The 56936-nt window shown below is 59.7% G+C and carries 53 protein-coding genes (2 of these 53 cut by a window edge); 27 read left to right on the top strand and 26 right to left on the bottom strand.

The window, feature by feature from the left end; translation table 11 throughout:
• The 11 genes from atpD to EC919_RS15535 form a co-directional block, all read left to right on the top strand.
• Positions 1–1149: the 3' portion of a F0F1 ATP synthase subunit beta gene (atpD, locus tag EC919_RS15585; protein ID WP_133775327.1), read on the top strand. The gene continues 288 nt to the left of window position 1, outside the view; the window shows 1149 of its 1437 coding nt (coding positions 289–1437); its start codon lies off the left edge, out of view; the stop codon is at positions 1147–1149.
• On the top strand, positions 1130–1534 hold the full coding sequence (locus tag EC919_RS15580; protein WP_133775326.1) for a F0F1 ATP synthase subunit epsilon: 405 nt from the start codon (positions 1130–1132) through the stop codon (positions 1532–1534). The genes atpD and EC919_RS15580 overlap by 20 nt, the downstream gene beginning before the upstream one ends.
• Complete coding sequence (locus EC919_RS15575) at positions 1531–1887, top strand: AtpZ/AtpI family protein (RefSeq protein ID WP_133775325.1); 357 nt, start codon at positions 1531–1533, stop codon at positions 1885–1887. The genes EC919_RS15580 and EC919_RS15575 overlap by 4 nt, the downstream gene beginning before the upstream one ends.
• On the top strand, positions 1880–2203 hold the full coding sequence (locus tag EC919_RS15570; RefSeq protein WP_133775324.1) for an ATP synthase subunit I: 324 nt from the start codon (positions 1880–1882) through the stop codon (positions 2201–2203). Before EC919_RS15575 ends, EC919_RS15570 begins: the two co-directional genes overlap by 8 nt.
• Positions 2194–2877, top strand: a complete 684-nt coding sequence (locus EC919_RS15565; protein WP_133775323.1) for a F0F1 ATP synthase subunit A — start codon at positions 2194–2196, stop codon at positions 2875–2877. Before EC919_RS15570 ends, EC919_RS15565 begins: the two co-directional genes overlap by 10 nt.
• Before the next feature lie 56 nt (positions 2878–2933).
• Entirely contained in the window at positions 2934–3224 is a 291-nt protein-coding gene (locus EC919_RS15560; protein ID WP_133775322.1) for a F0F1 ATP synthase subunit C, read from the top strand.
• Positions 3225–3227: 3 nt separating this feature from the next.
• Positions 3228–4001 (top strand): F0F1 ATP synthase subunit delta, encoded by a 774-nt coding sequence (locus tag EC919_RS15555; protein WP_133775321.1) that lies wholly within the window; start codon positions 3228–3230, stop codon positions 3999–4001.
• Positions 3998–5620: an alternate F1F0 ATPase, F1 subunit alpha gene (locus tag EC919_RS15550; RefSeq protein ID WP_133775320.1), complete on the top strand. Its 1623-nt coding sequence runs from the start codon at positions 3998–4000 to the stop codon at positions 5618–5620. The genes EC919_RS15555 and EC919_RS15550 overlap by 4 nt, the downstream gene beginning before the upstream one ends.
• A 21-nt stretch (positions 5621–5641) precedes the next feature.
• A complete protein-coding gene (locus tag EC919_RS15545; RefSeq protein WP_243842267.1) occupies positions 5642–6601 on the top strand; it encodes a F0F1 ATP synthase subunit gamma in 960 nt (319 codons plus the stop codon).
• Positions 6602–6920: 319 nt separating this feature from the next.
• On the top strand, positions 6921–8687 hold the full coding sequence (locus EC919_RS15540) for a methyl-accepting chemotaxis protein (protein WP_133775319.1): 1767 nt from the start codon (positions 6921–6923) through the stop codon (positions 8685–8687).
• Positions 8684–10174 (top strand): chemotaxis protein CheW, encoded by a 1491-nt coding sequence (locus EC919_RS15535; RefSeq protein WP_133775318.1) that lies wholly within the window; start codon positions 8684–8686, stop codon positions 10172–10174. The genes EC919_RS15540 and EC919_RS15535 overlap by 4 nt, the downstream gene beginning before the upstream one ends.
• 37 nt (positions 10175–10211) lie before the next feature.
• Here the strand turns inward: EC919_RS15535 and EC919_RS15530 are convergent, their stop codons facing one another.
• Positions 10212–11456, bottom strand: coding sequence for an acyl-CoA dehydrogenase family protein (locus EC919_RS15530; RefSeq protein ID WP_133775317.1), 1245 nt, complete (start codon positions 11454–11456; stop codon positions 10212–10214).
• Between the two features lie 397 nt (positions 11457–11853).
• Here EC919_RS15530 and sfnG point away from each other — a divergent pair, with 397 nt between their 5' ends.
• The gene (gene sfnG, locus EC919_RS15525; RefSeq protein WP_133775316.1) at positions 11854–12954 is read left to right on the top strand and encodes a dimethylsulfone monooxygenase SfnG; all 1101 of its coding nucleotides are present in this window, start codon (positions 11854–11856) and stop codon (positions 12952–12954) included.
• A 26-nt stretch (positions 12955–12980) separates the two neighbouring features.
• Here sfnG and EC919_RS15520 read toward each other — a convergent pair whose 3' ends face one another.
• Positions 12981–13892, bottom strand: a complete 912-nt coding sequence (locus tag EC919_RS15520; protein WP_133775315.1) for a LysR substrate-binding domain-containing protein — start codon at positions 13890–13892, stop codon at positions 12981–12983.
• Positions 13893–14255: 363 nt separating this feature from the next.
• Here EC919_RS15520 and EC919_RS15515 point away from each other — a divergent pair, with 363 nt between their 5' ends.
• The 5 genes from EC919_RS15515 (at position 14256) to EC919_RS15495 (ending at position 20095) form a co-directional block, all read left to right on the top strand.
• On the top strand, positions 14256–15188 hold the full coding sequence (locus EC919_RS15515) for a LysR family transcriptional regulator (protein WP_133775314.1): 933 nt from the start codon (positions 14256–14258) through the stop codon (positions 15186–15188).
• Positions 15189–15387: 199 nt separating this feature from the next.
• Positions 15388–15813: a MarR family winged helix-turn-helix transcriptional regulator gene (locus EC919_RS15510; protein ID WP_166650556.1), complete on the top strand. Its 426-nt coding sequence runs from the start codon at positions 15388–15390 to the stop codon at positions 15811–15813.
• An 86-nt stretch (positions 15814–15899) separates the two neighbouring features.
• Positions 15900–17372: an efflux transporter outer membrane subunit gene (locus EC919_RS15505; RefSeq protein WP_133775312.1), complete on the top strand. Its 1473-nt coding sequence runs from the start codon at positions 15900–15902 to the stop codon at positions 17370–17372.
• Complete coding sequence (locus EC919_RS15500) at positions 17369–18562, top strand: efflux RND transporter periplasmic adaptor subunit (RefSeq protein ID WP_133775311.1); 1194 nt, start codon at positions 17369–17371, stop codon at positions 18560–18562. The genes EC919_RS15505 and EC919_RS15500 overlap by 4 nt, the downstream gene beginning before the upstream one ends.
• Before the next feature lie 9 nt (positions 18563–18571).
• Entirely contained in the window at positions 18572–20095 is a 1524-nt protein-coding gene (locus tag EC919_RS15495) for an MFS transporter (RefSeq protein WP_133775310.1), read from the top strand.
• A gap of 252 nt (positions 20096–20347) precedes the next feature.
• On the opposite strand, the gene catA is transcribed toward EC919_RS15495, so the two are convergent.
• The 3 genes from catA to EC919_RS15480 all read right to left on the bottom strand — a co-directional run bounded on the left by catA (position 20348) and on the right by EC919_RS15480 (position 22792).
• On the bottom strand, positions 20348–21277 hold the full coding sequence (gene catA / locus EC919_RS15490; protein WP_133775309.1) for a catechol 1,2-dioxygenase: 930 nt from the start codon (positions 21275–21277) through the stop codon (positions 20348–20350).
• Positions 21278–21338: 61 nt separating this feature from the next.
• The gene (catC, locus tag EC919_RS15485) at positions 21339–21629 is read right to left on the bottom strand and encodes a muconolactone Delta-isomerase (protein WP_133775308.1); all 291 of its coding nucleotides are present in this window, start codon (positions 21627–21629) and stop codon (positions 21339–21341) included.
• Between the two features lie 47 nt (positions 21630–21676).
• On the bottom strand, positions 21677–22792 hold the full coding sequence (locus EC919_RS15480) for a muconate cycloisomerase family protein (protein ID WP_133775307.1): 1116 nt from the start codon (positions 22790–22792) through the stop codon (positions 21677–21679).
• A gap of 134 nt (positions 22793–22926) precedes the next feature.
• Between EC919_RS15480 and EC919_RS15475 the strand changes: the two genes are divergently transcribed.
• On the top strand, positions 22927–23817 hold the full coding sequence (locus EC919_RS15475; protein ID WP_133775306.1) for a LysR family transcriptional regulator: 891 nt from the start codon (positions 22927–22929) through the stop codon (positions 23815–23817).
• A gap of 23 nt (positions 23818–23840) precedes the next feature.
• Here EC919_RS15475 and EC919_RS15470 read toward each other — a convergent pair whose 3' ends face one another.
• Together EC919_RS15470 and EC919_RS15465 are read right to left on the bottom strand one after the other, a co-directional pair.
• The gene (locus EC919_RS15470; RefSeq protein ID WP_133775305.1) at positions 23841–24455 is read right to left on the bottom strand and encodes a TetR family transcriptional regulator; all 615 of its coding nucleotides are present in this window, start codon (positions 24453–24455) and stop codon (positions 23841–23843) included.
• 35 nt (positions 24456–24490) lie between these two features.
• A complete protein-coding gene (locus EC919_RS15465) occupies positions 24491–25261 on the bottom strand; it encodes an IclR family transcriptional regulator (protein ID WP_133775304.1) in 771 nt (256 codons plus the stop codon).
• A 252-nt stretch (positions 25262–25513) separates the two neighbouring features.
• On the opposite strand from EC919_RS15465, the gene EC919_RS15460 reads away from it, so the two are divergent.
• From EC919_RS15460 to EC919_RS15445, 4 genes are all read left to right on the top strand, one after another.
• Positions 25514–26644, top strand: coding sequence for an efflux RND transporter periplasmic adaptor subunit (locus EC919_RS15460; protein WP_133775303.1), 1131 nt, complete (start codon positions 25514–25516; stop codon positions 26642–26644).
• Between the two features lie 58 nt (positions 26645–26702).
• Positions 26703–29852 (top strand): efflux RND transporter permease subunit, encoded by a 3150-nt coding sequence (locus EC919_RS15455; RefSeq protein WP_133775302.1) that lies wholly within the window; start codon positions 26703–26705, stop codon positions 29850–29852.
• Complete coding sequence (locus tag EC919_RS15450; RefSeq protein WP_133775301.1) at positions 29849–31264, top strand: efflux transporter outer membrane subunit; 1416 nt, start codon at positions 29849–29851, stop codon at positions 31262–31264. The genes EC919_RS15455 and EC919_RS15450 overlap by 4 nt, the downstream gene beginning before the upstream one ends.
• A 219-nt stretch (positions 31265–31483) precedes the next feature.
• Positions 31484–33166 (top strand): tannase/feruloyl esterase family alpha/beta hydrolase, encoded by a 1683-nt coding sequence (locus EC919_RS15445; protein ID WP_347876984.1) that lies wholly within the window; start codon positions 31484–31486, stop codon positions 33164–33166.
• An 11-nt stretch (positions 33167–33177) separates the two neighbouring features.
• Here the strand turns inward: EC919_RS15445 and EC919_RS15440 are convergent, their stop codons facing one another.
• The 9 genes from EC919_RS15440 to EC919_RS15400 all read right to left on the bottom strand — a co-directional run bounded on the left by EC919_RS15440 (position 33178) and on the right by EC919_RS15400 (position 40745).
• The gene (locus tag EC919_RS15440; protein WP_133775300.1) at positions 33178–34317 is read right to left on the bottom strand and encodes a glutathione-independent formaldehyde dehydrogenase; all 1140 of its coding nucleotides are present in this window, start codon (positions 34315–34317) and stop codon (positions 33178–33180) included.
• A 157-nt stretch (positions 34318–34474) separates the two neighbouring features.
• Positions 34475–35044: an S-(hydroxymethyl)glutathione synthase gene (gene gfa / locus EC919_RS15435; RefSeq protein ID WP_133775299.1), complete on the bottom strand. Its 570-nt coding sequence runs from the start codon at positions 35042–35044 to the stop codon at positions 34475–34477.
• Positions 35045–35111: 67 nt separating this feature from the next.
• Complete coding sequence (locus EC919_RS15430) at positions 35112–36221, bottom strand: S-(hydroxymethyl)glutathione dehydrogenase/class III alcohol dehydrogenase (RefSeq protein WP_133775298.1); 1110 nt, start codon at positions 36219–36221, stop codon at positions 35112–35114.
• 66 nt (positions 36222–36287) lie between these two features.
• Positions 36288–36563 (bottom strand): formaldehyde-responsive transcriptional repressor FrmR, encoded by a 276-nt coding sequence (frmR, locus tag EC919_RS15425; protein ID WP_133775297.1) that lies wholly within the window; start codon positions 36561–36563, stop codon positions 36288–36290.
• Positions 36564–36716: 153 nt separating this feature from the next.
• Entirely contained in the window at positions 36717–37061 is a 345-nt protein-coding gene (locus tag EC919_RS15420; RefSeq protein ID WP_432213818.1) for an ArsR/SmtB family transcription factor, read from the bottom strand.
• A gap of 19 nt (positions 37062–37080) precedes the next feature.
• Entirely contained in the window at positions 37081–38064 is a 984-nt protein-coding gene (locus EC919_RS15415) for an LLM class flavin-dependent oxidoreductase (RefSeq protein ID WP_133775295.1), read from the bottom strand.
• A 45-nt stretch (positions 38065–38109) separates the two neighbouring features.
• Positions 38110–38916, bottom strand: coding sequence for a sugar phosphate isomerase/epimerase family protein (locus EC919_RS15410; RefSeq protein ID WP_133775294.1), 807 nt, complete (start codon positions 38914–38916; stop codon positions 38110–38112).
• A gap of 15 nt (positions 38917–38931) precedes the next feature.
• Positions 38932–39732: a TIM barrel protein gene (locus tag EC919_RS15405; RefSeq protein WP_133775421.1), complete on the bottom strand. Its 801-nt coding sequence runs from the start codon at positions 39730–39732 to the stop codon at positions 38932–38934.
• A complete protein-coding gene (locus EC919_RS15400; protein ID WP_133775293.1) occupies positions 39732–40745 on the bottom strand; it encodes an LLM class oxidoreductase in 1014 nt (337 codons plus the stop codon). The genes EC919_RS15405 and EC919_RS15400 overlap by 1 nt, the downstream gene beginning before the upstream one ends.
• A 155-nt stretch (positions 40746–40900) precedes the next feature.
• Here EC919_RS15400 and EC919_RS15395 point away from each other — a divergent pair, with 155 nt between their 5' ends.
• A complete protein-coding gene (locus EC919_RS15395) occupies positions 40901–41782 on the top strand; it encodes a LysR family transcriptional regulator (protein ID WP_133775292.1) in 882 nt (293 codons plus the stop codon).
• Between the two features lie 262 nt (positions 41783–42044).
• Here the strand turns inward: EC919_RS15395 and EC919_RS15390 are convergent, their stop codons facing one another.
• From EC919_RS15390 to EC919_RS15375, 4 genes are read right to left on the bottom strand one after another with little or no spacing between them, the layout of a single operon-like run.
• Complete coding sequence (locus EC919_RS15390; RefSeq protein ID WP_133775291.1) at positions 42045–42443, bottom strand: DoxX family protein; 399 nt, start codon at positions 42441–42443, stop codon at positions 42045–42047.
• 28 nt (positions 42444–42471) lie between these two features.
• The gene (locus EC919_RS15385; protein WP_133775290.1) at positions 42472–43143 is read right to left on the bottom strand and encodes an alpha/beta hydrolase; all 672 of its coding nucleotides are present in this window, start codon (positions 43141–43143) and stop codon (positions 42472–42474) included.
• Positions 43144–43147: 4 nt separating this feature from the next.
• On the bottom strand, positions 43148–43981 hold the full coding sequence (locus EC919_RS15380) for a DODA-type extradiol aromatic ring-opening family dioxygenase (protein ID WP_133775289.1): 834 nt from the start codon (positions 43979–43981) through the stop codon (positions 43148–43150).
• A 27-nt stretch (positions 43982–44008) separates the two neighbouring features.
• The gene (locus tag EC919_RS15375; RefSeq protein ID WP_347876985.1) at positions 44009–44680 is read right to left on the bottom strand and encodes an NADPH-dependent F420 reductase; all 672 of its coding nucleotides are present in this window, start codon (positions 44678–44680) and stop codon (positions 44009–44011) included.
• Positions 44681–44748: 68 nt separating this feature from the next.
• On the opposite strand from EC919_RS15375, the gene EC919_RS15370 reads away from it, so the two are divergent.
• On the top strand, positions 44749–45645 hold the full coding sequence (locus tag EC919_RS15370; RefSeq protein ID WP_133775287.1) for a LysR family transcriptional regulator: 897 nt from the start codon (positions 44749–44751) through the stop codon (positions 45643–45645).
• A gap of 84 nt (positions 45646–45729) precedes the next feature.
• Here EC919_RS15370 and EC919_RS15365 read toward each other — a convergent pair whose 3' ends face one another.
• Positions 45730–46680, bottom strand: a complete 951-nt coding sequence (locus EC919_RS15365; RefSeq protein WP_133775286.1) for an alpha/beta fold hydrolase — start codon at positions 46678–46680, stop codon at positions 45730–45732.
• A gap of 179 nt (positions 46681–46859) precedes the next feature.
• Between EC919_RS15365 and EC919_RS15360 the strand changes: the two genes are divergently transcribed.
• Positions 46860–47768, top strand: a complete 909-nt coding sequence (locus tag EC919_RS15360) for a LysR family transcriptional regulator (protein ID WP_133775285.1) — start codon at positions 46860–46862, stop codon at positions 47766–47768.
• 134 nt (positions 47769–47902) lie between these two features.
• A complete protein-coding gene (locus tag EC919_RS15355; RefSeq protein WP_133775284.1) occupies positions 47903–48697 on the top strand; it encodes an SDR family NAD(P)-dependent oxidoreductase in 795 nt (264 codons plus the stop codon).
• A gap of 96 nt (positions 48698–48793) precedes the next feature.
• Here the strand turns inward: EC919_RS15355 and EC919_RS15350 are convergent, their stop codons facing one another.
• On the bottom strand, positions 48794–49378 hold the full coding sequence (locus tag EC919_RS15350) for a carboxymuconolactone decarboxylase family protein (protein ID WP_133775283.1): 585 nt from the start codon (positions 49376–49378) through the stop codon (positions 48794–48796).
• A 45-nt stretch (positions 49379–49423) separates the two neighbouring features.
• A complete protein-coding gene (locus tag EC919_RS15345) occupies positions 49424–50791 on the bottom strand; it encodes an MFS transporter (RefSeq protein WP_133775282.1) in 1368 nt (455 codons plus the stop codon).
• A 104-nt stretch (positions 50792–50895) separates the two neighbouring features.
• On the opposite strand from EC919_RS15345, the gene EC919_RS15340 reads away from it, so the two are divergent.
• Positions 50896–51771, top strand: a complete 876-nt coding sequence (locus tag EC919_RS15340) for a LysR family transcriptional regulator (protein ID WP_133775281.1) — start codon at positions 50896–50898, stop codon at positions 51769–51771.
• 20 nt (positions 51772–51791) lie between these two features.
• Here the strand turns inward: EC919_RS15340 and EC919_RS15335 are convergent, their stop codons facing one another.
• From EC919_RS15335 to EC919_RS15325, 3 genes are all read right to left on the bottom strand, one after another.
• On the bottom strand, positions 51792–53264 hold the full coding sequence (locus EC919_RS15335; RefSeq protein WP_133775280.1) for an efflux transporter outer membrane subunit: 1473 nt from the start codon (positions 53262–53264) through the stop codon (positions 51792–51794).
• A 6-nt stretch (positions 53265–53270) separates the two neighbouring features.
• A complete protein-coding gene (locus EC919_RS15330) occupies positions 53271–56450 on the bottom strand; it encodes an efflux RND transporter permease subunit (protein WP_133775279.1) in 3180 nt (1059 codons plus the stop codon).
• Positions 56451–56539: 89 nt separating this feature from the next.
• Positions 56540–56936, bottom strand: partial view of an efflux RND transporter periplasmic adaptor subunit gene (locus tag EC919_RS15325; RefSeq protein WP_133775278.1) — the 3' end only. The gene runs 785 nt beyond the window's last position; 397 of the gene's 1182 nt are visible here — the last part of the coding sequence; its start codon lies off the right edge, out of view; its stop codon occupies positions 56540–56542.

Raw genomic sequence — 56936 nt, 5'->3', positions numbered from 1 at the left:
CAGCCCGCCCTGGAAGGAGTGAAATGGCGCTCTGTGCATCAGCCGCCACCCCCCTTGGTCCGCAGGTCTACGAAGTCCGAGGTGTTCGAAACCGGGATCAAGATCATTGATGTGCTCACGCCGCTGGAGCGCGGTGGCAAGGCAGGACTCTTCGGCGGCGCCGGGGTTGGCAAGACGGTATTGCTGACTGAATTGATCCATAACATGATCGGCCACCAGTCCGGCGTGAGCATTTTTTGCGGCATTGGCGAGCGTTCCCGTGAGGGCGAGGAGCTGTACCGCGAGATGAAGTCGGCCGGGGTGCTGACGGACATGGTGATGATCTTTGCCCAGATGAACGAGCCTCCCGGCGCACGGTTTCGGGTGGGCCATGCGGCGTTGACAATGGCGGAGTATTTTCGCGATGACGAGCACCGCGATGTGCTGCTGCTGATCGACAACATTTTCCGCTTCATTCAGGCCGGCCCCGAGGTGTCCGGGCTCATGGGGCAGATGCCCTCCCGCTTGGGTTATCAGCCGACAATGGGCACGGAGCTCGCGGCCCTGGAGGAGCGCATCGCCAATACCGACAGCGGCGCGATCACCTCGATCCAGGCCGTGTACGTACCGGCCGATGACTTCACCGACCCCGCCGCCGTGCACACGTTCTCTCACCTTTCGGCGTCCATCGTGCTCTCCCGAAAACGTGCGAGTGAGGGCCTGTTTCCGGCCATCGACGCCTTGCAGTCCAGCTCGAAGATGATCACCCCAGGCATTGTCGGCGAGCGGCACTACAGGCTGGCGCAGGCGATTCGGCGAACGCTTGCCCAGTACGAAGCACTCAAGGACATCATTGCCATGCTCGGCCTTGATCAGTTGTCGCCCGACGACCGCAAGGTGGTGGCACGAGCCCGTCGGCTTGAGCGCTTTCTGACCCAGCCGTTTTTCACGACTGAACAGTTCACCAGCCTGAGCGGCAAACTTGTCAGCCTGCAAGACGCGCTGGACGGTTGCGAACGCATACTGGCTGACGAATTCAAGGATCTGCCCGAGAGCGCGTTGTACATGATCGGCGCCGTCGACGAAGCCAGCGTCAAGGCCAAGGCCAGGCGGGATACCCACGCTACGCAACCGGGCAGGGAGGACACCCATGCTGTCGATGAGACTTAAGGTGTTGTTGCCCTCCGAGGTCTTCACGGACGAGCTGGATGTGTCTCACATCGTGGTCGAAACCACACAAGGCTCCTTTGGGTTGCTCCCCAGACGGCTGGACTGTATCGCAGCGCTGGTGCCCGGCATCCTGATTTACGAGAGCCCATCCTGGGGCGAAGTGTTTGTAGCGCTGGATGAAGGTGTGCTCGTCAAGACCGGACAGACTGTCGTGATCTCGGCGCGGCGGGCACTGCGTGGCAACGACTTGTCCCGTCTGCGCGGTTTGATTGAAGCGCAGTTCATGACGCGCGATGCGCAAGAAGAAGCGATGCGTGCGGCGATGAACCGTCTGGAGGCAGGCTTTATGCGTCGGTTCGTCTCGCTGCATGAGCAAGCCTCATGACCGGGCGCACCACAAACAAGCCATCCGGGCGTGCCTCTGGCAAACCGACCTTGGCAGAACAGATTGGCAACAAAGCGGCGCGCAAACTCAGGGCGCGCCGTAACGATACGTCAGTGTGGTTTGGTCTGGGCATGATGGGCCTGATCGGTTGGTCCGTGGTCGTGCCCACTCTGCTCGGCGCGGCACTGGGCCTTTGGCTTGATCAGCGCTTTACCGGCGGCCGTTCCTGGACACTGGCGCTGTTGATGGCAGGGTTAACGACAGGGTGCCTGAACGCCTGGCACTGGGTCAGCAGGGAAGATCAGGCCATGCACGACACACCCGATGACGAGGAGGAGGGCAATCATGAATGACGGCCAGGGATTATTCCTGATCATCACGACCGTGCTGGCGGGGGCGGCACTGGGTGTGTTCTTTTTCGGCGGCCTTTGGTGGACGGTACGCAGAGGCGCTGTGTCAAGCAAACCCGCGCACTGGTTCGTCGGCAGCCTCATCGTGCGAACCGCCCTGGTGCTGACTGGATTCTATCTGGCGGGCGCAGGTCAGCCATTACGGTTGGGGGCTTGCATGCTGGGCTTCCTGCTGGCGCGCGTCGTCGTCCTGCGCGTCACTCGCTTGAAGGGCTGCGAGCAGGTGCCGGCGACGTGCGGACCACCACCATGCGCCTGACACCCGACGCCTGGATCTTCTGGGAGCATGGCTTTTTCAAGCTCAACGCCACCCTTGTGTTTACGTGGGCGCTGATGGCGGTAATGGTACTGGGCGCTGCTTTGATCACCCGTCGTCTGGTCACGGGGCATCAACGCTCACGCTGGCAGAATTTGCTGGAAATGGTGGTCACGACCATCGTGGGCCAGATTAAAGACGTGGGCCTGAAAGAGCCGCGCCGCTACCTCGGATTTCTCGGCACGCTGTTCCTGTTCATTGGCGCCGCGACACTGGCGACGGTGATTCCAGGGTACGAGCCTCCCACTGCATCGTTGTCGACCACCGTGGCGTTGGCCCTGTGTGTGCTGGTGGCGGTGCCGCTGTTTGGCATATCGGGTCAGGGGCTGGCGGGGTATCTCGCGTCATACATGCGCCCGACGCCCATCATGCTGCCCTTCAATCTCATCAGTGAAATGTCCCGAACGCTGGCGCTGGCCGTTCGCTTGTTTGGCAACATGATGAGTGGCGCCATGATCATCGCCATCTTGTTATCGATCACGCCCCTGGTGTTCCCCATCGTCATGACGGCGCTGGGCTTGCTCACGGGCATGGTGCAGGCCTACATCTTTACGATTCTTGCCGCCGTCTACATCGCGGCGGCCACACGTAACGGCGAAGCGGCGCCAGGCCCGTAAAGGCTCGCGCCACCCGAACCGCTGCACAATTGCTGTCACTTTTGAAAAGGCACGTTATGGACTCTCTCACCTGGATCGCGGTTGCCTCCATCGTCATGGCCGGCCTGACCACTGGCTTCGGCACGATGGGGCCCGCCCTGTCCGAGGGCAAGGCAGTGTCCGTGGCCCTCAGTTCGCTGGCTCAGCAGCCGGACGCGTCGGCCACCATCACCCGCACATTGTTCGTCGGGCTGGCGATGATCGAGTCAACGGCCATCTATTGCTTTGTGGTGTCGATGATTCTGATCTTCGCCAATCCGTTCTGGAATGCGGCCGTCTTGGCGGCGACCCAGGCAGCAGGCCATTAGACCGTGCTCATTGACTGGTTCACCGTCGGCGCTCAGGTGGTTAACTTCCTCATTCTGGTTTGGTTGATGAAGCGTTTTCTCTACCAACCGGTGCTGAGCGCTATCGCAGCGCGCGAGCAGAACATCTCTGACGAACTCGCAGATGCCGCCCGGACCAAGGCCCAGGCACATCAGCAGCAAGACGCGTTCGAGAAGAAGAACCAGGCCTTCGACGAGCAGCGGGCCGCACTACTGAGCAAAGCGATTGATGAGGCCAATGCCGAGCGTTCACGGTTGTTGGTCGAAGCGCGAAAAAACGCTGCCCAGGCGAGTTCCGACCAGGCGAAAGCGTTGATCGACGAGACGCAGCGCTTGCACGATGACCTCGTGCGGCTGACGCAGGAGCAGGTGTACGACATTTCGCGCAGGGTGCTCGCCGACCTCGCTTCGGTGAGCCTGGAGCAGCGTGCGTGCGAGGTGTTCATTCAGCGCCTTCGAAGTCTTGATGACAGGGCGCGTGAGGCGCTAAGTACGGCGCTCAAGGTTGCGTCGCCACAAGCACCGGCTCTGTTGCGCAGCGCGTTCGAGTTGCCGGTCGCTCAACAGAACGCCATTCAGACGGCCATTGACGAATGCTTCGGTCAGACGATCGCACTGGAGTTCCAGATCCTCCCTGAACTGGTCAGCGGTGTGGCGCTAAGCGTTAATGGCTTGAAGGTAGCGTGGAGCATTGCTGACTATCTCGAGGCGATCTCAACCACTCTGCAAGCACGGCTGAGCAAGACGGAGCCTGTATGACCGCTCCTTTGCCTGCGCCTCTGCCCCTGCCATCGTCGGCTCAGGCAACGCTGAAAAATGTCTTGCTTGACGCGTTTGCGAGCATGGGTGTGTGCCTGACTGCCTTCACGCCTCAGATGGCAGTGCAGGAGGTGGGCACGATCGTCAGCGTTTCCACCGGTATCGCACGCGTCAATGGCCTGTGGGGCCTTGGTTTTGAGGAGCGCGTGGTGTTTCCCGGCGGTTTGTCAGGAATTGCATTCAACCTGGATGAGGACGGCGTGGATGTCGTGCTGCTGGGCGATGGCGCGCACCTTCAGGCAGGTCAGGAAGTTCTGCGCACAGGTCGCGTGATGGACGTGGCCGTGGGCGACGAATTACTGGGTCGGGTGATTGACCCATTGGGGCGCCCGCTCGATGGCGGGGAGCCTATCGCCACCGAGCAGCGATTGCCGATCGAACGGCCTGCGGCGGCGATCATGGACCGCGCCCCGGTCACCGAGCCGCTGCAGAGCGGACTGAAGGTGATCGACGCGATGATCCCGATTGGCCGCGGTCAGCGCGAGCTGATTCTGGGGGACCGTCAGACCGGAAAAACGGCCATCGCTCTGGACACGATTTTCAATCAGCGCGGCAAGGACGTGCTCTGCGTCTACTGCACCATCGGCCAGCGAGCGTCGTCTGTGGCCAAGGCGGTGGCCAATCTGCGTGAGATGGGTGCGTTGGCGTTTACCGTGGTGGTGGTCGCAGAAGGCAACGAAGCCCCCGGTCTGTCCTACATCGCGCCTTATGCCGCCACCAGCATCGCCGAGCATTTCATGGAGAAAGGCCGTGACGTACTGATTGTGTATGACGACCTGACCCATCATGCACGGGCCTATCGCGAACTGTCGCTGCTGCTGCGTCGCCCGCCTGGGCGAGAGGCATTTCCAGGGGATATCTTCTACATCCATTCGCGCATGCTCGAGCGCGCCACCCATTTGAATGAGGCGCGCGGCGGGGGTTCGATGACGGCGTTGCCCATCATCGAGACCGAAGCTCAGGATATTTCCGCCTACATTCCGACCAATCTCATTTCCATCACCGACGGGCAGATTGTCTTGTCGCCCTCGCTGTTCGAACTGGGCGTCTTGCCGGCTGTCGATGTGGGTCAGTCTGTCTCGCGGGTTGGCGGCAAGGCGCAGCGCGCGGCCTACCGCGCGGTGGCCGGCGACCTCAAGCTGGCTTACGCGCAATTCGAAGAACTGGAAACGTTTGCGCGATTCGGCGCCCGACTCGATAAAGGCACTCACCAGGCAATCGATCATGGCAAACGCATCCGTGCCTGTCTGGCGCAGGCAGAGTTTTCGCCGGTGTCGGTGCCGGCTCAGATCGCGATATTACTGGCGTTGAACGCTGCACTGTTCGACACGATTGCGCTCGAACACATGAGCGCTGCGCAGAAAGCCGTTCAAGAGGTGGCAGGCGGGCTACCCGATGATGTGCAAGCCCGGCTGGCGGGTACGGGGCAGTTGCTCGACGCTGATCGCCAACAGGTCACCGAGGCCGCGCGGCAGGCACTGACTACCTTTCAAACCGCACAGGGGCAGGGTCCTGACTTTGAAGGGGCCGAGCCGACCATTGAGGAACGCCATGAATAGCGTGGTCCTTACCGATGACACATGCACCGTCAACGGCGGAACGTCCCGGCTGGCAACGACAGCATTCGCGCGAGTGCATCGCTGATGGCCAACACCATGAGTGCGCTGCGACGTCAGATCGCCAGTGCAGGTGACTTGAGGGCCGTTGTCCGGACCATGAAGGCTTCTGCCGCCGCCGCCATCGGTCAGTACGAACAGTCGGTCGCGGCGTTGGCCGATTACGCGTGCACAGTGGAACGCGGACTGAGCGTCTGTCTGCGTACGGTCGCTGTAAAAAGCGCCCTGACCGAGGGGGATGTCACCCCCGGCACCGGCGGTGTGGTGAATGTCATCGTATTCGGTTCCGATCAAGGCCTGGTGGGGCGGTTCAATGAGGTGCTGATCGAATTCGCCCTGTCACAGGTGACACCCGCGCAGGTAAAGGTCTGGGCTGTTGGTGAACGCCTGCATGAGCGACTGCTCGATGCCGGCATCGAGCCCCAGGATCTGTTTGCCGTTCCGGGGTCGGTTGCGCACATCACCCGGCTGGTCGGCCAGATTCTTCAGGACCTCTACACCTCGGCTACTGGCGCGCAACGCGACACGCTGATTCTGTTCTATAACCGCCCCTCGGCTGCGCAGTATGAGCCCGTCCGACAGCAGCTGCTGCCGCTGGATGAGCGCTGGCAGCGGCAGTTGGCAAGTGAAGCCTGGCCCACGCCCCTGAGTCCGGAAATACTCGGCACAGGCGTAGATGTACTGGGCGCCTTCATCCGCGAGCATCTGTTTGTCTCGCTGTTTCGTGCCAGCGCGGAGTCGTTGGCCAGCGAAAATGCCAGCCGGCTCGCTGCGATGCAGCGTGCCGACCGCAACATCGGCGCGCTGCAGAAAACGCTCAATGCACGTTTCCATCGACTGCGCCAGGGCGGAATCGATGAGGAGCTGTTTGATGTCATCGCGGGTTTCGATGCGTTGCTGCCAGTTTCCGATGCAGGTCCATGATCCTGAATCAACGCTACGTCCTTTCGAAATGATCGGTGCGCGCTGTGCCAGATAGGCCATCCACTGACCTCGCACCGATTCACTCTCGACATCTGAACGGTTCAAACCTGTACACGAAAAAATAAATGTACAACCTTGGCTAAAGTTCACGGCACCCTCTGCCGATCGAATACCTGATACGACAAATCGTAGATGAGCTCCCGTGAGTCTGGCCCGATCGCGCCCCTGTCTGAGGCGTCTCACGGACAGAAAACAGCCGTTGCTTATCGCTACAGGGAAGGAGCCCCGCCCACTCAATACCATTTAGCGGACCTGCCCCATGAACAATAAATCGAACCCAACCGCCGAACTTGCCCAGGCCGGCGCTGACCTGAACTCCCTCCTCACCGCTATCGACCGCTCCCAGGCCGTGATTGAATTCGATCTGCAGGGAAACGTGCTCTACGCCAACCAGAACTTTCTCGACTGCATGGGTTACGACCTCGAAGAAATTCGCGGGCGCCATCACCGGCTGTTCTGCATGCCCGACTATGCGACCAGCAAGGAATACCTGATGTTCTGGGAGAAACTGGGTACCGGCAAGTTTGACGCCGGCCAGTACCAGCGTCAGGCCAAGGACGGGCGGCAGATCTGGCTGCAAGCGACCTACAACCCGGTGATGGACAACAACGGCAAGCCATTCAAAATCGTTAAATTTGCCAGCGATGTCACGCAAGTGCGCAATCGCAACGCCGAGTGGGAAAGCAAAATCGAGGCGATCGAGCGCTCCCAGGCGTTAATCGAGTTCACGCCTGAAGGCTATGTGTTGACCGCCAACAGCAAATTCCTTTCGGCCATGGGCTACACGCTGGACGAAGTCGTGGGCCAGCATCACCGGATGTTCTGTGCACCGGAATACGCCGCGTCCCTGATGTACCGCGAGTTTTGGGAGAAGCTCGGCAAGGGCGAGTACGACTCCAACGAATACAAGCGCCTGAGCAAGGACGGTCGGGATGTCTGGATTCAGGCGTCCTATAATCCGATCCTTGATGCCCAGGGGCAGACCTACAAGATCGTGAAGTTCGCCACTGACGTCACCGAGACCAAACTTCGGACGATGGAGCACGAAGGCAAGGTCAACGCGATCAACCGCGCCCAGGGCGTGATCGACTTCGACCTGAGCGGCAATATTCTCTCGGCCAACGCCAACTTCCTGGAGCTGGTGGGTTACCGGATGGAGGAATTGACGGGCCGGCATCATTCGCTGTTCTGCGAACCGGATTACGTCAAGACCACGCCTTATCGCGAATTCTGGGGCGCGCTGAGCAGCGGCAAGTTCTTCACCGGACGCTTCATGCGGATCAGCAAATACGGTCAGAAAATCTGGATTCAGGCCACGTATAACCCGGTGTTCAATGCCGTGGGGGAACCGTACAAGGTGGTCAAGTTCGCCACCGACATCACCGCGCAGGTTGAACTGGAAGAAGCCATCGAAGCCAAGACCCAGGCGATGGATGAGTCCGTCACGCGTCTGATGCAGGCCATCGCCGAAGTGGTCAAAACCACTGGCGACGCCAACGATCAGGCACGCGTTACCCAGGATGAAGCCCAGCGCGGTTCCCAGACCCTCAACGAGGCGTCGGCGGCGATGGACACCATTGGCAAATCGGCAGAAGACATCCAGGAAATCATCGAGGTGATCAGCACGATCGCCGGCCAGACCAACATGCTCGCCTTCAACGCCGCCATTGAAGCGGCGCGCGCGGGTGAACATGGTCTGGGCTTTTCAGTGGTGGCCGATGAGGTGCGCAAGCTGGCGGAGAAGTCCTCCCAGGCCACCACCAAAATCAACAAATTGATTCAGGAAACGGTGCGCCGCATCAACTCCGGCAGCGAGATCTCCCGCAGCGCAGGCAGTGCGTTCGAGCGGATCGTTGCCGGGGTTGAAAAGACCAACGGCGCGATGACGACCATCGGCGCGGCGACGCAGGAACAGCATCATCTGGCTGAACGGGTAGCGGAACTGATCGGCGAGCTCAACCGCATCAAGCTGGCGACCGGTCTGGGCAAGGGCTTGAGCGCCCCAGGCCAGGTTGAAACGCTATGAGCGACGCCCTGGCTTTTGGGGTAGTCAAGCTGGGCGGGCTGGAAGTTGCGATTGACGCCCAGGCACTGGAGCAGGTCATCAACTGGCCAACCCGGCTGCAGCCTCATCCGCTGCAAGGCGGCGCCTTGCTCGGCATGTTCAGCCTGCGCGGGAAGGCGCTGCCACTGATCGAGCTGAGGTCGTTGCTGGGTGAGCATGATGTCTCCCGGCACGACCCGCTGGAGATGGTGGCCATCGTCAATCATCAAGGGCGGCGCCTGGGTATTGCGGTCAGCGGCGTCAGTGACGTGATGAAAGTCGAGGCGCGAAACCTGTGCCGTCTCGGCGGAGAGGGCACCGCGGTTGCGCTGCTGCCAGAACTCGTGATGCTGGAAAATGAGCGAATGATTTACCGGCTCGATCTGGATGCGCTGTGTGGCTTGCCTCAGGTGCTGACGGCGCACGGTGGGGACGTGGGCCAGTCGGTGCAGACTCAGGATCAATCCCGGGCGCTGCATCACTTGCTGTTGTTTGAGTGCGAAGGAAAGCGCTATGCGGTAGACGCGAAAGCGATTACCGAGTTGGTGGATCGGCCGGACATGCTGCCCAGCAAACTGGGGGGCGACTATTGCCTGGGCGTCGTCAACCGACGTGGCGTTGATGTGCCTGCGTTGAGCCTGAACCGGGTACTGGGCATTGATTGCCCGGCGACGGCGACGGCGCAGGCTCAGAACCAGTTGCTGGTTTTGACCTCGCGAGAAGGCTATCGCATCGGTCTGGTCTATGACCGAATGATCTCGATCGTGCGCAAGCGTACTCATGAAATCCTGCCGTTGCCCCGCTATGGATTGCGAGAGCCTGCGCTGTTTGCCGGTGTTGTCGGGCTGGAGAACGGAGAACAGGCGTTATTGCTTGAACACAGCGCCTTGCTGGAGCGCAAGGAGACCCTGAGTTTCGCCAGGATTTACCAGACCAGCCCGCCCAACCAGGACACGTTGGGCTCTCGGCTGACGCAGATGAGCCAGACGTGCCTGATGTTCCAGGCCGCCCAGCCTTTCGTGGTGCCGCTCGATCAAGTGCTGGAAATCCTTGATATGCCCGAGCACTTTGTCCGGTTCGCACAGCAGGAGACCCATTTGCTGGGCAGTTTCAATCTGCGTGGTGAGCAGATTCCGCTAGTCTGCCTGAGCAGTCTGGTAGCCGGCACAACGCCTCCCGGCAATACGCTGGAGCGGGTACTGCTGGTCAAGGGCGACCTGAACAGCTTCGGGCTGGTGGTCAACCGTACCGACTCCATAGAGACCTTCACCCACCCGGCTTCCGAGCATCCCGAGGGTTGGGAGCACGGAGCGAGGGGCAGGGGGTCGGTCAATGACCGCATGCGCAGCCTGGTGAGTATCGGCAAGGGTGATCAGGTGCGCTGGATGACGCTGATCAATCTGAGCAACGTCGTCAGGGCGCTGGAGATGACCGGCACGCCGGGAGAAAGCCAACGCCGCGTCGGCTGAGCAAGCTACGTTCGGGGTCTTTAGTCGGGTCGTCGATTTACTGCGGCCTGGCCTTTGGCTCTCCCTGCCCGATTTGCCAGACATAGGGTGGTTCGGTGCCATTGATACTCCAGTCACCAACGATCCTGGCCTTGTAAATAAGCGGATTATGGGACGCAACGGTACGCGCGTTACGCCAGTGTCTATCCAGTGCTTTATTGACGCTGATGCCTGAGGCGCCGAGCGCATTGAACAGGTCGGTCGCTGCCCGCAGAATAAGCTCAGAAACAACGACCTGTGCTTTCGCCGTTTCGATTTCCGCTGCAATGTTCGCCGTTCGCTCTGCCTCGGGATTCCCCGCAAAGCGCGCTTCATAGGCGTGCTGCAACGGCCTTGCAGAGCGAAGGGTGGTGGCCTGTGCAGCGTAGACCTGAGCGGAAATTTGACCGACCACTTGCTGGATCTGAACATCGGCGCTCACGCGGGTGGCATTGCCGTGGCTGTAAACACGTGTGCGCTCGCGGATCTGCTGGGTAATGTCGCGTTCTATCGCCCGACCTGTGCCTGCCAATACCGCGAGCAATACCAGTTGATAGAACGCAGTTTGATATTTAAAACGGTTTTCAAAAGGGATGATGTGTGTCGCGGGAACCGGAACGTTATTGAACACCGATGTCCCGCTGCCCGTAGTGCGTTGCCCAAAGCCGTCCCAATCATCACTTTGCTGTACACCGGCGTGACGGGCATCCACCACAGCAATAATGTCTGCACCGTTGTCTGAGCGCTGCGCGTACACATCGATCCAGTCTGAAAATAGACTGCCAGTGCTGTAGTATTTTTTCCCGCTCAATAGAAACTGAGTGCCGTCCGGAGTCGCTTTGGTGATGACTTCACCGAGCTTTACATCGCCTGTTTCTGTCCAGGCGTTACCCACTAAATCGCCTTCGACGAAGCGCCGGAACCATGTGTCGCGTTCAGGCGTTGCAGGCGAATTGAGTTGATCTTCCACGAAGGCGAAATGGCCGCGCAGGGACTGCGGAATATTGGAGTCGGCTTCGGCCAGTTCGATCAGCAACTCGAACAGTTGCTCAACAGAGGCGCCGGCGCCGCCATATTCTTTGGGCACGCGAATCGCACCGAACCCGGCCTGTTTGAGCCACTTGATGGGTTCGTAGGGGAGAGTACGAGCGTTTTCCCGCTCAACGGTGCCCGCTGCAATGTGCTGGAACAGCGGCCGAAAACGATGAGCCAGTGCTTCGTAGTCGGTACCCAGAGAAAGCGGATTGTTTGGCGTGTCAGGCATGGGGAAATCCCGTGATGATGAAAGCTGTCCGGTGCTGGCGGCTTTGATACACCCGCTTTGCATGCTCCGTGCCGACATATAACTGGCCGATTATTCAAGGTGAATCCGTTGAATGCACGGGCACAACTGTTGATACATCAACAGTTGTGCTGATTAGTTGAATCCCTTGTGACACCGATTCTGGGTGTGTGGGCAATCCAACTGTTTCCCTGGAAACACCTGTTCCGCAAAACGTTGTTTGCCAAGCGTTGGATAGACTTCTGTTCCGGTCGTTAACTCATTGAAAACGCTGTAAATAATAAGCTGGCATAATTGCTGCTATTCCACATCAGGCAGGTGGGCACCTTACTTGGCGACCACGCCGGGCGGCTCCCTTGCTCTATTTGGAGATCGGTAGATGAGTCAGAACGCAATTAAATTCGCATACTGGGTACCTAACGTCAGCGGCGGTTTGATCGTCAGTAAAATCGAGCAGCGCACCGATTGGGGCATCGAGTACAACCGTAAGCTGGCGCAAATCGCCGAGAAGTCGGGTTTTGAGTACGGCCTCACTCAAATCCGTTTCACGGCCGGATACGGCGCCGATAATCAACACGAGTCTGTAGCGTTCAGCCATGCATTGCTGGCGGCGACCGAGAAACTCAAAGTGATCGCGGCTATCCTTCCCGGGCCCTGGACGCCCGCCGTCGTTGCCAAGCAACTGGCGACGATCGATCAACTGACGGCCGGCCGTGTGGCGATCAACATTGTCAGTGGCTGGTTCAAGGGTGAATTCCAGGCCATCGGCGAGCCCTGGCTGGAGCATGACGAGCGCTACCGTCGTTCGGAAGAGTTTATCCAGGCGTTGAAAGGCATCTGGACAACCGACAATTTCACCTTCAAAGGCGATTTCTATCGCTTCCACAATTACACACTGCGCCCGAAACCCATTCAGCAACCCCATCCTGAAATCTTTCAGGGCGGCAGCTCCCGCGCCGCCCGCGATATGGCTGCGCGCGTGTCTGACTGGTACTTCACCAATGGCAACACGGTAGAAGGCATCAAGGCGCAGGTGAGTGATATTCGCGCCAAGGCAGCGGCCAACGGGCATTCAGTGAAGATCGGGGTCAACGCGTTCATCATCGCTCGCGAAACCGAAGAGCAAGCGCGCGCGGTGCTTCAGGACATCATCGATCAGGCAGACCCTGAAGCCGTGAATGCATTCGGCGATGCAGCAAAACAGGCCGGCAAGGCCAGTCCTGAGGGTGAGGGCAATTGGGCCAAGTCCACGTTTGAGGACCTGGTTCAATACAACGACGGGTTTAAAACCAATCTGATTGGAACGCCGAAGCAAATTGCGGAGCGCATTGTGGCGTTGAAAGCCGTGGGCGTGGATCTGGTGCTCTCGGCCTTTTTGCACTTTCAGGAGGAAGTCGCGTATTTCGGTGAACACGTACTGCCGCTGGTACGCGAACTGGAAGCCTCACATCAGGCTGTTCCAACTGCTCAAAGCGCGTGAGGTTTTTGATGAGCGACTCCCGGACATCAGTGTTCTCTCTGCCCCATGACGTGCTCAATCCTGCTTCGCAACCATCGCTCAGCCGGGTCACTGTCCATGACACTCAACCATGTCATGGACAACTCCAGTGTCGGCGTGACAAAGGGCAGGGGTTCGGCCTGTAACGCGCCGGTCTGGCTCAAGGCCAGCGCCAGGTAGTCCGGCAGATTGCACAGCATGTTGCTGCCAGCCATGAGGGCAGGGAGCGTTGTGTACTGAGGAATGGAAAGCACGGCTTTGCGCGTGCGTCCCACGGCTTCCAGCCACTCATCGGCGAAGCTGGAAATGTTGGCCACATGGGAGACCACCACGTGAGGACGCGTGCAGTATTCATCCAGGGTGAGCGGCGTAGCGGACAGATCGGTACGCAGTACCATGGGGACTACTTTTCGGAGCAGTTTGCGCTTGGCATTGGCCGGGAGATCTTTGGTGATGCAAACCCCTGCGGTGATCTCGCCAGAGGCCAATAGCTCGGAAATGCTCCAGTAATTTGCCTGTTTAATCACAATCACGACATGGGGAGCTTCCTCACGCAGCGCCTGTAGCAACGCTGGCATCAGGCTGTATTCGACATCGTCAGACAGTCCGATTCGAAACGTCATGTCGCTGCTGGCGGGGTCGAAATCGTGGGTCAAACTCAGTGCCACCGACATGGCATCCAGCGCCGGGGACAGATGATGGATGATCTCGTTGGCCCGCGCGGTAGGCTCCATTCTGTTGCCCACACGAATGAACAGCGGGTCATTGAAGAGGGCGCGCAGGCGGTTCAGTGCCGAGCTGATGGTGGGCTGACCGAGGAAAAGCTTTTCAGCTGCTCGCGTGACATTGCGCTCCAGCATCAAGGTCTCGAACACCACCATCAGGTTAATGTCGGCCTTGCGTAGCTCATTTCGATTCATCAGCCGCTTCCCTCTCAACCGCCATTGTCTGTGCTCTGGATTATTGAGCGATGCCCATTCTAGGGAGGCTGAGGAGCTTGCACCAGCGCGTCTGCCAGCACGCAGAGTGGACTGGCGGATGGCCGTCCCCGTCAAGGTTCAATAACGGCTTTTTCCCCCAACCTTCATTACGCGGTAGCGGGCTTTAATGTTCAAAAACGGACCGGTCAACAATCAATAACCGTTATCACTATTTGCCATGCCGAGGTTCAAACAGTCATTGCTAAGGTAGCTCCGGCCGCTCTGGCTCTTGCTTGGTGTTGGCCTGTCACCGGTCGCGCACCTTGAAGCACGACCTTCCGATCTTCAAAAAAAGGAGCGGTCGTGAACCTTCTCGACCACATGCGGATTTTTGTATTCGTCGCTAAATTCCGCAGTTTCACGGGTGCCGCGAAAGCGTTGAACCTGACGTTGCCTGCCGTTTCCCGAAGTATCTCGAGACTGGAAAGCCACCTCAATGCAACATTGTTGTCGCGAACAACTCGACGTCTGGTGTTGACCGACGTGGGTCAGGAATTCTTTCAAAAGTGCACGAAAATCATTGTCGGCGTGGACGAGGCCGTACAAACGGCGTCGGACAGTAATGTGCAGCCAGAGGGCCATTTGCGGGTGCATTCCACCCACGAAATCGGCAGATACCAACTCATGCCCCTGATTGCCGAATACCGGCGAACCCACCCCCTGGTCACCTTCGATCTTGTGCTTGATGACTGTCCTGCCGATCAGGTGCAGGAGAGTGTGGATGTCTCGGTTTCAGCCCTGCCCATGGGCGATGAACAGTGGGCTTCGAGGAATATCGGTGCGACCTACAGCGTGATGTGTGCTTCGCGATCCTATCTTGCTTACAACCCCGCCCCCAAAGTGCCGGAGGACCTGAGCCTGCACGAGTGTCTCAATCCGCTGGAGGCGCCTTCGAACGCACAGGACACCTGGGCCTTCGAAGGACCTTATGGCCCGGTCAACATCTACCTTCCGCCCTCGTCCTTTCAGTTGAACGCCCGCGATGCGATTGTCGATGCGGTGCGCGCGGGCCTTGGGATTGGCTGCATTCCAGCCTTCATGGCCGCTGAGTTGTTGCGCGATGGGGAGGTGGTCCGCGTGTTGCCTGACTACCATCTCGCGTCTTGCGGGATACATGCCATTTGCGCGGCGCATCGGGTGAATGACGTGTGCGTGAGAAGTTGGATCAATTACTTGAGTGCCCATTTTCCCAGGCGCCTGGTGGCAGGCGTGCACGCGCTGCCGGCCCATGACTGACCAGCATCAACCCATTGGGAACGGGCATAACGGTTATCGACCCTGGCAATTAGTACCAAAAAAAAACACTGATAGGATCGACAGCCAACGCCTGGCCAATGGCTGATCTCCACTCAATCAACCCTGTTGTCAACGCAGTCGTCAGAACATCGCTGGCGTCGATGCAGTGTCCAACTTTCAGACCATGATGAGTCCCTCAATGATGACCCCAACGTGCGCCGATATTTACTGTTCGGTGGGCAAAATTCATCGCGTGCTGGAACACACAATCAAATCGGCAATAGCCCGCTTCGACCTGACCGTGGCGCAGTTTCAGTTGTTGGAGACCGTTGCGTCAGGCCGAGCCACTTCACCGGCCAAATGCGGACGTGAGATCAATCTCACGTCTTCGGGCATGACCCATGTGCTGGACAATCTGGAACTTCGCGGATTGGTGAGCAGAGGGCGGGGATATGCTGATAGACGATTTATCACCATCCACCTGTTGCCGGACGGCCTTTCGCTGTATCAGCGGGCAGCACAGGCTGTTTCAGCGTCCTGGGATGAAGCCATTAAGGCTGGGTCCGCTGAACAGTCCTTGCTGTTTTCGATGGTCTCCCATCAGGGACCCGTCGTCGCTGTTTAGTGTGAATTGAGCTGCACATCTCATCGACTTTTTACTGCCATTGCCTGAAGGCAACTTTTCAGCAACATGTTTGCGGAGACACACGATTGACCATCGAACATCCCAACCGATTTATTCTGACCGCTCTGGTTGCCGTACTGCTCGGTGGATGTTCCTACAGCGATTTGAAGCCGCAGTCTTCGTTATGGGGTGGGCTGCAGACCAGCAGCAAAGAGACCCTGAATGAGACGCCGGTATCTGACGCCCATTGGCCCGAGCAGGAGTGGTGGAAGGCGTTCGGCGACCACCAGCTCGACGACTTGATTGGCGAAGCCTTGAAGGGAAATCCCGGCGTCGCCAGCGCTGCGGCCCGAGTCCGGCAAGCCCAGGCCATAACCGGTCTCAACGACGCGTCGCTGTTGCCAAGGGTCGACGCCAGTTTTTCCGATACTCGACAACGCTACAGCGCCAACGGCACAGCGGGTGGGGTTTCAGGCACTTGGCAGACGCTCTATCAGACCTCGCTGGGCGTGGGTTACGAGCTGGACTTCTGGGGGAAAAATCGGTCCGCGCTGGACGCTGCCATTGGCCGCCAACATGCCGCCGACGTAGACCGTTATGCGACCACGCTGATGATTTCATCGGCGATGGTGCAGGCCTATATCGAGCTGCAAAAGAACTACGAGCAGATCGACCTGGCCGAGAAGGTGCTGGCCCAGCAGCAGTCGATCCTCGATCTCACCCAACGCCGCTTCGCCGCCGAGCTGGATTCACAGGTCGATATCAAACAGGCGCAAGCGAGTGTCCCGGCCAGCAAAGCCACAATCTCCTCACTCAAGGAAGCCGTCGAACTGGATCAGAACCGGTTGGCGGCGTTGATGGGCGATGGCCCGGACCGTGGTCGTTCCATCCGCAGGCCCGCCATCGGCCAGGTTCAGCCCTTTTCGATACCCAGCCGCCTCCCGGCCGAACTCCTGGGCCGACGCCCCGACGTGGTGGCCCAGCGCTGGCGAGTCGAAGCGGCCGGGCATGACATCGCTGTGGCCGAGGCCAACTTTTACCCCAACGTCAACCTGGCGGCGTCCCTGGGCTTGCAGAGCTTTGGCTTCGGGGACTTCAAGGACAGCAGCAGCCGGATGCTGGGCATCGGGCCTGCCATCAGTCTGCCGATCTTCGACGGCGGACGGTTGCGCGCCAATCTCGCGAGTCAGGATGCGGCCTACGACATCGCGGTTGGAGGCTATAATCAGACGTTGGTCGACGCGATCCACGATATTGCCGATCAGTTGACTTCACTGCGCTGGCTGAAAGAACGCGTGGATCAGCAGCAACAAGCCGTGCAGACCGCCAACGATGCCTACGATCTGATCAACAACCGCTACGGCGCGGGCCTTGCGACCTACATCCAGGTGCTGATCGCGCAAAACGCTGCACTGGCCGAACAGCGCCAGCTCGTTGACTTGCGCGCCAGAGGTCTTTCACTCCAGGCCAGTCTGAGCAGGGCGTTGGGGGGCGGCTTCAGCCCCGATGCCATTGCGTCCGACGCTAACCCGATCACTCATCTTTCGAGCACACAATGAGCACTCAATCCCCGGCGCCGAGCGTCCCGGACACGGCACCGCGCACGTCAGGCCCCCTTGTCTTTATCGGCGCAGGCCTGATCCTTATTGCGCTATTGGCCGGCTGGTACCTGTATCAGGATGGCACCGAGCGCACTGAAGACGCGTACGTAGACGGCAACGCCGTTCAGGTGACCTCGCAGATCAGCGGCACGGTCACCGGCATCGGCGCGGACAACACCGACTCTGTGCGCGCCGGCAATCCGGTGGTGCGGCTCAATCCCGTGGACGCCGAAATCCAGTTCGAGCGCAGCAAGGCGGCGCTGGCCAGGGCCACACGCATGGCGCGCACCCAGTACTCCCAGGTGGAGCAACTGCAGGCAGAAGTCGATCAGCGCAGTAACGATGTCAGCAAGGCGCGGGCGGATGTGCAGCGGCGCGCGCAATTGGCGTCCAGCGGGGCGGTGTCCCGTGAAGAGATCAGCCACGCCGAAGATATCCTGAAAAACGCCCGCGCCGGGTTGGCCTCGACCCGCCAGTCCCTCGCTCAGCGCAAGGCGATGGTAGACGGCACCACGTTGCGCTCGCACCCGGACGTGCTGACGGCCGCCGCCAATCTGCGTGATGCCTTCGTCGCCCGTGACCGCACGGTGATCCTGGCGCCGGTGACCGGCATCGTCACCAAGCGCAGCGTCCAGGTGGGTCAGCGCATCAGTCCGGGCGTGGCCATGATGACGGTGGTGCCGCTGGATCACTTGTGGGTCAACGCCAACTTCAAGGAGTCGCAGTTGGAGCATATCCGTATCGGCCAACCGGTCACGCTGACCGCTGACTCTTACGGCACCGACATCGTGTTCCACGGCACCGTCGCGGGACTGGATGCGGGGACCGGCAGTGCGTTCGCGTTGCTTCCGGCGCAGAACGCGACCGGCAACTGGATCAAGGTCACTCAGCGCGTGCCCGTGAAGATCGCACTCGATGCGCAGGAAATCGCCCGCAACCCGTTGCGCCTCGGCATCTCCATGCGCGTGAAAGTCGACACCAGCGCCCGTACCGGCGACGTGTTGCGCGAGGACGTACCGCGTGACGACATTTACAGCACCGCGGTGTTCGAGGACGAACTGAAGAACGCTGACGCATTGGTCGACAGCGTCATCAGCGAAAACGAGGGAACACAACGGGCTCCAGCGCTCAGCAGTGCAACGCGCTAGGGGAACAGCATGTTCAGGAAATACGGACTACTGCTGACCACTATCACGCTGTTGTGCAGCCTGGAGTTTTTGCAGACCGGCATGATCGCGTTCGCCTCTGCGCCGATTCGCGGGGAGATCGAAGCCAGTCCTGAAGAATTCAGCCTGGTGGCCGCGCTTTACGCTTGCCTGGCGGTGATCTCCATCTCCAAGCAACGCTGGATGACCGAGCGTTTTGGCTGGCGCAATTACCTGCTGACGTCCATCGGCATCTATATCGTCGGCGCGGTGATCTGCAGTGTCAGCGCCGATCTGGTCACGTTCACCGCCGGCCGGGTGGTGATGGCGCTGGGTGGCGGCGCTTTCATGACCTCGGCCCGGGTCATGGTGCAGATGATTGCACCGGGACCGGGGCGGTTTACCGGCATCAAGGCCTTCGCCATTGGCCTGGCGTGCGGCACCTCGGCGGCCCCGGTGCTTTCTTCCCTGGCGGTGGCGTATTCCACGTGGCAGGCGATTTTCTGGATGCTGATTGTTGTCGCCGTACTGGTCGCGATCCTGGCGCTGAGGTTTCTTCCCACAGACCGCCACCCGGTAGAGCTGCGCAGCCAGAGCCGTCTCGGCCAGGTGTTGCTGCTGGCCGTCAGTTCGTTCTCGATCCTGTACGTGCTTCAGCGCTCTTATTATGACTTTTATAACGAGACCACGATTATTCTGGTGTTCGCCGTATTAGCGGCATTTGCACTGTTCGCCTATCTGCGCAATGAGAAGAAACACCCAAGGCCGCTGCTGAAAGTGCACCACATGATCAGTCGCCGCTACGCCTACGGTATCGGGTTGTTCTGCTTCAGTTACCTGATGCTGGGCGCGAACAACTATGTGTTGCCTTCCTTCCTTCAATCAGCGCTGGGCTACTCGTGGGAAACGGTGGGTCACTTCCAGTCGCTGGGGCTACTGGGCACACTGGCGGCCTGGCTGCTGATGTCGTGGCTGTTGCCAAAATCCCCGGCACCGAAGAAGTTTTTTACCCTGGGCTTTTTATCCTTGATCGCGTTCAGTTACCTGCTCGCGCGCATCACGCCGGGTGCTGAAATGTGGGGCAATATCTTGCCTGCCCTGTTCCTCAACGGCTGCTTCGTCATGTTTCTGCTGGCCACGGCGGCCACTCAGACCTTCAAGGACGTCGGTCACGACGATGCGCTGTTTACCAACGCCCAGCAGCTGAAAAACATGGCCGGGCAGATCGCGACAGCCTCGGGGACGGCGCTGGCGACGATCTTCATGCAGTGGCGCAGCACCGTGCAGTACGACGCGCTGAGCGTGCGCTTGCACCCGGATAATCCGATCTACGCGCAGTACGTTCAGCAGCTCTCGCACTTCTTCGCTCAGTCTTATGAGGCGTCTGTCGCCGCACGTATGGCGGTTGCGGAAATCGGCCAGAGCATCAGCCAGCAATCCACCCTGGTGGCGAGCCTCGACTATTTTTCCGTGGTCACCGTCATCGGTGTCGTCGGGCTGATTTTCTCCCTGGTCCAAAGGGTGTTTCGTACCTGAGTGCCTGCGGCTGTCGACGTATGATCAGTTGGGTTGCGCATTGAGCTGCGGCACCGGGTCGATGGGCACCGATGACCTGAAAACAACCGCCGGCGATGACCTGGGGCAGGTGACCCGCAAATAGAAAACCGGCAACAGAAAAGGGGCGGGGAGCGTCACGTCAGTGATCGGCTCCCAGCCCCTTCTTGCTGTCCCGAGTGTCAGCCTGAGGGCTTGCACGAGGTGCTGTCAGGATAGACCGTGCGGTCGGGTTTACTCTTCCAGGGCGCGGGCTCTCTCCAGACGCTGCTCGGCCTTGGGTTCTGCCGTGCGCTGCAGGGTGAAGTCAAACTCCAATTCGGCGTATCGCCCTGTCGTGCCATGGGCGCGGGCCTTTTCTTCGTCGTCGATGAAATGGATGTCGGCGATCAGTTCATCGCGCGTGGCATAGGCAAAGTCATCGTGCAGGTACTGGTCGCCCGCCAGGTTGATCTGGGTGGTCAGGTGGCGATGATTCGACGCTGAGATAAAGAAGTGGATATGCGCCGGGCGCTGGCCGTGGCGGCCTAATTGGTCGAGCAAGTGCTGCGTCGGACCGTCTGGCGGGCAGCCATAGCCTGACGGCACGATGCTGCGAAAGCGGAAGCGTCCCTCGGCGTCGGTTTCGATGCGTCGGCGCAGGTTGAACGCTGATTGTGACGCGTCGAAATAGGAGTAGGTCCCGCCGGTGTTGGCATGCCAGACATCGACGATTGCACCGGCGAGCGGCTCGCCAGCGGTGTCCAGAACCCGACCCTGCATGAACAGCACCGTGCCGTTGTCCTGCCCGTCATCCAGGCGCGCTTCGTGTTGGCTCAATGGAGCGCCGGCTACATAGAGCGGGCCTTCGATGGTCCGTGGCGTGCCGCCGGTCAACCCGGCCACCTGGTCTTCGGCATCCAACAGCAGGTCGAGGTAGTGTTCCAGGCCGAGGCCGGCCACCAGCAGTCCGGCTTCCTGACGGCTGCCCAGTTCATTGACGTAATTGACCGCTTTCCAGAACTCCTCGGGGCTGATGTGCAGGTCCTCGATGATCTTGATCGAGTCGGTCAATACTCGATGGACCACCGTCTTCAGCCGTTGGCTGCCTTGATCGTTGTCAAAGCCGCTGGCTTGCTCGAAAAACTGTTGCACGTCGGCTGTCTGGGATATCCGCACAGTCATGGCTTATTCCTCATCTTGTTTTTATAAACGTCGCTCAGCATCAGGTCGGGCTGGCGGTGGATCAGCGGTCGTCGTCATGCACCGAAGAGGGATGACGACACAGCGCCATGACTTCGATGTCCATGAAGGGGTAGAGCGGTAATTGCATCAGGGTGTCGTGCAGCGCCTGAGTATCAGCCACGTCGAAAATGCTGACGTTGGCGTACAACCCGGCGATGCGCCACAGGTGGCGCCAGGTGCCTTCGTCCTGCAGGCGCTGGGCCAGGGCCTTTTCATCGGCTTTCAGCCGCGCTGCCTGTTCGGCGGGCATGTCGTGGGGCAGTTTGACGGTCATGCGAACGTGAAACAGCATTGATCTAGTCTCCCTTTGAAGCGTGGTTCGGTCAGGTGGTTCGCGGTTCAGCGGCGCTGGAAGTGCTTCAGACGCTCTTCATCGAGCGCGACACCGAGCCCGGGCAGGTCGGGAATCATCAGTTGAAAATCTCGATAGACCAGAGGCTCGGTCAAGATGTCGTTCGTCAGCAGCAGCGGGCCGAACAGCTCCGTATGCCATTCGATGCGTCCCAGTGTGGCAAAGGCATGGGCCGAGGCCAGGGTACCGATCCCGCCTTCGAGCATGGTGCCGCCATACAGACCCAGCCCCGCTGCTTCGGCGATGGCCGCCGTACGGAGCACGGCCCTGGGTCCGCCATTTTTGGCGATTTTCAGCGCGAACACCGGAGCGGCACCGGCGCGGGCCAGGGCGAAACTGTCTTCGACGCTTTCGATGGCTTCGTCAGCCATGATCGGCACCGGACTGCGGGCACTGACCCGGGCCTGGGCTTCGCGATCCTGCCGGGGAATCGGCTGTTCGATCAAATCCACGCCCGCATCGCCCAGCAACTGGCAGCCGCGCATGGCAGTGGCTTCACTCCAGGCCTGATTGAGATCGACCCGCACACTGGCGCGGTCACCCAGGGCCCGTTTAATCGCCGCCACATGGGCGATGTCTTTGGCGGGCTCGCCAGCGCCGATCTTGAGTTTGAAAACACGATGACGGCGGATGTCGAGCATCCGCTCTGCCTCTTCGATGTCTTTCTCGGTATTGCCACTGGCCAGCGTCCAGGCGACTTCCAGACCGTCCCGTACGCGTCCACCGAGCAGTTCGGCAACGGGCAGCCCCAGGCGTTTGCCTTGAGCATCCAGCAAGGCCGTCTCGACGGCGGATTTGGCGAAGGTATTCCCCCGCACCACTTTCTCGATGCGCAGCATCGCGGCATTGATGTTGGTGGCATCCTGGCCCGTCAGCAGTGGCGCGAAATAGGCGTCGAGATTGGTCTTGATGCTTTCGGGGCTTTCGTTCCCGTAGGACAGGCCGCCAATGGTCGTGGCTTCGCCCAGGCCTTCGATGCCATCGCTGCACTGCAGACGCAGGATCACCAGTGTCTGGCTTTGCATGGTATGCATGGCCAGCTTATGGGGACGGATGGTGGGCAAATCGACGATGAAGGTTTCAAGGCGGGTAATGCTGATCATAGGAAGATCCTGTTCGAGGATGGATGGAGCGCGTCCATATCCCTGAGGTTTGTTTTTATCTGAGGCCAAGGTTGCATCGCAGCGGGAGCGAGGTCCAATATCAAGTGGGTCTGATTTGATACCTGGGAGGTATCGTGGAGCTGCGTCATTTGCGTTATTTTCGAGTGGTTGCGCAAACCCTCAACTTCACCCGGGCGGCCGAGCGTCTGCATCTGGCGCAGCCGCCTTTGAGCCGACAGATCCAGCAACTGGAAGAGGAGTTGGGCGTGGTGCTGCTGGAACGAAGCCGCCCTTTGCGTCTGACCGAAGCGGGGCGGTTTTTCTACGAACAGTCCGCGCAGCTGCTGGAACGGCTCGACCGGATCTGTCATGACACGCAGCGAATCGACCAGGGTCAGCGCCGCTGGCTGGGCATCGGGTTTGCCCCTTCGACGCTGTACGGGGCACTGCCGGAACTGATCCGACGGTTACGCGGTGACGGAGGGGTCGAGCTGGGGCTGTCGGAGATGATCACCTTGCAACAGGTCGACGCCTTGAAGAGCGGACGCATCGACATCGGCTTCGGGCGCATTCACATCGACGACGCCGCGGTCGTGCAAAAGGTGATTCACCAGGACCCGCTGGTGGCCGTGCTGCCCGCCGGGCATCACTTGCTGGGCACGGCGGTGAGCCTGGAACAACTGGCCCGGGAACCCTTTGTGCTTTACCCGGGTAATGTCCGGCCCAGCTACGCTGATCACGTACTCAAGCTGTTCGCGCGTAATGGGCTGGACATCCATGTGGCACAAATGACCAACGAATTACAGACAGCCATCGGACTGGTGGCGGCCGGCATGGGTATCACGCTCGTGCCGGCGTCCGTTCAGCGTCTGCATCGCGACGATATTGGCTATGCGCCGCTTCTGGATCCGCTGGCCACTTCGCCCATCATCGTCAGCTACAGGGCGGCCGATACGTCGGCGCTTGTTCGTCAATGCCTGAACTGGATCGAAGAGCAATCGGCGGACACGCTGAGGGGCGACTGAATAGCCAGAGCGACAGACGCGCGTCACCCGTCGACAAAATTTGAGATCAGTAGCTCTACCATTCGCGGAAGGGGGACCAGGTCTATTTCGGTCTGGCTGAGCAGCCAGCCCATGACGGTCCCGACAAGCAACGCCTTTACCGCCGTCGCAGCAGCAGGAATGTTGTCATGGGGGCTTCCGTCAGGGTTGTGGTAGCGCCAACTCAACGCTGCGACGAGGTAGCGTTTGATGCGCTCGTGGATGGCGGTGAGTCGGTCCTGGACGGGATGGTTGTCACTCACCAGTTCTGTGCGAAGCAGCAAGATGAGAGTGACCCGCTGCAAGCTGGGATCACCAACGATGGTGGCCAGGCCTTTGGCAAAGGTTTGTCCGAGGTCGCTCAGCGAAGGGCATTGTTCCAGCGAGGAAAACTGCTGCGGCAGACCGTCCCATGGCAATCGGGCACGACGCAGCACGGCATCGAGCAACTGATGTTTGTCGCTGAAGTGCCAATAGATCGCGCCACGGGACAGCCCGGCCTGTTCAGCGATTTCATGGAAGGTTGCTCTGGCGTACCCCTTCTGGCTGAACACCTGTTCCGCCGCGTCCAGCAGCATCGGGTAGGTTCTGTCTGAATCTTCCTTGCATTTTCTGGCCATGCAAATGGTTCTCCAGCGCCCAAGGCGCGCTTGTATCAGGTATCGCCTGCCGCCATGGCGATGGCTGTCTTGCAGTCCTCAAGCGCCTTTTTGAATTCAAGCGAGTGGGTCTGGAAGCGTGGGGTGGGTGCGATGACGGTAACCGCGTGGGGCCCCATGAACGTCGGGATAAGCATCGAGCAGGCACTGATACCTACCGTGTGTTCCTGATGATCAATGGCCAGGCCACTGGCACGGATCTGTTTGAGTTCCACCAGCAATGATTCGAGGCTGTGGGTCGCGTCGGTCAGCGGCTCCAGGGTGTCTCCCAACCACTCGCGAACCTGCTCGTCGGTCAGCGTCGACAGCAGCGCCTTGCCATCTGCCGTGGCATACATCGGCAGCGATTGCCCCATGGGGAAGACCACGCGCAGTTCGCGCTCGGCGATGACCCGATCAATGACGATGGTCTGTCTGCCACTGATGCAGGACAGCGTGACGCTTTCCTTTAACAGATCGCACAGCCCTTCGAGGGAACGACGGGCGATGGAAATAATGTCGGTATGGGTTTGGTGAATCAGCTGGGCCAGCGCAGGCCCCAGGCGAAATCCATTGCCCGGACGCAGCGCCTCTACCAGCTTCTCGGTCTCCAGCGCGGCAATGATTCGCTGCACGGTAGAGCGGGGCAGGCCGACCTCGTTGGCAATGGCCGCGAGGCTCAAACCCTGGGGATTGCGGCCCAGCGCACGCATGATCGCGCTGGCGCGGGCAATGACCTGGATCCCGCCTGAACGCACGTCGTCGTGGTCCTCTTTCAGATTACTCATGTGCTTCCTCGATATTGGCCGCCGGCCCCGCGCTGATCGGTGGCGTGCAGCGTGACCCGAACTGGCCGCAAGTCTACAGGCCAGAGCCCCCCTGAGCGATTCGCAGGTGAGATGGCCGGTTGCTTCCTTGTCGCTAACCGCATTACGATACAGCGCATCGCATTGCGGTTAATTTAATTCCTCAGTCTAGAAATCGTCCCCCTTCACGCCTTGGCGGTAGAAGGTCGGCAGGCTGTTTTCCAGGAGAATGAAATGAGTATCCGATCCACCCGGGGCCTGTATTGCGCGCTGCCGTTCACGCTCCTGCTGCTCACGGGGTGCAAGGAGCCGGAGCAGGCGGCTGCGTCACAACCCCCTGAAGTCGGTGTTGTTACACTGAAGGCGCAAAGCGTGCTGTTGAGCAGTGACCTCCCCGGACGCACCTCGGCTTTCCGTGTGGCGGAAGTAAGGCCTCAGGTCAGCGGGATTATTCAGAAGCGCCTGTTCAGCGAGGGCGCAGTGGTCAAGAAAGGGCAGCAGCTCTATCAGATCGACCCTTCGACCTATCAGGCGTCCTACGACAAGGCCCGGGCGAACCTGGACGCGACGCGCAATCTGGCAGAGCGCTACAAGCGCCTGGTGGAAACCCGAGCCATCAGCCGCCAGCAGTTCGATGACGCCGACGCAGATTACCGTCAGGCCCGCGCCGACCTGAAAATGGCGCAGATCAATCTGGAATACACCAAGGTCATGGCACCCATTGATGGCCGGATCAGCCGTTCGAGCGTGACCGAAGGCGCGCTGGTCAGTACCAATCAAACGGAGCCGCTGGCCTCGATCAATCAACTCGATCCGATCTACGTCGATGTCACTCAGGCGTCCACTGACATGCTGCGACTGCGTCGGGAAGTGGCCTCCGGACAATTGACCATGGCGGGACACGATCAGGTGAAAGTTCAACTGACGCTGGAAGACGGCACCGCCTACGGTCAGACGGGCGCGCTTAAATTCACCGAAGTGACGGTGGACCCGACCACCGGTGCGGTGACCATGCGTGCCGCGTTTGCCAACCCCGACAACATCTTGCTGCCGGGCATGTTCGTTCATGCCAGGTTGGCCGAAGGCGTGCGCGAACAGGCCGTCCTGGTGCCACAGCAAGGTGTGACCCGTGACCTCAAAGGCCAGGCGACGGCGCTGGTGGTCAGTGCTGACAGCAAGGCTGAACAGCGGGAGGTAAAGGTGATACGCACCATCGGTAATCAATGGCTGGTCGAGTCGGGCTTGAAGGTCGGCGATCAGGTAATCACCGAAGGGGTGCAGCGGGTCCGTCCGGGCATGGCGCTGATTGCGGTGCCTGCGCGCAACGTCGCAGCCAATCCGGCGATGGCGAGTTCAGCGCCGTAAGACTCGGCGCTTCACGCAACGACGCTGCGGCGTTCCACGCTTTTCAGGTAGATTTTCAATGGCTAACTTTTTTATCAGCAGGCCGATATTCGCCTGGGTGATCGCAATGGTGATCATGCTGGCGGGTGCACTGGCCATCCTCAAATTGCCGATTAACCAGTACCCCAATATCGCCGCCCCGGCGGTGAATATCACGGTTACTTACCCCGGTGCCTCGGCGCAGACGGTGCAGGACACGGTGGTGCAGGTGATCGAGCAACAACTGAACAACCTGGATGGCTTGCGTTACATGTCGTCCGAAAGCAACAGCGACGGCAGCACCAACATCACAGTGACCTTCGATCAGGGCACCAATCCCGATATCGCTCAGGTTCAGGTGCAGAACAAGCTGCAACTGGCCACGCCACTGTTGCCTGAAGAAGTGCAGAAACAAGGCCTGCGAGTGGCCAAGTATCAGATCAACTTCATGCTGATCGTGGGGCTGTACTCCGAAGACGGCTCCATGGACGGCTTCGACATCGGCAACTACATCGCCTCCAACATGAAAGACCCGATTACCCGTACCAAGGGCGTTGGCGATTTTCTGTTGCTCGGTGCTCAGTACGCCATGCGTATCTGGGTCGATCCGGCCAAGCTGGAAAGCTTTCAACTGACCCCGCAAGACGTGATCGACGCGATACAGGCCGAGAACGTGCAGGTGTCCTCTGGCTCGTTGGGCGGTCTGCCCACGCGCAAGGAAGTCCAGCTCAACGCCACCGTGCTGGGCAGCTCGCGGATGAAAACCGCTGAAGAGTTCAGGGAGATTCTGGTCAAGGTAAACCCTGATGGCTCGCAGGTGCGGGTCAAGGATGTGGCCAGCGTAGGGCTGGGCTCGGAGAACTTCTCGATTTCGGGTGCCTACAACGGCAAACCGGCATCGGCGATTGCGCTTCGCCTGGCCACCGGCGCCAACCTGCTGGACACCATCAAGAATGTGCGGGCCACGGTGGCCGATCTGGAGCCCTACTTTCCCAAGGGTCTGAAGGTGGTATTCCCGTACGACACCTCCCCGGTGGTCAGCGCGTCGATCCATGAGGTCGTCAAAACCCTGATCGAAGGCATCGCGCTGGTGTTCCTGGTCATGTATCTGTTCATGCAGAACATCCGCGCCACGCTGATCCCGACGCTGGCTGTCCCGGTGGTATTGCTCGGTACGTTCGGCATCCTTTCGGCATTCGGTTTCACCATCAACACCCTGACCATGTTCGGCATGGTGCTGGCCATCGGGCTATTGGTGGACGATGCCATTGTGGTGGTGGAAAACGTCGAGCGGGTGATGGTCGAGGACGGCTTGTCGCCCAAGGAAGCGACCCGCAAATCCATGGCTCAGATTCAGGGCGCACTGGTCGGTATTGCGTTGGTGTTGTCAGCGGTGTTCGTGCCAATGGCTTTTTTCGGCGGTGCCACCGGGATTATCTACCGGCAGTTCTCGGTGACGATTGTCTCGGCCATGGGCCTGTCGGTGCTGGTGGCGCTGATCTTCACCCCGGCGTTGTGCGCGACGATTCTCAAAGCGCCCAGCCACGACCATCACGACAAGAAAGGCTTTTTCGGCTGGTTCAACCGCACCTTTGATCGCGGCGCCGACCAATACAAAGTCGGTGTGGCGGGGATCGTCAAGCGCAAGGGCCTGTTTCTGGTTATTTACCTGGGCATCGTGGTAGCGATGGGCTTTCTGTTCACCAAAGTTCCGGCGGCGTTTTTGCCGGACGAAGACCAGGGCACGATGATCGTGCAGGTGCAGATGCCACCCGACAGCTCGGCCCAGCGCACTCAGGTTGTCCTCGATGACGTGCGCGACTACGTGTTGCAAAAAGAAGGTGACGTGGTGGACTCGGCCTACACGGTCAACGGTTTCAACTTCGCGGGACGCGGGCAAAGCTCGGGCATGCTGTTCCTGGCGCTCAAACCGTGGGAAGAACGCAAGGGCGATGACACCACGATCTTCTCGCTGGCCAGGCGGATTCAGGTGCACGCCAACGGCATCAAGGACGGTACGGCCATCGCCATCGTGCCCCCGGCGATTCTGGAAATGGGTAACGCCACCGGTTTCGACATGTACCTGCAGGACAACGTTGGCCTGGGCCATGCCCGGTTGATGGAAGTACGCGATCAGTTCCTCAAATTGGCGGCGCAGGACCCGGTACTGACGCGGGTGCGACCGAACGGCTTGAATGACGAGCCGCAGTATCAAGTGACCATCGACAAGGAAAAGGCGCGCGCGATGCAGGTCAGCATCAGCGACATCAACAACACCATGAGCACCGCGTGGGGATCGAGTTACGTCAACGACTTCATCGACCATGGCCGCGTGAAGAAGGTGTACGTGCAGGGTGATGTCGACGGCCGCATCTCGCCGGAAGACTTCAACAAGTGGTACGTGCGCAACGCTCAAGGCCAGATGGTGAAATTCTCCGCCTTTGCCTCGGGTTACTGGACCTACGGCTCGCCAAAACTGGAGCGCTACAACGGCGTGCCGGGGGTTGAAATTCAGGGCGAACCCGCCGCTGGCTACAGCTCAGGTGATGCCATGGCGGCCGTGGATCGTATTGCCACGCAACTGCCAGATGGCGTGGGTGTTCGCTATACCGGGATTTCTTATGAGGAGCGCATGGCGGGGTCGCAGGCGCCGGCGCTGTACGGCATTTCCATCCTGATCGTGTTCCTCTGCCTGGCGGCGTTGTATGAAAGCTGGTCAGTACCGGTCGCGGTCATCATGGTTGTTCCGTTGGGTGTCATCGGTGCCGTCGTGGCGACATTGGCGCGCGGGCTGTCCAATGACGTGTTTTTCCAGGTCGGCCTGCTGACCACCGTCGGGCTGTCGGCCAAGAACGCGATCCTCATCGTCGAGTTCGCCAAGGCACTGCACGAAGAACAAGGCAAACCCTTGATCGAGGCGGCCATCGAGGCCGCACGTCTGCGTCTGCGTCCGATCATCATGACCTCTCTGGCCTTCATGCTCGGCGTGTTGCCGCTGGCGATATCCAATGGTGCGGGCTCCGGCAGCCAACACTCCATCGGGACCGGCGTGATCGGCGGGATGGTCACGGCGACCTTTCTGGCCGTGTTATTCGTGCCCATGTTCTTCGTGGTCATCTACAAACTGTTTGGCACAAAAACACCGGACGCACGTGAGAACCAAGCCATCGTCCATGGAGAGCAACCATGAAAACCAGTCGTTTGAGCGTTGCCGTGGTGGTAGCGCTGATGGGCCTGAGCGGTTGCTCGCTCATTCCAGATTACCAACGCCCTGACGCACCGGTGGATCAGACCTGGAACCTGCCGGTCGCTGCGCAGGTGAATGCACCCCGCGTGAACTGGCAGGCGTTTTTCCAGAGCGCTGCGCTCAAGGACCTGATCAGTCAAGCGCTGGCGAACAACCGTGACCTGCGGGTCGCTGCGTTGAACATCGAAAAGGCCCAGGCTCAATACCGGATATCTCGGGCTGACCTGCTGCCTTCAATCGACGCCTCAGGGTCCGGTGATAGCCAGCGGGTGCCGAGCGACCTGAGCACCACCGATCACAGCCGGGTGACCCATCAATACATCGCCGGTGTCGGCTTCACCTCCTACGAACTGGATTTCTTCGGTCGTGTGCGAAGTCTCAATCAGCAGGCGCTGGAAAGCTATTTTTCCACCGTCGAGGCGCAGCGCAGTGTCAGGGTGGCGCTCATTGCCGAGGTCGCCAGCGCCTATTACCAGATGCAGGCCGACCAGCAATTGCTGGAGATCGCCCGTCAGACACTGACCAGCCAGCAGGACAGCTATGCCCTGGTGCAAAGCAGTTACGACCAGGAAGTGGCCACTGAACTGGACTTGAGTCAGGCCGAAAGTACGGTGCGTACCGCCGAGTCGGCTCAGGCGCAATACGAGCGGCAGGTGGCGCAGGATAAAAACGCGTTGACGCTACTGGTTGGCAAGCCGGTGGCAGCGCAGTATTTCTCCGCGATAAATCTGGATGCGTTAAAGGTGGATGAACAGCTGCCTGTCGGCTTGCCGTCGGACCTGCTGATGTACCGCCCCGACATTCTCGCCGCCGAGCATGATCTGAAGGCCGCGAACGCCAACATCGGAGCGGCGCGCGCAGCCTTTTTCCCCAGCATCACCCTGACCGCTTCAGCGGGCTCGGCCAGCGCGGACCTTGGGCAGTTGTTCGCGGGGGGGCAGGGGACCTGGAGTTTTATGCCGTCAATCAACATTCCGATCTTCAACGCAGGCCGCAACAAGGCCTACCTCGACACGGCCAGGGTGCAACGCTCAATCGAGGTGGCCAATTACCAGAAGGCAATTCAAGTTGCGTTTCGCGAAGTAGCGGACGGCCTGGTGGCACGCGACTCACTCAGCACGCAGGTGCTGGCCGAGACGCGACTGGTACAGCCCAATCGACGTAACTACGAGCTGGCGGACAGCCGCTACAAGGAAGGGGTCGATACCTACCTGAACTCGCTGGATGCTCAGCGAAATCTGTTCAGTTCCCAGCAAAGGCTGGTGACCACCAAACTCTCGCGGATCAACAACCTGGTGTCGTTGTACAAGGCACTGGGCGGAGGCGAGGGCGCCAGCGAGGTGGCGCTGCAGTAGGTTTCATCCGGCGTCAGGCTGACGCCTTCCTTAGGCCCACTGCCCACTGGCGTGGGCCTTTTCTATGGCGATGACACAGCGGCGCTGTTGAGACCCCGGGGATATTCGCTGACCGGCAGATCATTAGGTTCGGTATCCCATTGATAACCTGTGGCAGCATCGCGGGTATGATTAAGTCACTGTCGGCAGTCGCCACGTTAACCTTCATGAGTAATTTCAATGTTGATCGGCACAAAAGACCTGGCACTTTACGGATTGCTTGCTGCGGGGCTTTCGACAGGACCGGCCGTGCAAGCCTCCGCACCGACGCAACCGAATCTGACGCCGCAGGCCTGTGAAGCGCTTGTGGCCAAAGCGTTGACGGGCGCGCGCATTCTGGCGGTTGAGCCCGTCGCTGCAGGGGCATTCAAAGTCGCGCGAGCACCTTCGGGTTCGCCGCTCGCGCAACGCATGAGTTCGCTGCCGTCCTTCTGCCGGGTGCAGGTGCTGGCGACGCCGACACCGGACAGCCGAATCGGCGTTGAAGTCTGGTTGCCGCTTCAGAGTTGGAACGGACGGCTACTGGGGACAGGCAATGGCGGCGGCGCCGGCACGATCGCATATGAAATGGGCATGATCGAGGGATTGAACCGTGGCTTTGCCGTGGCCAACACCGACATGGGCACGGCGCCTGATATCAATCTCACGATTGACCACCCTGAGCGCTGGACCGACTTCGGTTACCGGGCAACCCACGAAATGACCCGAATCGCCAAGTCGCTGGTCACCTCGTTTTATAACGAACACTCGTTTCGTGCCTATTTCGAAGGCTGCTCGACCGGTGGCCAGCAGGCACTGAGCAATGCACAGCGCTACCCTGATGATTACGACGGCATTCTGGCCGGCGATCCGGGCAACAATCGAACCCACGTCGCCAGTTACTTTTTGTGGAATTACGCGGCACTGAATGCCTCCCCTGAGGCAAAGCTCTCACCAGGGCAATGGTCGACGGTCTCCAGGGCCGTCATCGCCAGCTGCGCCGGAAAAGATGGCGGCGCTCCGGGCGATCAGTTTCTGACCGATCCTCGGCAGTGTCACTTCGACCCTGCGAAGCTTCCGACCTGCGACGCAGGTTCCGCGACGGATCAATGCCTGACCTCGAAGCAGATCGATACGGTACGCAGGCTCTACGCCGGGCCGGTGAATCCGCGCACGGGCGAGCGCATCTACGCAGGGCTCGCCGTCGGCAGTGAAGATCAGCCCCTAGGTCCTGCCGCCCAGGGTGATCCTGCCGCGTGGCCCAAGGAGCAGTTTTATCTGTTCAACTGGATTCTGGGCACAGGCTTTGAACCGCTGCGCTTTGGTTTTGACCGTGACCTCGACCGCCTGGATGCGCAGCTTTCGAGCACGCTGAATGCCAATGCTGCCGACCTTTCTACATTTGCCAGGGGAGGGGGCAAGTTGCTGATGTACACCGGCCTTGCTGATCCGGCGGTGCCGTTTGCTGAGGTCGTTCATTACTACGATCGCGTGGTCGCCAGCACTGGAAAAGCGAAAGGAGAAGTAGAAGGAGAGGGAGAAGAGGATTTTGCGCGACTGTTTCTTGTGCCAGGCATGGGCCACTGCGTGGGTGGGCCGGGCGTGACCGACATAGGTCAGCCGTTTTCGTCGGCGGTGCCTCCCACCGTCCGTAACGATGCGCTGATGACGCTCGTGGCATGGACCGAAGGAGGTAAAGCCCCTTCGGTCCTTATCGCCCGTCAACCGGCTGAGGACGGCTCGCCTGTTAAAGAGCGCCCCGTGTGTGCCTACCCCGCGCTACCTGAATTTCGTGGCGGTGATCCGGCTAAAAGCGACAGCTTCGTCTGCACGGATCACCCACCAGGCGTCGATCAGGTGCCAGCGTCAAGGTACCTCAACTGATCGTGCGCGACTCATGCCGAAGGCTTGAGCACGACTTTGGTCCAGCCGTCGTCTCGCTGATCGAAGTGCTTGTAGGCGTCCGGACCTTCGGACAACTTCAGGCTGTGGGAAATGATCTGCGACGGCTTGGCACGGTCATGGTGAATCAGCTCGGCAAGGCGACGGTTGTACGCCTTGACGTTGGCCTGACCCGTGCGGATCTGCTGACCCTTGAACCAGAAGGAGCCGAAGTCGAACGCCATCTTGCCTTCCTTCGCCAGATCGCTTGCAGCATTCGGGTCCTGTGGCACGAAGACACCCACCACACCGATACCGCCGGTTGGCTTGGTGGAGGCCACCAGGTTGTTCATGGTTTCGTGATTGGCTTCATGGCCATGCTTGTCGCAGCACTGATAACCCACGCATTCGCAGCCACGGTCCGTGCCTTTGCCATTGGTCAGGTTCAGAATCTGTTCCACGGCCTGGGTTTGTGCCGTGTTGATCGGCGTTGCGCCCAGCTTGGCAGCCAGGGCCAGACGGTCCGGATGGTTGTCGACGACAAAGACCTGTGACGCGCCTTTGATCATCGCCGCATGGGCGGCCATCAGCCCGACCGGGCCTGCGCCGTAGATGGCGATGCTTTCACCCGGCAGCAAGCCGGACAATTCAGTCGCGTGCCAGCCGGTCGGCAAAATGTCCGACAGCATGACATAGTCGTCTTCTTTCTCTTTGGCATCTTCAGGCAGCACCAGGCAGTTGAAGTCGCCATACGGCACGCGCAGCAGTTCGGCCTGGCCGCCCTCATAAGGGCCCATCTCGGCAAAACCGTAGGCGCCACCGGCACTGCCAGGGTTAACAGTCAGGCAGTAACCGGTCAGGCCGCGCTCGCAGTTTTCGCAGAAGCCACAACCGATGTTGAACGGCAGGCAGACCATATCGCCCACTTTCACGCGATCAACGGCTGCGCCCACTTCGATCACTTCACCCAGGTTCTCGTGGCCGAGAATCCGGCCCGTCTCGAAGCTGGTGCGGCCTTCATACATGTGCAAGTCAGAGCCGCAGATATTGGTCGTGGTAATGCGGACCAGGACATCAGTTGCTTTTTCGATTTTGGCATCGGGAACGTTCTGAACGCTGACGTCGTAAGGACCGTTGTAAATAATGGCTTTCATGGGTTCTCCAGAATAATGAGGTGCAGATACGGATATATCTATGCGCCAGTTTTAGTACGGCCGTGCCCGCCTGTCGTTCAAAGAGATTGGCCGTGAGTGACGAACGGTAAATTCCGAGGAAGGCTCTGGAACAAGGCTTTAGGCCAAAACCGGCTGCTTAGAGCACGCCGTTTTGCTTGGCGGTATGAGTCGCCAGAGCGTCCATCAGGGCGGGAGACAGACAGTCGTAAGTAGGCAGGCCTATCTCGTTGAAGCGCGCACGGATGCCATCCATTTCGGCGGGTGGTGTGCCCGTTTCGATGACCGACGAGACAAAGGCAGCAAAGCCTGGAGCAGCCCAGCCGGTCTGTGGCGACAGTTCGGTGTGCACGAAGTCCAGACCGTGGAACGCGTGGCCGGTGTTTTCGATACGACCGTACAGGTGCGCGCCGCATGCTTTGCAGGCGTGACGCTGGATGGTCGCGCTGTCATCGACGATTGCCAATTTTTCGGCGTTAGCGGTGACAGTCACCTTGTCACGGGGAACGACAGCGATCACCGCGAATTTCGCGCCCTCAGGCTTCCAGCATTTGCTGCAACCGCACGCGTGATTGTGCAGGGTCTGGGCGTCAATCTTGACTTCGACCTTGTCGCTCGCGCACAGGCATTGCAGGGTGCCGCCAGCAAAGCCGGCGCCGGCCGGTTGGATGCCATGATCGAGCGAAGGGTGCAGTTTTACGTTGCTCATTTTGTATCTCCAGAGTTGCGGGGGGAATACGGAACGCGCCCCGGGGCTTGCACCCCGAGGCCATCTGTCAGTACTTGATGACCGTCCGGATCGACTTACCTTCGTGCATCAGGTCGAACGCTTCGTTGATGCGTTCCAGCGGCATGGTGTGGGTCACGAAGGGGGCGAGTTCGATTTCGCCTTTCATCGAGTCTTCGACCATCTTGGGCAGCTGGCTACGGCCTTTCACGCCGCCGAATGCCGAGCCTTTCCAGGTGCGGCCGGTGACCAGCTGGAAGGGACGGGTGGAGATTTCCTGACCGGCACCGGCAACGCCGATGACGATCGACTGGCCCCAGCCGCGATGGGCGCACTCAAGGGCTGCGCGCATCACGTGAACGTTACCGATGCACTCGAAAGAGTGATCGACGCCCCAGCCGGTCATCTCGATGATCACTTGCTGGATAGGCTGCTCGTGATCCTTTGGGTTGACGCAGTCGGTGGCGCCGAATGAACGGGCCAGTTCGAACTTCGACGGGTTGGTGTCGATGGCGATGATGCGACCGGCTTTGGCCTGACGCGCGCCCTGGATAGCGGCCAGGCCAATGCCGCCCAGACCGAAAATAGCGACGGTGTCACCCGGCTGGACCTTGGCGGTGTTGTGCACCGCGCCAATACCGGTGGTCACACCGCAGCCCAGCAGGCAGACGTGTTCAGGGTTGGCGTCCGGGTGGATCTTGGCGACTGACACTTCAGCAACCACGGTGTATTCGCTGAACGTCGAGCAACCCATGTAGTGATACAGCGGCTGACCGTTGTAAGAGAAGCGCGAGGTACCGTCCGGCATCACGCCTTTACCCTGGGTCGCGCGCACGGCGGTACACAGGTTGGTTTTGCCGGACTTGCAGAACAGGCATTCGCCACATTCGGCGGTGTACAGCGGGATGACGTGGTCGCCCGGCTTGAGGCTGGTGACGCCTTCGCCGACTTCAACGACGATGCCTGCGCCTTCATGGCCCAGGACTACGGGGAACAGACCTTCCGGATCATCACCGGACAGTGTGAACGCGTCGGTGTGGCAAACGCCGGTGTCGGTGATTTTGATCAGCACCTCACCTTTGCGGGGCGGAGCAACATCAATCTCGACGATTTGAAGCGGTTTACCCGCTTCGAACGCAACTGCAGCACGAGACTTCATAAGGCTTTCTCCTAGGGATAATGTTTGTTGAACAGGGGAGTCAACCCCGTCGAAATTGAATCGCAGCTATTTCAGGTACGTGCGCACCAGAGAAACCACTTCATCAATCGACGAGCGCTGCGCCTCGGTCGTTTCTACTAAATGAGTGAATTCTTCTCTGAGGTGGCTTTCCAGCACGCCAGCCATCAGACCGTTGACGGCGCCGCGTATGGCGGCGATCTGTTGCAGGACCGGCCCGCAATCAGCGCCTTTTTCAAGGGCTGCTTCCAAGGCATCCAATTGACCCCTGACACGTCTCACCCTTCCCAGTACGCGTTTCTTCTCAGCAGGTGAATGTGGCATCTATGTTCTCCAGGTGTGGACTCGGACAGCATTTTTACACAGGTACTGGCAGGGGGTATGTCTGGGTACTGGTGGGGAGTATATGAAGATACTGGCAGGGAGTATATAGGCATGTCTGTGTCGAGATGCCGCAGGCGCTGATTTGCGCCTGTTTCATTCAGACTGCAGTTGGCTAGCCACGAGGATTGCCAAGCTGCGAATGCAGGCTTCATTGCGCCGGAGAAAGTGCACAGTCCCGGATTTGCGCTGTTCCACCAGACCGGCAGCCTTGAGGAGTGCCAGGTGACTGGAAACAGTTGATTGGGGGAGATCGCATCGCAGCACTATCTGGCCGATGCAAACCCCAAGATGCTGGCCGTACTCCTGGTCCGGGAAATACCGCAACGGCTCCTTGAGCCACTGCAGGATTTCACGCCTGACGGGGTGAGCGATGGCGCGGATTGAAACCTGGAAATCCGGGGGCACCAGTGGCAGGTCTTCTTCTGAATGCGATGACACGGTTTGTCCTTTTGTCGAATCAGTCCAGCAGGTCTGCGATGGATTCAGCGGCAAGCTGATAGGAACGGCACCGTGCCTCGGGATCATGAATCCTCGCATCGATGATCACTTCGTCAGCCTGGGTCGTCGCGATGAACTGCCGCAGCCAACTGCCAACATCGTCTTTGTCGCCAACAGCGGTACACGACAGGGTCTGCGTCAGGGTCTGTCGATCCAACGCTGAAAGCCGCTCGATGTAACCTTCTTCGGGGAGTGGCAGCAGCCCTGGCTTGCCGGCATACAGCCTGCTCACCCATTGCTGATGAGAGCTGGCGTGGTACTGCGCTTCTGCACGGGTCGTTGCTGCGAAGACATTGGCGCCGGCAATCACGTAGGGTTGCTTGAGCGTGGCCGAGGGTTTGAAGGTGGCGCGGTAGTGGGCAATTGAATCCATCAAAAAACGCGGCGCGAAATGCGAGGCGAACGCGTAGGGAAGCCCCAGTTTTGCCGCCAGATCTGCGCTATTGGGGCTGGAGCCCAGCAGCCAGATCGGCACGCTGTGATTGCCCGGAATCGCACGCACAGGCTGGCGGCTGTCGTCCGCCAGGTAGTCGGTCAACTGACGTATGTCCTGAGTGAAATCCCGTTCCGACGAATCACCACGCAGGGCGCGAATAGCCGGCCCCGCCGAGCCCGGCGCTCTCCCTACGCCCAGATCAATACGCCCTGGAAACAAGGTGTCCAGCGTACCAAACTGTTCCGCGACGCTTAGTATCGAATGGTTGGGCAACATGATGCCGCCTGAGCCGACACGCAGGTTTTGGGTAGCGCCAGCCAGGTGTTGAATAAGCAGCGCAGTCGCTGCCGAGGCAATACCGGGCAGGTCGTGGTGCTCCGCGACCCAGTATCGTGTGTAACCGTTGCGCTCGACACTACGTGCCAACGTGGCGGCATCGGCGAGGGTGTGGGCGAAGGTCTTGCCTTCGCCGATCATCATCAGGTCAAGGACCGAAAGCGCTGTCATTGCAGATTCCTGGTTGTGGGTTCAAGGGGAGGGCAGAGAGCGTGATTACTTCAACGGAAAGTCTGCCCAGCTCACATGCTTCTCCAGCCTGCGGTCCATGTCTCGAAGCGTGACCAGACAGCGCTGCAGTTTGAGGTAGATATCGCCACCGTAGTCCCAGCCGAGCACACCGATACTGCCGGTGTAACCGATGCGGTCCAACGCCGCGAGCAAGGCGAAATTGTCCATCTCGCCGCGGTCTACCGGCTCCATGGTCGCGACGCCGCCCCAGCCCAGTTGCGACAGTGCGCTTCCGGAGGTCACGACCTGCATCAGCCAGGGTTTCATTGCATCAAGGCGCTGCTGGAGTTTGCCTTCCTGGCTGGCATACCAGTGGTAAGCATTGAAAGAGGCGCCCAGGCGTGGATGGTTGAAATGCTCGCAGATCTCCACGACCTGGGTGGTGGTCTGAGTGACATGGTGAAGATGCGGATAAAGCGCGATGCGCAACCCGCGCCGCTCGGCGATCGGCAGCAAGGACTCGATAAACCGGAGGATCGCCGGGCTGCCATTGACTGAGGTCTGGACCGCCAGTTCGATCAGCTGCACGCCTTCGACTGACTCGATGATCCGCCTCAAGACGTGGTCATTGCGGCCTTCGTGCAGCACCAGGTAGAGCGCCTCGACCTTCAGGCCATGTTGTTCCCTGACGCGGGGGAGCAGCGTCAGATCAGTCAGCGGGCTCCCGCTCCAGGCAGAGACGGTGATCCCGTCATAGCCCAGGTCTGCGAGCATCTCGCACTGGGTCTGGAACGCGTAAACGCCCATGGACGAGTAGAAGAACGAGTCCAGGGCATGAATGGAATGAGTCATGAATCGCTCCTGCGCCTAGTAAGGCAGCTCGTTCAGCACGGCCCATTCGGGGTGGGCCGCCAGCCTTTGCTCCATGGAGCGGAAAGCCTTCTCGGATCGATGCAGATTGCCGTACACATCGCCTCCCATGCTTTCCCAACCCAGGACACCTACCCGGCCGTTGAAGCCGCGGCGCAGCAGCGCACCCATGAGCACGAAGTTGTCCATCTCGCCCTCATCCAGCGGCTCGATGGTTGCCAGGCCGCCCCATCCCAGGGGGGAGCGTCTGGTTCCGGCGATAATGACCTGGTGGAGCCATGGCCACACCGCGTCAAGCCGTTGCTCCAGCAATTTCTCCTGAGTGGCGTACCAGTGGTAACCGTTGAACACGATGCTTAGAAGCGGGTGGTCGAACTCCTCGCAGAGCGCCACGGCTTGCGACGTGGTTTGCATGCCATACCGTGCATGGGGATAGAGCGCGATTTTCAGGCCGCGGCGTTCGCAGATGGGAAGCAGATGCTCAAGCATCCGTCGGTCCAGGTCGGTGACGGTTTCGCCGGAATGCAAAGCCAGTTCGATGGTTGAGCAGCCTTCGACCGATTCGAAAATCTGGGTAACGAACGACTCCAACCCCTGGCGGTAGATCAGATAGATCGCGCCAACATCCAGGCCCCATGTCGGCTTGATGAGCGGGATCGATTTGAGATCGCTGCTCCAGGCCGACATCGTGAGGCCCTGGTAGCCGTTCTCGGCGAGCATCTCGCACTGCGCAGCCAACGGGTAAGTCCCCAGCGCGGTCTGAAAGATGAAATCCATATGGTGAAGATCGAGTTTCATCAAGAAGCACTCCCGTGAGGCGGGTGAAGGGGTGATATACGCGTCGGGAAGTGCGGCAGCACATATTCCCCCAACTCGTCCATGACCTCGGCGGCATGGCGGCGTTGCGGCTTGAAATGCAAGGCAACGTGGCCCACCCCCAATTCCTCCTGGCGCTTCCAGAGTTCGATCAACGCATTGCGGCCCGCACGCAAAACGCGGCCTGGCTGCACCGGACAGTCGGGGTCTCGGTCCAGATCAAACAGCGTGCCGTAGCCGTAAGGCTTGTAGCCATTTACGCCGCAAGCGATACGCCAGCGCTCAGTGACCTGGGCGACCAGCGCAGGATTGGAAATGTAGGAAAGAATCCCGTCGGCGTTTTCCCCAATCCACTCCAGCGACTGGCCTGACTGGCCAATGACAAGGGTGGGGATGCGTGGACCCACGGGTTTGGGAACCAGATCGATCGCACCGTCCAGTTGCCCATAGAACTCGGTCGAGCGCCGCGGCCACGACTGTTCCGTTACCGTGCGGATCAACGCAAACGCATCGCGAAAGCGTGCGGCACGGCTGTCGAAATCGATGCCGAAGGCCGGGTATTCGGTAGGGCGATCACCGGTGGCGACGCCCAGGATGAATCGACCGCCCAGCAGTTGGTCGACGCTGGTGGCTTGCTTGGCGACGATCAGTGGATCGCGTAACGGGAGCACGATGCCGGCTGTGCCAATGGTGATCTGGCGGGTGACGGCAGCCAGATAGCCGGCATAGATCATCGGGTCAAGAATCTGGCCGACGTCTCCGAAATTCGGGTCCCAGAACGGCACGTCCCTCAGCCAGATGGCGGCAAAGCCCGCTTCGTCAGCCTTTTGCGCCATCGCGACATGATCCTGCAAGGTCGGTCCGGGGCTGTCGGGGTAGCTTTCCAGCGGCGCAATGAAGCCGAAGGTTAAATGGCCCGGTTCAAACACGCGCGAATAACCGGGGTGAAGCTGGAGTTGCGATGAAAGCCCCTCGGTAGGGGATATAGAAGACATGGACGGCTTCCCGAATGGATGGATGGCCGTTAGGCGGCACCCGGATTTGAGCGATAAATGCTGATGACGACGACTATATGCGCAATTCCTCTGGCGAAAAATAGGCTAGAATTCCGATCATTACGGAATAGAAAGCTTAAATAGGAAGACGCGCAATGGATCACTTTGGGGCGCTGGGCGCGTTTGTGCGAACGGCGGAAACCCGCAGTTTTACCGAGGCAGGGCGTCGTGTTGGCGTGTCCTCATCGGCAGTGGGAAAGGCTGTGGCCCGGCTTGAGGCGGAGCTCGGTGTCAGGCTTTTCCACCGGTCGACACGGGCGGTCACCTTGACCGCAGAGGGCGAGCTGTTTCTGGAACGCTGCCGGCGGATTTTCTCCGAGCTTGAAGTCGCCAAGCGCGAGCTTTCCCAGGCTGCCGGCAAGCCTCAAGGCAAACTCAGGATCGGTTTGCCACAGTTGGGCATGAGCCTGATGCCGCACCTGATCGCGTTTCAGCAAGCCTACGGCGAAGTCGAACTGGAGCTTGAATTCAGCGACCGGCTGGTCAACGTTATCGAAGACGGTTTTGATGCGGTCATACGCATCGGTGAGGTCGAAGATTCGCGGCTGACCATGCGCAGGCTCAAGGGCTACAGCCATCGGCTCGTGGCGTCGCCGTTGTACCTTGATGAAAAAGGCACTCCGACGCATCCCTCCGAACTCGGCGCTCATGCCTGCCTGCGCTATCGCTACCCCACCAGTGGCAAACTCGATCCCTGGCCGTTGGTTGTAAAGGAGGATGACCGCGGCATTGACGTGCCGGCCACGGCGACGGCAAACGCTATTGAGCCTTTACTGGCCATGGCGCTGGCAGCCCGGGGCATCGCCTGCCTTCCGGATTTCTTTGTTGAAAGCGCGGTGGCTGAGGGACGGCTCGTCCCTGTCCTGGAAGGGTATATGCGTGATCACCGAACGGTCAGCATTCTCTGGCCCTCAAGCCGTCAATCACTGCCCAAGATCAGCGCCTTCGTGGAATTCATGGTCGCCCGACTGGCCTGAATACCCGGCAGGCAAGGCGGCTTGAAACGCCAGGCGTGTCACGTGAATAAATCCGGGTGGCGCCACGCTCTTTCGCGGCTTCACTCAGGCGCCTGAGCAAAAAAAGCGCCCGTCAGGGCGCTAAAACTTCACCTTGGCCAAAAGAGCACGGAGCTTCCAGGGTGAAGGGGGAGTGAAGCAGAAACCCGCGGCATCATAAGTGCGGTCGTTCAGACGTTGCGATGCAGCTGCAGCACTCCGGTGCGCAACTGCATCGGGTTGGTCAGGCCCTGGACGGCTTTGCAGCGAAGGCACCTTCGCCGAGCAGCGCTACGACCAGCGCCGTGACAGCCAGATAGATCGGGTATTCCCAGCCGCCATTCGGGTTGGTGAAGCTCCAGCCGTTGGCGAAATGCACGGTCGCTGCGACAAACAACTGAACAACAGCCAGTGCTGCCACCAGGCGGGTATACACGCCGATTATCAACATCAAGCCGCCGATCACTTCAAACGCCATGACGGGGTAAGCCAGGAAGCCGGGGAAGCCGATGGACTCGAAAAAGCCTACGGTGCCCGCCGGCGTGAAGACCAATACTTTGGTCAGGCCATGGGCGAGAAACATGATGCCCAAGGCCAGGCGCATAATCAGTGCTGCGTAAGGGGCAGTGCGTGAATCAATCATGATGAAGTCCTTTTTTGATGGGTCGTTGTCAGTTGGAAAGCGAGAGTGTCTGGGTCAGCCACCGGGAAAAATCAGCCAGTTCTTGCGGGACGATTTCGTGAGCCATGTCGTAGAAATGCGTCTGGTGTGCCACGCCAATCCGGCTTAGCCATGCATCGGCTTCGTGGGCCCAATCAACCGGCAGGACGTTGTCCTGCTGCCCGTGCGCGATGAAGGCAGAGACCGTTTTCAGCCGCTCTGGCGCAGCGATCAGCGGTTCGATTTCCCGCAGCATCCTTCCGCTCAGCAGGGCAAAACCCGCCACCAGTTCCGGCTGCGTGACGCCAACGCTGGAACTCATGATTCCGCCCTGACTGAAACCTGCAATCACGGTGGGCAGCGGTGGCAGCGCCTCGATGAACCGGATCAACAGCTGTCGGCTCGCTTCGGCCTGCTGCTGGTTGAACGAGGGGCCATTGCTGGTGAAATTGACCTGGTACCAGGCAAACCCCTGGGGGCCAAGCTGCAAAGGGCCGCGCAGCAACAGGATTTCGATGTCGTCAGGAAGGGAAGTCGCAAGACTTGCCAGATTGGCTTCGTTCGAGCCCACGCCATGCAGCAGCAACAAACGTCCTTTCGGGTTTGAGCTGGCGCACGTCTTGCGGAAAAAAATACCCGATTCAGGCTCGCGTGCCGGGTCTGAAAAATTGATGGTCTGCATAGGGTTATGCCACGCCTTCTAAAGGTTGAACGGATTTCGACGCCTCGTTACCGCGTGAGGTGAACAGGTAGCTGTCCATGGCCAATACCCCGTGGGTAATGCCCCCCTCCAGAACCTGCGTCTGATAACTTTCGCCGGCGGCACCCAGCGCTATGAACAGCGGCAGAAAGTGCTCGTCGGTCGGATGCGCGCGCTCGGCGAAAGGCGCGTACTGCTTGAAATCAAGCAGCTGGTCGATGTTTCGCGCTTGCAGGGTCTGGGCCGTCCAGGCTGCAAACTGTTTGACGTAATCGGCCCCATGGGGTGTTGCCCCACGGAATTCGTACAAGTTATGGGTCAGGCTGCCCGACGCGACGATCAATACATTCATCTCGCGCAGCGGCTTGAGGGCTTCGCCCAGTTTCCAGGCGCTACGTGTGTCGAGTGCTGCGGGCATCGAGACCTGAACCACCGGTATATCGGCGCCTGGCGCCAGGTAGCGCAGCGGTACCCAGGCGCCATGATCGAGCCCACGGTTCGCGTCCAGCCGCGAGTCCCAGCCGGCGGTCTGCAACAGTTGCACGATCTGGCTAGCCAATTCCGGCGCGCCCGGTGCCGGGTAGGACAACTCATATAGCGCGTCGGGAAAGCCCCCGAAGTCGTGAATGGTCTTTGGAAAAGTACTTGCGGTGACACTGACGTGATCGCGGGTCATCCAGTGCGGAGAAAGGATCACGATGGCGTCAGGTCGCGGCATTGCTTGACCGAGCGCAGTGAGGTTCTTGCCTGCCAGGCCAGGTTCCATGGCGAACGAGGGAGCGCCATGAGACACAAAGAGCAGTGGAAATAAGGTGTTCATGACGACTCCTGTTTGGTGACGTGGGTATTACTTGCTCAGCCAGACCGGGGCGACGGTGGTGCCCAGACCTGCGCCATAGCCCAGATAAATGTTCAGCCCTGCCAAAGGCTCCAGGTAGCGAGCGTTGACCAGACCACCGGCATCCACCGTGTTCCAGCCCAGGCTGCGGGCCAATGCGATGGCCGTCTGCTTGGCCCGCTCGCTGTCACTGGCGACGAACACGCTGCCGGTCTGGTCGTTGGCGAACGTGGGGCCGTCGGCCAGCACTTGGGCGAACAGGGTGTTGAACGCTTTCACGACATGGGCCTGTGGCACGGACTTGGCGATCTCTTCCGAGGCGCTGGTCACGTGGCCAACCGTCAGCGACATGAAGTCGGCGCTCAGGGGGTTGGTGATGTCGATGATGACTTTGCCGGTCAGATCGCCCAGGCTTTGCAGCGCTGCAGCGGCATCCGGGTAAGCGGTTGCGAGGACAACCACGTCGCTGTCGTTCAGTGCTTCAGATGCGGTGTGGGCGCTGACATTGGCGAACTGATCAGCCAGGGCCTGTGCCTTGCCAATGTCACGTCCAGTGACCCGAACGGTGTGGCCTGCAGCGGAAAGCTGTTTCGCAAAGGCCGAACCCATGTTGCCGGTACCAATCAATGTAATTTTCATAAGTGCCTCGTCTTGAGTTGAGTTGCGTTTCGATGGGCTCAGTTTATAGGTTGCCTGGCTGGGATAAATCGGGCCAAATGCGATGAATAGTTCCACTGAGTGAGACAATCATGGATCGGGCGCTGGAAATGCAGGTCTTCTGCACGGTTGTCGATAAAGGCAGTTTTGTCGGGGCCGCCGAGCCGCTGGGCATGTCCAAGGCGGCTATCTCGCGTTACGTGAGCGGGCTCGAAGAACGGCTGGGCGCAAGGCTGTTGCACCGCACGACCCGGCGGCTTTCGTTGACGGACGAGGGCCGTCAGTTCTATCTCCAGGCGCGAGAAGTCCTGTTGATGATGGACGAGGCTGAGGACGCGGTTTCGTCTGCTTCGCCAGAAGCCAGCGGCGTGCTACGGGTGAATGCCCCCGTCAGTTTTGGCGTCTTGCACCTGGCGCCGGTCTGGGCCGACTTCATGAAGGCCTACCCGAGGGTCGAATTGGAGATCAGTTTGAGCGATCGTCTGGTGGACCTTGTCGATGAAGGCATTGATCTCGCGGTGCGTATCGCACGCCTGGAAAACTCCTCACTGGTCGGCAGACGGCTGGCCGGCACCCGGATGTGTCTGTGCGCGTCGCCGGCCTACTTGAGCAGCCATGCGCCCATCCGCGAATTGTCAGATGTGGCGGAGCACGGGACCGTCGCCTACAGCAACTTTGCCAGCGGCAATGAATGGCAATTCGAGGGGCCCCACGGCCTGGAAACCGTCATCACCCGTTCAGTGGTGCGGTGCAATAACGGGGATACCTGTCGGGCCATTACCTTGGCCGGCGGAGGCGTGTCCCTGCAGCCGAGCTTTATGGTGGCGGAGGATTTGCGTCGAGGCGATCTGATCGAAATCCTGCCTCGGTTTCGCTCGGTCGAGTTGGGTATCTATGCGGTCTACCCGACGCGTAAACATCTACCCGCCAAGGTGCGTGCGCTGATTGCGTTTCTGGCGCAGCGATTCGCTAAGCCATCGTGGGAGTGACACGGCAATGCGCGCCCTCATGACCTTTACTGGCCGGTAACCGTTGACCCTGACGCCCAGGGTCAAGTGGTCTTGGGGAGCGGCCTATCGCTCGATAAAGCTGCGCAGATCCGCCGCAAATTTTTGCGGATTTTTGAAAGCCAGGAAGTGATCTCCGTGCTCTTCCTTTGTGTACACCTGCAGCACCGAATCCGGGATCACCGAACTCATCCAGCGTTGGCTCTCCAGCCAGTCGCTGTACGCGCCGGTAAAGACAGCCGTCGGCACGTTGATCTTGGTGCGGATCACATCCCTCCAGTCATTGGTGGCGTGATCGAACAGCACCTGCCCGGTGAAGGCCATGTCATCGTTCACCGCCGCCTGCACCAGACTGATGACGTTATGAAAGTAGGGCGATTCCATGGCCATGGCACGTTCCAGCACCCGGCTTCCGGAGACGAGCATGTTGGTGGCGGTGCCCTGTGTATAGGAGGCGATCATGCGCTCGGGCGAGGTGGTGAACGCGCCAGCCTGGACACGTTCCTCCTCGCTCCAGTCGGCATGGCAATACACCGAAGGCGCCTGATCGATGATGCTCAGCGTCCGGATCCCTTGAGTCCCGAACAGGTCGATGTAAGCCCACATGACCGAGGCGCCCATCGACCAGCCGCAATAGTGAGCCTCGGAAAGCCCCAGGTGATCCGCAAACTCTTTCACGTCCATCGCAAACCGGGAAATTCGATTGCCCGAGTTGACCCTTTCTGAAAGGCCCTGATTCCTCACGTCCAGCACGTAAACCCGATAATGCTTGCTCAGGATATGCATCAGGTGAAAGTACATGGCGCCATTGGCAGACCAGCCCGGGATGAAAATCAGCGGCTGTCCTTGCCCTGCTTCCCAATACGCGAGATTGACCCCATCGCGGGTGATAAAGCTGCTGACGGTCAGGTCGTCGAAGTCTGAGGTGCGGAAGGGCTGACCAATGATTTCGTGGGGAAAGAAAAAGTCCTCGCCCAGGAGGGTGTTAAGCGGTACGGCGTTCAATGGGTATTTCAAGAAGAAGTGCCTGCAGTCGTTTGAAGATGAATACCGACGTATCACACCAATCTGTGGGGTTGATGATCATGTACTGCCTGGTTTCATCCTTGGGAAGAATAGGTGCGGCCAGAATAGGGCTTGTGGTGCAGGGTGATAAATACTGAAAATGGCGTCACATTCGAAACGGATCATTTTCAATGGATCGGCTAAGCAGTATGGCGACGTTCGTCAAGGCAGTTGAGATGGGCTCGTTCAGCGCTGCCGGAGATTCGCTGCAGATGTCTGCGCAGATGGTCGGCAAACATGTCCTGCACCTGGAGCACCATCTGGGGATGCGGTTGCTCCATCGCACGACCAGACGCCAGAGCCTGACCGACTTTGGTCGCACGTTTTACGAACGCTGCAAGATCATTCTTGCGGAGGTAGAGAGCGCCGAAAATATGGCCGCCGAGATGCAGGCCACGCCTAGCGGCCAGCTGCGGGTCAACGCGCCGGTCAGTTTCGGCATGCAGTCTCTGGCACCTCGACTGCCTGATTTCATGAGGGCCAATCCCATGATCAGCGTCGAATTGACGCTGGCCAATCGTGCCGTTGATGTGATCGACGAGGGCTTTGACGTTGTGTTCAGGGTCGGCCAGTTGTCCGACAGTGGCCTGATTGCGCGTCCCCTGGCCCCTTATCAACTGATGCTGTGCGCGGCGCCATCGTACCTGCGCGGCAAACCCGCCATACATACGCCATGGGACCTGCAGGACCACGAGTGCCTGGGGTTTTCCCACACCGAGTTACGCACCCATTGGACGTTCGACGGGCCGGAGGGCAAAGTGATCGTGCCGGTGAACAGTCGTTTGATGGCCGATCATGGCGAGCCGCTTCTGTGTGCTGCGCTGGCAGGTCTGGGCGTGTTGTTGCAACCGGTGGAACTGGTACGGGCATCGTTACTGCGAGGCGACCTTGTGCCACTGCTGCCGACTTACCCTATTCCCTCTCGCCCCCTGCATATTCTCTACGCGCCCGATCGACGGCTCACGCCCAAGCTGCGCAGTTTTCTGGATTTCGCGCTGAACACATTCGGCAAGGAAGCGGTGAACCCGGAGGTATTTTGAAACCTGTGGTTGTTAATCCCTCTCCCGAATCGACATTTATCCCGCTGGCTTAACGCTCTACAGTGATCGATTGCTTCTACAGTCTGTAGAAGTCCCAATCGGGGCTATGCCCGCCCACCATCGATGGAGACATGATGAAAATCGAATTGAATACCAAGCGCGCGCTGGTGACTGCCTCCACCAGTGGGATCGGTTTCGCGATTGCCAAAGGGCTCGCCGAGGCCGGTGCAGAAGTGGTGATCAATGGCCGCAGCGAGGGCTCGGTCAATGATGCCGTCGCCAGACTGTCAAACGCTGTTCCGGGGGCCACCATCTCCGGTGTGGCTGCAGATCTCGGCTCGCCGGGCGGCGTTCAGACACTGGTGCAGGGTGCGGGGCAGATCGACGTTCTGGTTAACAATGCCGGCATCTACGGCACTCAGGATTTTTTCGAAACCGACGACGATGTCTGGGACAACTACTGGCAGACCAACGTCATGTCCGGTGTGCGTCTGAGCCGCGCATTGTTGCCGGCGATGGTGGACAAGCACTGGGGCAGGGTGGTGTTCGTGTCCTCTGAGTCTGCACGCAACATCCCGGCGGACATGATTCACTACGGCGTCTCCAAAACCGCACAGCTGGCGTTGGCGCGCGGCCTGGCAAAGCGGGTCGCGGGCAGCGGTGTGACCGTCAACAGTGTGCTGCCGGGCCCGACCTTGTCCGACGGGGTTGCAGGCATGATGCAAAGCGAAGTGGAGCGGACTGGCAAATCCCTTGACGAGGTTGCCAAGGCGTTCATCCAGGAGCACCGGCCAAGCTCGATCATCCAACGGGCGGCAACGGTTGAAGAAGTCGCCAACATGATCGTCTACGTCTGTTCACCTCAGGCGTCCGCCACGACAGGCGCAGCGCTGCGGGTTGACGGTGGTGTGGTTGACGACATTGTTTGATATGAACGGCTGACGCCGACTGGCGAAAGGGCCTTGCAGGGTCGATGGCACTGCCATCGACCCCTGGGCCAGCCAGCAAGCAGGCGGGCATCAGTCTCAACCCTTGATCCAGCTGCCATCCTGCTGCGCATCAATCTCGATGTTGAAGGTCTGGAGATAGCCAGACACCATCCGGTAGTAACCGATGACGATGACTGCGTCGCTCAATTCCTGAAGCGAGAAGTGCTGCTGTGCATGCTTGAACAGCACACCGGGTGCCTTGCCCTTGTCAATAATGGCTTGTCCGAACCGAAGCAGAACGCGCTCGTCTTCTTTGAACGCGACGGTATCATCGAGGCGGCCTTCTGCAATGGCGACGAACTGCTCCGGGCGAACACCCGCCACCTGAGCGATGGAAATATGCTGCTCCCATTCATAAGCAACGTTTTCGTGGGCAGCCAGCAGCAACACCAGCAACTCTTTATGGTAATCGGAGATCGTCAGGTCCCTGAATATCGCGTTGGTCAAATCAATGACGGGAATAAACGCCCCGGCGCTGTAACCCAGCATCCGAAAGAAATTAACTTTCGTTGGCAGGTTTTCAAACTTTTCTCTGACCGGATCGGGCAGTTTTGAAAAATCCGGATACTCGATCTCAATCTTGGAACTGATGGTGTTATTGGAGAGGGTGGGCTTGCTCATAGGGGACTCCTGTAGAGGCAAATAGATTGTCGTTTGGTTGTTTATTCACGTGGCGACCGGCAGTCGGGACGAGCGAGTGACCCAGTGGCTCACGCCGAGACAGAGCAGCAGCGCCAGCGCACAGACGACCATCGCCCCGGACAAACCGTGAGAAAAAGCGGCAGGTTCGGTGCTGGTGATCATCGCCCCGAAGACCGCGACGCCGACGACCCCTCCCAACTGCCGTGCCGATGCCATCAAGCCTGATGCCATGCCCGCATCCTCCTTGGAGACAGCTGACAACATGGAGTTGGTGATGGAGGGCACCGAGGCTGCGCTGCCAATACCCACCACCATCAGGGCGATGTTCAGGTACCAGAGCGAAGAGTCTGGGGTGACCCTGGACAGCGCCAGAAACCCCACGACCTGAACCAGAAAACCGGTGGTGATGATGCGCGTCGCACTGACCCGTTTGGCAATGTGTGACGAGACCATGGTGGAGACGGTCAGCACTGCCGTCAGCGGTATGAATGCAAGGCCCGTTCTGAACGCGTCATAGTGCAGAAACGATTGGAAGTAGATGCTGAAGACGAACACCGTCCCATAGAACGTGAGGTTGATGGCCGATCCTGCCAGTGCGGTTGTCGCCAATACCCTGTTGCTGGCCAGGCGGCTTGGCAACAGAGGGTGTTTTATCCGGCGCTCGATCGCCACGAATGCAATGGCGCACGCCACGGCGATGCCCATGACCGAGACCGTTTCGGTACCCCAGCCCTTGGCGCTCAGCTCGGTCAGTGCGTAGGTCAATGACGCCAGACAAAGGGCGATGGTGATCTGTCCCGGCACATCGACTTTCTGTTCAATGCGCGGGGATGTCGGGGCATAGCGCATGACAAGCCCGATCGCCAGCACGCCGATGGGTACGTTGACCCAAAAAACGCTGCGCCAGCCCAGATACTCGATCAACAGCCCACCCATCACCGGCCCGGCCGCCAAGGCAATACCGCCACAGGCACCCCAGATCGCCACAGCAGACCTGCGTTTATCAGGGTCTTCGAACGCTAGCCGTATCAGTGTCAGGGACGTCGGGACCAACAGAGCCGCGCCGACGCCCTGAACGATCCGCATGCCGATGAGCATGCTCATGCTGTTGGACAGGCCGCAGCCAATCGAGGCGAGTGTGAAAATCGCGAACCCCGACGCGAAGACGGTCTTGGCGCCGAACTTGTCGCCCCAGGCGCCGCCGAGAATCAGCAGGGCGGAGAACGCCAGCGCGTAGCTGTTGATGACCCATTGCAAGCCAGTGAGGTTGGTGTCGAAAGCCGTTTTCAGTGCGCCTAAACCGACGTTCACCACGCTGACGTCCAGCTGGACCACAAGAAATCCGAGGCAGGCTGCGATTTGAATCGCCGCCAGAGAGGTGGTTTTTGACATAGGTGTATCGTCCCAATGCTGAGGCGGTGGCTGGAAAGTAGCGTTTGACAGCCCATGCGTAAATACTAGAATCCGCAGACATTCAATGCATATGTGCATGGCTCATGAACTGGGAAGACCTTCAATTCTTTTTAACCATCGCACGGTCGGGCAGCTTGTCGGGGGCGGCACGGGTACTGGGCGTCAATCAGGCCACCGTCAGTCGACGTCTGGCCTCGCTGGAAGCGCAACTCAATGTTCGGCTGGTGGACAGGCTGCCCCGCGAGTCCCGCCTGACAGCGATGGGGCAACAGATACTGCAGGATGCCTTGGACATAGAAGCGAAGTCCTTTGCCATCGAGCGCAAGTGTCTGGCATCCAGCACAGCCGTGAGGACAAAGGTCTCCATTACGGCCCCGCCGATACTGGCCCGCCACTTCCTGGCCCCCCATCTCGCCGCGCTGGCACGTCTGCACCCGCTTGTGCAGTTGAGCATTCTCAGCGAGTCCCATGTGGCGTCGCTATCGCGCCTTGAGGCGGACCTGGCGTTGCGGTTGGCGCTACCGATCGAAGACACGGATATCATCAAGAAGGTAGGCCAGATGCGGTTCGCGCTGTACGCCGGACGCGATTATCCCTGCGTAGACGATCCACAGCAGTGGGCGTTCGTTGGCTATACCGAACGTCAAACCGACTTCGCCCACAAACGCTGGCTGTACGACGTCATAGGCGCAAAGCGCGTGGCCTGCGAACTGTCGGATTTGAGCCATCAATATGAGGCCGCTTGCACGGGTATCGGCGTGGCAGGATTACCGTGTTTTCTCGCGGATCCCGATCCACGCCTTGTCAGGCTTCAGAGCAGCTTCCCCATGCTTGATCTCGACATCTGGGTCGCCATGCACCCGGACAGTCGCGGCGACCCGGTGGTCCGTCATATCTCGCAGACCATCGCGCAGTTACTTGAATCCATCGGCCTGGGTTTACCGTTGGTTAGCCGGTGAGGCCCTCGAGGTTTTGTGATTTACCGCACAGCGGTCGCCCCGCTGGTCGTGTTGCCCCATCCACCGCCGAGCGCTCGAATCAACCGAACCGTGGCTATGGACTGTTCGCCGTACAGGCTGGCGAGATTGCGTTGGGCTTGTAAGGTGCTGCGGTTGGCATCCAGTACGCTCAGGTAGTCCCGCGCGCCTTCGTGAAACTGCGCCTGGGTGATGCTGCTCGCCCCCCGGGACGCATCGACGGCTTGGGTCTCTGCCTGTGCCTGCTGCTCTAAAAGACGAACACCGGCCAGGTTGTCCTCAACCTCAAGCAGTGCGTCGAGCACGGTCTGCCGATAATGAGCGACCTGCTCCTGATACGCGGCGCGGGCATTTTTCAGATCGGCGTTGCGTTTGCCGCCATCGAACAACGGCAGGTGCAGCATGGTGCCGGTCAGTGGGCCAAGCAGGAACGCTTTGCTCGATCCCTGAAACAGCTCGCTCAGGGTATTGCCCTCGAACCCGGCGGTTCCTGTCAACGACAGCGACGGGAAGTAGGCAGCCTTGGCTACGCCGATCCGTGCATTCGCGGCCGCCATGGCGCGCTCCGCTGCGGCAATGTCCGGCCGACGCTCCAGCAGGGCAGAGGGAACTCCGGTCGGAATCTGCAAGGCGAGGGCCTGGATAGGTTGAGGCGCGAAGTGGAAGCTGGACGGAGGCAGACCCAGCAGAACAGCAAGACTGTGTTCACTCACCGCACGTGCACGGGCCAGCGCCAGTGACTCAGCCTGCGTGGACGCCAGCTCCGCTTGCGCACGCATCATGTCCAGCGGGCTGTCCTGCCCGCTTTCGGAACGGCTGCGAGCGAACGCCAACGCATCTTTACGCTGCTTGAGGGTGTCGTCGTATACCTTGATCTGCGCGTCCAGGCTCCTCAATTGATAGTAATTGACGGCGACGTCGGCCTGAAGCGCCAGCAGCACGGACTGGTAAAGAGCAGCGCTTTGCTGCGCCTCGGCGCCGGACGCCTTGATGGCGTCACTGACTCGGCCGAACAGGTCGGCCTCATAGGCCACGTTCGTTTGTGCTCTCCAGTACGTCGTCGCTGGCTGGGCGTCGTCGGTGGAACTGTGTGAGTCGCGCTCGCGTGAGGGGCCGAAGCCGGCATCCACACTTGGCAGTGCCCGGGATTCGACGCCTTGATGGTACGCGCGTGCTTCCTGAACCCTGGCGGCTGCCTGTTTAAGGTTCTGGTTGGCGCCCCCGGCCTGGGTTTCAAGATCATTGAGCACGGGGTCGCCGAACACCTGCCACCATTGCCCGCGCGGCAGCTGGTCAGCCGGACTTGCGGTTTTCCAGCCCGCCACGGGCGTCAGGTTCTGTTCTTTGTAAGCCGTCGGTGTCTGGTCGTCGGGCACGCTGTAATCGGGTGCCAGCGAAAAGCATGCCGACAACGAGAGCAGAGCGGATGTGGCCAGCGAGACGCCAGCCCAGTGTTTGATTGAAGCGAAGTTCATGATGGATCAGGCCTCGATATCGGCGAAGCGGTGATGCTCGGCAACCAGCGGCTTGCTGCCGGACAACTTGCGTGAAAGTACGTAGAACAGCGGGGTAAGCATCAGCGCGAAGACGGTCACCCCCAGCATGCCGAAGAACACGCTGACCCCGATGGCATGGCGCATTTCCGAACCTGGCCCGGTGGCAACCACCATGGGGACGACACCCATGATGAAGGCCATTGACGTCATCAGGATCGGCCGCAACCGCAGACGGGCAGCCTCGATGGCCGCGTCAGCGATACTTCGCCCTTGCATTTCCAGCTCGCGGGCAAACTCGACGATAAGGATCGCGTTTTTGGCTGAGAGTCCCACCAGCACCACCAGACCGATCTGAGTGAAAATGTTGTTGTCGCCGCCAGTCAGCCACACACCCAGCAAGGCCGACAGGATGCTCATGGGCACGATCATGATCACGGCCAGCGGCAACGACAGACTTTCGTACTGGGCCGCCAGGACCAGGAACACAAGCAGTACGCAGATCGGGAACACCATCATCGCGGCGTTGCCGGCCAGTTGTTGCTGATAGGCAAGGTCAGTCCATTCGAACTTGATGCCCGCCGGCAGGGTGTCCCTGGCGATGCGCTCGATGGCCGCCTGCGCCTGGTTGTTGGAATAACCAGGCGCGGGTCCACCATTGAGATCCGCCGCGGTGAATCCGTTATAGCGCACAACCATTTCCGGGCCGTAAGTGGTTTTGACGTGCAGCAGGGCGTCCAGCGGAACCATCTCTCCCGTGCGGCTGCGTGCCTTCAGCTTTCCGATGTCCTGGGCGAAGGCGCGGTAGCGGGCATCGGCCTGAACGCGAACCTGATACACACGGCCGAAACGGTTGATGTCATTGACGTACAGCGAACCCAGGTAAATCTGCAGGGTGTCGAATACCTCATTCACTGGCACGCCCAGCTGTTGTGCCTTGACTCTATCGACGTCCACATCCAGCTGCGGGATATTGATGTCGTAGCTGCTGAACAGCGGCCCGAGTTCCGGCGCCTTGGCGGCGGCCGCGATGAAGGCTTCGGTCGCGTCGTGCAACGCCTGATAGCCCAGTGCACCGCGGTCTTCAAGCTGCAGTTTGAAACCACCCAGGGTACCCAGACCGAGCACGGGTGGCGGCGAGAATACCGAGATTTTCGCGTTTTTGATATGCGTGAATTTCCGGTTCAAAGAACTCGCAATGGCGTCCGCACTCAGGGTTGCACCGTGCCCGTAGCGCAGGTCGAAAGTGGTCAGGGGGAGGAACATGACCACCGAGCTGGACGAGGAGGTGAAACCGTTGATCGACAGGCCTGCGTGAGCGACGGTAAATCCGACGCCAGGTTCCTTGAGCGCCATGCGGCCCATTTCCTGGGAGACTTCATCCGAGCGTTCAAGGGTGGCGCCATTGGGCAATTGGGCGACGGCAATCAAATATTGCTTGTCCTGAGCCGGCACAAATCCGCCGGGCACGACATCGCCCATGATCACCGCCAGCCCGAGCAACAAGGCGTAGACAACCAGCATGGCCCCCTTGTGTTTGAGGGTGCCGCCGACGCCTCTGCCGTAGGCATCCGAGCCCCGTTGAAAAAGCCGGTTAAACACACCGAAAAAAGGCCCCAGAATCCGGTCCATTCCCCGCGTCAGACGGTCCTTGGGCGCATGGGGGCTGCGCAGCAATAACGCAGAAAGGGCAGGCGATAACGTCAGGGAGTTGAATGCCGAGATGATGGTCGAGATCGCGATGGTCATCGCAAACTGCTGGTAGAACTGACCGGTAAGGCCGGACATGAACCCCAGAGGCACGAACACCGCCACCAGTGTCAGGCAGATGGCGATAATGGGCCCACTGACCTCGTCCATCGCTTTATAAGTGGCCTCCGTGGGGCTCAGCCCATGCTCCAGATTGCGCTCCACGTTCTCCACCACGACGATGGCGTCATCGACCACGATGCCGATGGCCAGCACCATGCCGAAGAGCGACAGCGCGTTGATCGAGAAACCGAAGGCCAGCATCAGCGAAAAGGTCCCGACGATGGCGACCGGTACGGCCAGCAGGGGGATCAACGCAGCTCGCCAGTTCTGCAGGAACACAATGACGACCAGCACCACCAGGGCGATGGCTTCCAGCAACGTATGAACCACCGCTTCAATACTGGAGGCGACAAACCGGGTGGGGTCGTAATTGATGCCGTAACTCACGCCCTTGGGCATGTCCTTGCCGATATCCACCATTTCACGGCGCACATCGTCGGCAATCTGCAGCGCATTGGCACCTGGCTGCTGAAACACCCAAATGCTCATCGATACTTTGGTGTTGAGATGGGTGCTCTGGGTGTAATCCGATGCACCCAGTGCAACCCGTGCCACGTCTCTCAGGTAAGTCACGCCACCGTCGGCGTTGGTCTTCAGCACAATGGCTTCGAACTCTTCCGGCGACTGCAGCCGACCCTTGACGTTGATGTCCAGCTGCATCTTCACGTCCGGGGCACTCGGGGTTGCGCCCACCATCCCTGCCGATACTTGCGCGTTTTGGGCCTGGATCGCACTGACCACATCTGAGGCCGCCAGCTGGCGCTCTGCCAGCTTGCGCGGATCAAGCCACACCCGCATGGAATAGTCGCCACCGCCTTTGAGTTGCACATCGCCCACGCCTTGAATCCGCGCCAGTCGATCCCGGATATGAATCAGTCCGTAGTTGTGCAGGTAATCCACGTCGTACTGATCGTTGGGTGAGAACAACGTCACGGCGAGCGTCATGGTGCTGGACGCCTTGATCGTGGTCACGCCCAGCTTCTGCACAGCCTCCGGCAGGCGCGGCAACGCCTGGGATACGCGGTTTTGTACCAACTGTTGAGCAAGATTGGGGTCCATGCCCAACTGGAAGGTGACCGTGGTGGTCATCTGCCCGTCGCTGTTGGCCTGGGACTGCATGTACAACATCTTTTCCACGCCATTGATTTTTTCCTCAATGGGGGCGGCAACCGTTTCGGCAATCACCTTGGGGTTGGCGCCCGGGAACTCGGCGTGGACCAGCACTTGCGGTGGCACGACTTCCGGATATTCGGAAATGGGTAACTTGAATGCAGCGATCACGCCCAACAGCAAGATCACGACCGAAAGCACGGCCGCGAAGATGGGGCGATCGATGAAAAATCTGGAGAACTTCATCGAAAGGTTTCTTCTGGTAATAGAGATGCGGCGGCGCGGGCTGACGACCGCGTCGGGTTTTAGCAAATCAAGGGTTCAGGGCGCGTGGCTTATCGGCGGGCCGACAGGTTTTCTGGCTGGACATCCATCGTCACCACGCGCGCGGTGACGTCTTCGTCGGCGTGGACGCGCTGCATGCCACTGACGATGATCTGGTCTTTGGCGTCCAGGCCGCTGTCGACAATCCTCAGCCCTTCATACAAATCACCCAGAGCGACCTCGCGGTGGTGCACGCGGCCTTGAGCATCGACGACCATCACGTATTTGCGGTCCTGATCGGTGCCGACCGCCGCGTCGTTGATCAGCAGCGCCTGGCGCTGTTGTCCGGCGCTGACCTTCACGTGGGCGTACATGCCCGGTACCAGCAAACCCTGGGGATTGTCGAAACGCGCACGCACACGGATCGTGCCGGAGTTGCCGTTGAGCTGATTGTCAATCGAGTCCACC

This window comes from Pseudomonas graminis (genome assembly GCF_004364335.1).
GTDB lineage: Bacteria > Pseudomonadota > Gammaproteobacteria > Pseudomonadales > Pseudomonadaceae > Aquipseudomonas > Aquipseudomonas graminis_D.
The sequence above is the reverse complement of the archived record's forward strand: the minus strand, read 5'-3'. Positions and strand labels throughout refer to the sequence as shown.

What these genes read in the sequence shown, in the direction of transcription:
- EC919_RS15535 (WP_133775318.1), top strand. Translation starts at nt 8,684, where the DNA reads ATGAGCGACGCCCTGGCTTTTGGGGTAGTCAAGCTGGGCGGGCTGGAA.
- EC919_RS15570 (WP_133775324.1), top strand. Translation starts at nt 1,880, where the DNA reads ATGAATGACGGCCAGGGATTATTCCTGATCATCACGACCGTGCTGGCG.
- EC919_RS15510 (WP_166650556.1), top strand. Translation starts at nt 15,388, where the DNA reads ATGATGACCCCAACGTGCGCCGATATTTACTGTTCGGTGGGCAAAATT.
- EC919_RS15370 (WP_133775287.1), top strand. Translation starts at nt 44,749, where the DNA reads ATGGATCGGGCGCTGGAAATGCAGGTCTTCTGCACGGTTGTCGATAAA.
- EC919_RS15530 (WP_133775317.1), bottom strand. Translation starts at nt 11,456, where the DNA reads ATGCCTGACACGCCAAACAATCCGCTTTCTCTGGGTACCGACTACGAA.
- EC919_RS15345 (WP_133775282.1), bottom strand. Translation starts at nt 50,791, where the DNA reads ATGTCAAAAACCACCTCTCTGGCGGCGATTCAAATCGCAGCCTGCCTC.
- EC919_RS15560 (WP_133775322.1), top strand. Translation starts at nt 2,934, where the DNA reads ATGGACTCTCTCACCTGGATCGCGGTTGCCTCCATCGTCATGGCCGGC.
- EC919_RS15520 (WP_133775315.1), bottom strand. Translation starts at nt 13,892, where the DNA reads ATGAATCGAAATGAGCTACGCAAGGCCGACATTAACCTGATGGTGGTG.
- EC919_RS15450 (WP_133775301.1), top strand. Translation starts at nt 29,849, where the DNA reads ATGAAAACCAGTCGTTTGAGCGTTGCCGTGGTGGTAGCGCTGATGGGC.
- catC (WP_133775308.1), bottom strand. Translation starts at nt 21,629, where the DNA reads ATGCTGTTTCACGTTCGCATGACCGTCAAACTGCCCCACGACATGCCC.
- EC919_RS15460 (WP_133775303.1), top strand. Translation starts at nt 25,514, where the DNA reads ATGAGTATCCGATCCACCCGGGGCCTGTATTGCGCGCTGCCGTTCACG.
- EC919_RS15415 (WP_133775295.1), bottom strand. Translation starts at nt 38,064, where the DNA reads ATGACAGCGCTTTCGGTCCTTGACCTGATGATGATCGGCGAAGGCAAG.
- frmR (WP_133775297.1), bottom strand. Translation starts at nt 36,563, where the DNA reads ATGCCACATTCACCTGCTGAGAAGAAACGCGTACTGGGAAGGGTGAGA.
- EC919_RS15340 (WP_133775281.1), top strand. Translation starts at nt 50,896, where the DNA reads ATGAACTGGGAAGACCTTCAATTCTTTTTAACCATCGCACGGTCGGGC.
- EC919_RS15395 (WP_133775292.1), top strand. Translation starts at nt 40,901, where the DNA reads ATGGATCACTTTGGGGCGCTGGGCGCGTTTGTGCGAACGGCGGAAACC.
- EC919_RS15360 (WP_133775285.1), top strand. Translation starts at nt 46,860, where the DNA reads ATGGATCGGCTAAGCAGTATGGCGACGTTCGTCAAGGCAGTTGAGATG.
- EC919_RS15410 (WP_133775294.1), bottom strand. Translation starts at nt 38,916, where the DNA reads ATGACTCATTCCATTCATGCCCTGGACTCGTTCTTCTACTCGTCCATG.
- EC919_RS15445 (WP_347876984.1), top strand. Translation starts at nt 31,484, where the DNA reads ATGTTGATCGGCACAAAAGACCTGGCACTTTACGGATTGCTTGCTGCG.
- EC919_RS15575 (WP_133775325.1), top strand. Translation starts at nt 1,531, where the DNA reads ATGACCGGGCGCACCACAAACAAGCCATCCGGGCGTGCCTCTGGCAAA.
- catA (WP_133775309.1), bottom strand. Translation starts at nt 21,277, where the DNA reads ATGACTGTGCGGATATCCCAGACAGCCGACGTGCAACAGTTTTTCGAG.
- EC919_RS15540 (WP_133775319.1), top strand. Translation starts at nt 6,921, where the DNA reads ATGAACAATAAATCGAACCCAACCGCCGAACTTGCCCAGGCCGGCGCT.
- EC919_RS15405 (WP_133775421.1), bottom strand. Translation starts at nt 39,732, where the DNA reads ATGAAACTCGATCTTCACCATATGGATTTCATCTTTCAGACCGCGCTG.
- EC919_RS15565 (WP_133775323.1), top strand. Translation starts at nt 2,194, where the DNA reads ATGCGCCTGACACCCGACGCCTGGATCTTCTGGGAGCATGGCTTTTTC.
- EC919_RS15440 (WP_133775300.1), bottom strand. Translation starts at nt 34,317, where the DNA reads ATGAAAGCCATTATTTACAACGGTCCTTACGACGTCAGCGTTCAGAAC.
- EC919_RS15390 (WP_133775291.1), bottom strand. Translation starts at nt 42,443, where the DNA reads ATGATTGATTCACGCACTGCCCCTTACGCAGCACTGATTATGCGCCTG.
- EC919_RS15330 (WP_133775279.1), bottom strand. Translation starts at nt 56,450, where the DNA reads ATGAAGTTCTCCAGATTTTTCATCGATCGCCCCATCTTCGCGGCCGTG.
- EC919_RS15480 (WP_133775307.1), bottom strand. Translation starts at nt 22,792, where the DNA reads ATGATCAGCATTACCCGCCTTGAAACCTTCATCGTCGATTTGCCCACC.
- EC919_RS15355 (WP_133775284.1), top strand. Translation starts at nt 47,903, where the DNA reads ATGAAAATCGAATTGAATACCAAGCGCGCGCTGGTGACTGCCTCCACC.
- EC919_RS15385 (WP_133775290.1), bottom strand. Translation starts at nt 43,143, where the DNA reads ATGCAGACCATCAATTTTTCAGACCCGGCACGCGAGCCTGAATCGGGT.
- EC919_RS15335 (WP_133775280.1), bottom strand. Translation starts at nt 53,264, where the DNA reads ATGAACTTCGCTTCAATCAAACACTGGGCTGGCGTCTCGCTGGCCACA.
- EC919_RS15495 (WP_133775310.1), top strand. Translation starts at nt 18,572, where the DNA reads ATGTTCAGGAAATACGGACTACTGCTGACCACTATCACGCTGTTGTGC.
- EC919_RS15455 (WP_133775302.1), top strand. Translation starts at nt 26,703, where the DNA reads ATGGCTAACTTTTTTATCAGCAGGCCGATATTCGCCTGGGTGATCGCA.
- EC919_RS15580 (WP_133775326.1), top strand. Translation starts at nt 1,130, where the DNA reads ATGCTGTCGATGAGACTTAAGGTGTTGTTGCCCTCCGAGGTCTTCACG.
- EC919_RS15470 (WP_133775305.1), bottom strand. Translation starts at nt 24,455, where the DNA reads ATGGCCAGAAAATGCAAGGAAGATTCAGACAGAACCTACCCGATGCTG.
- EC919_RS15400 (WP_133775293.1), bottom strand. Translation starts at nt 40,745, where the DNA reads ATGTCTTCTATATCCCCTACCGAGGGGCTTTCATCGCAACTCCAGCTT.
- EC919_RS15550 (WP_133775320.1), top strand. Translation starts at nt 3,998, where the DNA reads ATGACCGCTCCTTTGCCTGCGCCTCTGCCCCTGCCATCGTCGGCTCAG.
- EC919_RS15350 (WP_133775283.1), bottom strand. Translation starts at nt 49,378, where the DNA reads ATGAGCAAGCCCACCCTCTCCAATAACACCATCAGTTCCAAGATTGAG.
- EC919_RS15465 (WP_133775304.1), bottom strand. Translation starts at nt 25,261, where the DNA reads ATGAGTAATCTGAAAGAGGACCACGACGACGTGCGTTCAGGCGGGATC.
- gfa (WP_133775299.1), bottom strand. Translation starts at nt 35,044, where the DNA reads ATGAGCAACGTAAAACTGCACCCTTCGCTCGATCATGGCATCCAACCG.
- EC919_RS15430 (WP_133775298.1), bottom strand. Translation starts at nt 36,221, where the DNA reads ATGAAGTCTCGTGCTGCAGTTGCGTTCGAAGCGGGTAAACCGCTTCAA.
- EC919_RS15500 (WP_133775311.1), top strand. Translation starts at nt 17,369, where the DNA reads ATGAGCACTCAATCCCCGGCGCCGAGCGTCCCGGACACGGCACCGCGC.
- sfnG (WP_133775316.1), top strand. Translation starts at nt 11,854, where the DNA reads ATGAGTCAGAACGCAATTAAATTCGCATACTGGGTACCTAACGTCAGC.
- EC919_RS15545 (WP_243842267.1), top strand. Translation starts at nt 5,642, where the DNA reads ATGCACCGTCAACGGCGGAACGTCCCGGCTGGCAACGACAGCATTCGC.
- EC919_RS15380 (WP_133775289.1), bottom strand. Translation starts at nt 43,981, where the DNA reads ATGAACACCTTATTTCCACTGCTCTTTGTGTCTCATGGCGCTCCCTCG.